Below are 57671 nucleotides of genomic sequence, written 5' to 3'. Positions count from 1 at the left end.
ATTGGCCGATTACTTGGGGATGAATGTCAGTACCGTAACGAGAGCGTTTCGGCTTTGCTCCGATAAGGGATTGTTGACAGCCCAGGTAGGCCGCGGAACCTATGTGGCCTATACGGTCAATACCGATCTGGCAACAGCAGAAAAGCCGCCGCAGCAGATTGAAATGGCGTCGATGATGCCGGAAACGTTGCAGCAGGACGAGGCTTCCGAAATACTGCAGCTCATGCTGCTTGAGAAAGGCAGGGGTCGTTTTTTCCAATACAGTCAGGAGCGGGGCGCTTATGATGCGGCGGCGACAGTCCTGCTGAAGCGGGTCGGGCTCTCGCTTGGCCGGAACGATGCGGTGCTTTTAGCCGGCGGCGGGCAGAATGCCATTGCCGCCGTTCTGGCTTCTTTCTTTCGGCGCGGCGATCGTATCGGCGTCGATCCGCTGGTTTATTCCGGCTTCAAGGACAGCGCCCGCCTTTTCGGCATCAGACTCATTCCTGTCGGGCAGGAGAACGGGGAAATGAGTGCCGCCGGAATTGCCTACGCCGTCAAAAACCATCATATCAAGGGCCTTTACATTACTCCCGATTTTCAGAATCCGACGACGCATATACTGAGCAAGGAAGGGAGAACCATGTTGGCTGAAGCGGCGAATACGTATGATCTGCTGATTATAGAAGACTCGATCACTTCTCTCTTGTTGGCGCAACCGCTGTTGCCGGTTAAAGCGTTGGCGCCGGATCGGGTCATTTACGTGCTCAGCCTTTCGAAAACGCTGCTGCCGTCTTTGCGCCTGGCGTACGTCGTCTGTCCTGCCGCGCAGGCAGCGGTTCTCAGCGAGGCGTTGCATGCCATTAATTTGTCCCAATCGGAACTTTTGCTGGAACTGGCTTCACGCCTGATTCTTTCCGGGAAGTACGAGGAACTGCTGCGTTTGCGCCGCGAACGTGTCGCCAGGAGGAATCGCCTGGTGAATGTTGTTCTCGGAGCGTATGACATCGCCGGCACGGCGGAATGTATCAGTCGCTGGCTGACGTTGCCGCCTGCCGTGACGGGACTGGAGTTTGAGAAAGACGCCGCTGCCGCCGGTGTTTCCATTTACGGTGCGGAACACTTTGCCGTCGGCGCCGCTGCGTCCGTCAACGGCGCTCGTCTGGCTATTGCGTCACCGCGGGATGAAGCGGAACTGACGGACGGCTTGCGGCGTCTCAAAATCCTTTTGGACGGATATGCCTATGAAGGAAAGAAATAAAGAACGGCGGTCACCTGTTCGTATTCATGCTAACAGGTGACCGCCGTTCTTTATTTTACGAGACATAATCGCTTTTGGACATAACCTTGTTCAGCGAATCTTGCAGATAAGCGATATATTTGGTCATTTCCGGACTCATGGCAGCATTTTTTCTCTTTACCCAGCCGATCTTCATCGTGCCGACGGGACCTTTTATCGGCACGGAAATGACGTCGGGGCCGACGATGCGGGGCAGGAGGCAACCGGTTCCCAGATTATAGGCATCCGTATTGGCGATGATGCTGAGCATTGTCGAGCGGTCCGTGACGTAGATTGTCTTTTGTGAATAAACCTTGGGAATCACCACTTCTTCCGACAGCTGGGCCGGATCGCTGCCTTGTTCATAGCGGATATAGGGATAGGGAAGGAGTTGTTCGATAGTGAGTTCTTTTTGCGAAGACAACGGATGCCGGCTGCTGATATAGGCGTGCGGCGGAAAGTCGAAAAAGGGGACGAATTCGAGCCCGTTTTTGGTGAATGTGCGATGCATGAACTGTTCCGTCATGTCGGAAACGTAAAGAATTCCGATCTGGCTGCGTTGAACCAGCACATCCTGAATTACTTGTGAAGTCCGTACTTCGTGGATGCGCAGCGTATAGCGGGCCGTGTCCGGCAGATTCAGGATGAAGCTGATCAGGCCGTCAACGGCAAAGAGGTAGTGTTGCGACGAAATGGACAAATGCAAAGCCTCCGGCATGGCCCTTTCTTTAGCGAAATAATCGCGCATCGTATTTGAAGCTTCCAGCACGTGATTGGCAAAATGGAGAAATTTCGTCCCCTCCGGTGTAAAGGCGATGCCGTGTCGGTTGCGGCGCAGAATCTTGATTTGAAATTCTTCCTCCAAATCCTTTACGACCTTGCTTAAGCTCGGTTGGGCAATGAACAATTTGTTTGCCGCTGCGGAAATGGAGCCGCATTTTGAAATCTCAATAATATATTTCAACTGCTGCAGTGTCATATAGAATCTCCTGTCATAACTTTTTTCTATGCATTTGTGAGGCTACACGGTATTATTCACAAAAAATTATATATGATATACTTTGCAGTGTCAAAAGGGTATGTCCGTATTACGAATCAGGCTTCACACAACGACAGTCAGGAGGAATGAAGGATGAAAAGAGAAGAGTTAATGAAAATGGGATTTGCCACGCGCGCCATTCACGGCGGTGCTTCGACAAATACGTTCGGCGCATTGACAGCGCCTATTTACCAAACTTCTACGTTTGTTTTCGATTCTGCTGAACAGGGCGGCAATCGGTTTGCGTTGGCGGAGGAAGGCTATATTTACAGTCGTCTCGGCAATCCGACGAATGCCGTTGTCGAAGAAAAAGTAGCTATTCTCGAAAATACGGAAGCTTGCGTTTCCACCGGCTCCGGCATGGGAGCTATTTCGGCGGCTCTTTGGACGGCTGTCCAGTCCGGTGACCACATCGTTGCCAGTGATACGCTTTACGGCTGCACCTTTGCCTTGATGAATCACGGGCTGCCTCGCGCCGGCATAGAAGTATCCTTTGTCGATATGACCGATCTCGATGCCGTGCAAAAAGCGATGAAGAGCAATACGAAGGTCGTCTACATGGAAACGCCGGCCAATCCGACGCTGAAAATTGTCGATATTGAAGCGATCAGCAAAATCGCGCACACTGTTGAAGGTTGTATTGCCATTGTCGATAATACGTTCTGCACGCCGTATATCCAGCGGCCGGCAGAATTGGGCGCCGACGTAGTCGTTCATTCGGCAACAAAATATCTGAACGGCCACGGTGACGTTATCGCCGGTTTTGTTTGCGGTAAGACGGATTTTATCACCCAAGTACGCCTCTTCGGCATTAAAGATATGACCGGAACGGTACTCAGTCCTTTCGATGCTTTTCTTATCGCTCGCGGCATGAAGACCTTGCAGATTCGCATGGAAAAACATTGCGCCAACGCGATGAAGGTGGCCGAATTCCTCGAAAGCCATCCTGCCGTAGCCACGGTCAGCTATCCTGGATTGAAGAGCTTCCCGCAATATGAGCTGGCAAAAAAACAGATGGCTCTTCCTGGCGGCATGATTTCCTTTGAATTGAACGGCGGTAAAGAAGAAGGCGCCGTGGTCATGAACAACGTTCACGTCTGCAAGCTTGCCGTATCTCTTGGCGACGCCGAAACATTGATCGAACATGCCGCATCGATGACGCACTCGACGTATACGAGTGAAGAACTCAAAATGGCCGGTATCAGCGAAGGCCTGGTGCGTTTGTCCGTAGGGCTTGAAGATGCCGAAGATATTATTGCCGATTTGAAGCAGGCGTTGGATCTGATCGTTAAATAACCTATACCCATATTCATCACCGAGAAGCAGCAAGAGCAGATCTGGCTGCTTCTTTTTTTTGCGCAGTTGTTTTTGAGGTGTTGCTTTAAAGAAAATAATTGCAGTAAGACAGGGTATAAAAAAATATAGAAAATTTCTATAGATGATTAAAATAAAAATATATTATACAAATAAATATGATTGTGATAAATTTAACATATATATTTCGTGGGGCAGATGTACAGCCGGATTAAATCTTTTTGACGTATTTTTTAGCTAAGACAGAACGAAACTCTTTTACCGATTCGGGGGGCAGTCAAGGGGAAGAGCGTATGGTTGTTTAACGGTGTATTGTTAAGGAGATGTGTTTTAATCGAAGGGAGAGATCGTTGTGAGTACAGAAGAGCAAGTTCGTACAGAGGAGGAAAAGGGGAAAAAGGTGGTGGAAGAAAATACCGTAAAACCGAGCGGCAAGGCGCTGATTCCTTTTCTCGTTTTTGTGGCCGTTTATCTGGGCAGCGGGATGATTCTTCATCTGAGCGGCGTGCCGATGGCTTTTTACCAGTTTCCGGCGCCGTTGGCGGCGATCATCGGCGTTATGGCAGCCTTTATTTTGATCAGCGGTTCTTTTGATGATAAGTTCGATACCTTTGTTAAAGGCTGCGGCGATTCCAATATTTTGATTATGTGCGTGATCTTTTTATTGGCCGGCGGCTTTGCTACCGTTTGCAAGGTGATGGGCGGCATTGATTCGACAGTCAATCTCGGCTTGACGTATATTCCGCCGGAATATTTGGCGGCCGGTATTTTTATCATTTCCGGATTCATTGCTACGGCAACGGGAACGTCGGTAGGCAGCGCCGCCGCCGTAGGTCCTATTGCCATCGGGATTGCCGACAAGACGGGCGCATCGCTGCCGCTGATCATGGGTTGTGTTCTGGGCGGCATCATGCTGGGCGATAATTTGTCGATCATTTCCGATACGACGATCGCTTCGACGCGGACGCAGGGCTGTGAAATGAAGGATAAATTTAAGCTGAACTTCTGGCTGACGCTGGTCCCGGCGATCCTTACCGTTATCCTGTTGATCTTTTTCGGGCAGTCGGAAACGATTGTGACGACGGGAGAGCATGAATTTAATCTCATCAAGGTGCTTCCGTATATCGTCGTTTTGGTGACGGCCGTTGCCGGGGTCAACGTTTTTCTGGTTCTGGTCATGGGGACGGTGTTGGCCGGCCTCATCGGTATCGCGTATGGAGATTTGACTTTCTTGACGTTTATGCAGGCCATTTATAAAGGCTTTGTCAGCATGAACGATATTTTCCTCTTGTCCATGTTTACCGGCGGCTTGGCGGCAATGGTCAGCAAAGCCGGGGGCATAGCGTATCTGTTGACGAATATACAGAAATTCATCAAAGGAAAAATTTCAGCTGAACTCGGCATTTCGGCGCTGGTTTCCATTACGGACATCGCCTTGGCCAATAATACGGTGGCTATCATTGTTAACGGTGAAGTTGCCAAGCGGATCTGCTATACCTTCCACGTCGATCCGCGGCGCAGCGCGGCCTTGCTCAGCACCTTTTCCAGTATTTTCCAAGGCTTGGTTCCGTATGGGGCGCAAATGTTGATCGTGACGGGCTTTGCCGGCGGCACCGTCTCACCGCTGGAAGTCTTGCCGTATACATGGTTTATTTATCTCTTGGGCATCTCGGCTGTCGTATCCGTATTCATTCCCTTTTCGGACGGGTTTATCAAGAGAGATCCCTGGAATTTCGAAGAAGGGAAAGCACAGAGCAAAGTTTCGGCATAACGTGCGGGAAAGGGTGTTCCCTTCGATGCAACACGTCCGTGTGCCATACATTGTACGCCATACAATCTTTTGATTGTATGGCGTATTTCTTTGTGATACGCTAAAAACAGGAACAGTTTTTAGCAATTTGTATGAGGAGGAGAGGAAAATGAAAGACTATCATGTGGACGCTTTTGCAAAAAACGTTTTTACCGGGAACCCGGCCGTCGTCTGTGTTCTGGATCATTGGCCCGATGACGGCCTGATGCAGCAGATCGCCATCGAAAATAATTTGTCCGAGACGGCGTATACCGTTCCGGAAGGGGATGATTATCGCCTGCGCTGGTTTACGCCGGGAGGAGAAATCGACCTTTGCGGTCATGCAACCTTGGCAACGGCGTTCGTTCTGGCTAATTTTATTGAGCCGGAACGGCAGGTCTTTCACTTTCATACGCTGGGCGGCGATTTGACGGTTCGGCGTGAAGGGGAACTGTTTTCCATGGATTTTCCGGCGTATGCGATGCAGCCTGTGGCCGTGACGGCGGCGATGACGGCGGCGATCGGCCGTCGGCCGTTGGCCGCGTATATGGCGCGGGATCTCGTTTGCATCATGGATGATGAAGATTTCGTTCGACAGGCGGAACCGAATCAGGAGAAGATCCGGGAACTTGACGGGTTGCTGCTGCATATTACGGCTAAAGGCCGGGATTATGATTGTGTCAGCCGCAGCTTTGCGCCGAAGCTCAAAGTGCCTGAAGATCCGGTCTGCGGTTCCGGCCACTGTCATATTTTGCCGATTTGGGCCGCGCGTGAGGGGAAGACGGCGTTGCATGCGTATCAGGCTTCCCAACGAGGCGGCGAGCTGTTTTGCCAAGTACACGGCGACCGTGTTACTTTGTCCGGATATGCCTGCCTGTATTCGACGGCAGAACTGCATGTATAGGTAAGGAAAAGGAGGGGCCCATCTGTTGCTCCTCCTTTTCCTGTGATGTGGCTGCTTTTTTTTGCGCGCAAAGATGGCGGCCAGATCGGACCGGACCGACAGACGGCGTCGACCTCTTGGGAGCAGCCTGCGTATAACGGTGATCCTTGCGCGATAGCAGCGGGCTTTAAGCCATAAAAAAACACGCTCTGCAGAGCGTGTTTTTTTTATTAGAACGCCGGCAAGATGGTGCCTTGGAAGTGTTCTTCAATAAACTTTTTAATCGCTTCCGACTGATAAATGGCGACGACCTTTTTGTACGTTTCATTGTTTGCATCTTCGTCACGAACGACGATGACGTTAGCGTAAGGCGAGTTTTTGTCTTCGACGATGAGCGAGTCTTTTTGCGGATTCAGGCCTGCCGGAATCGCGTAGTTCGTATTGACGCAAGCCAGATCGGTATCGTCAAGAGAGCGGGAAATCTGAGCGGCATCCAATTCGACGAACTGCAAATTCTTCGGATTTTCGACGATATCGGTTACGGAAGCGTCAACGGAATTGCCGTTTTTCAAGGTAATCAATTTTGCCTGCTGCAGCAGAAGAAGTGCGCGCGCACCGTTTGTCGGATCGTTCGGAATGGCGACTTTGGCTCCCGGGGTGACGTCGGCAAGGGATTTGTATTTATGGGAATACGCCGCCATCGGCAAGATGATGGATTTGCCGATAGACGTTAACTTCAGCCCCTGTTTCTTGATGACATTGTCAAGGTAAGGCTGGTGCTGCATGGAGTTCATATCGAGGTCTTTGTCGGCAAGGGCTTTGTTCGGCTGGACATAGTCGTTAAATTCGACGACTTTCAGCGTAATGCCCTGTTTGGCCGCTTCCTTAGCCACTTCTTCCATTACCTCTGCATGCGGTCCTGCCGTTACGCCGACTTTGATTTCTTTTTTTGTAGTATCGGCAGTGTCGGAGCTGCCGCAGCCTGCTGCAAAGATACATGTTGCCGCAATTAAGGCGAGACTGATAACTTTTTTTACGGATACGTTCATTTGATAATTCCCCCTGTATATTATAATGATGAGTATAAATTTCAACCGGCATAGCAGCGTCTTCAAGTGACAAAAGAAAAGCCGTCATGACGATGACGGCTTGTGTATATGCTCCTTCATCTGTCGGTAAAACCGCTGGAATTAGCACCTTTCCCCGAAAGGAGGTTGCCGCAGCTTCACAGGGCCAGTCCCTCTGCTGCTCTTGATGAAAACGGTATGCAGTTGTTGAAAGTAATGATAACGCGTCGCCGCGATCTTGTCAAGAGGAAATGACAGCTCGTCGCATATGACGGTTTTTCAAGACGGAAAGTCGTGGCTTTGCGGCTACGTGAAGGCCCAATTACGGATCAGCGGCACGACTAGGGGCTGATAAAGGAAATATAAGAAGGAAAAGACGCAAAAGCCTATGGATGCGCCCACAATGGCTCCGTTGATGCGGATCCACGACAGGTCTTCGCCCAGTTTGTTTTCAAGGAATTCGTTAAATTTCCGCTTGTCAAAAGTTGACAGGACGTCACGGACGGCAATGGCGATGAGACTGTGTTCGTGTTCGAGAAGAATATTACAGGTGCGGCAGATCTGTTCATCAAGCCAGTTTTTTACGGATTCATGGGAACGGCAATAGGCAATGTACCGAAAGAACTGCGTTTCCAACATATCCTTCAGTTCCTCCTGTCCTGTCTGACCGCTTGTAAAATAGATTTCAACAGACCCTTGGGTGGCATCGAGCCATTGTTCGAGCGGCAGGGAATCGATGAACTGGTCTTGCCAGTTCTGGACGGCGAAGGCCAATTGACCGCTCATGGAATAGAGAAACAATTCAAACTTGCGGCAGAGCCACTCTTTTTGCGCCGCATCGGCCTGTTCCCAATGATCAAGCCAGATGAGCAGGCCGCTTTTGATATCCTGAGCTATTTTTTGCGGGTCCACGATGCCGAGTACTTTGTTAATTGTCAGCGTGGAGACCGTCGAATGTTTGGATTCTTCCTGCCATTGCAGGATCAGATCTTTTATCACCGTGTCAAATTCGTCGCTGGCAATAAGTTCTCTGATGAGATTGAGCGTATCTGTGAACATGTTGCTGTTCGGGTCAGCCAACAGGGAAATGAGACGGTCCTGGAAAAAGTTGACGAGCGGTTGCTTTTTGAGATAGCTGCGTAAACGAATAAGGATCGCTTGTTGTGTGTCTCCTTTTTGAGCAAAACCGTAGGCTCGGATTGAAACGGCATAAAGCAGATTTCGAAATTTTTCCTTTCCCGCCGGTTCGCGCAGCCATACCGATAATTTATCGATGAACGAAATGTTGCGCAGCTTATCTTGCCAAATCTTGGGCTGCAGCAGCTGTTTGGAAATAATTTTAGTAATACTGTCGATAATCTGTTCCCGATTGCTGTACAGCAGTTCCGTATGGTAGGGAAATCCCAGCGGTTTCTCGAACAAGGCGGTGACGGCGAACCAGTCGGCGATACTGCCGATGAGGGCTGATTGAATGACGAACAGGAGCAGCTGTTCCGGCAAGGAAAGATCGTGCGTAGCCCACCACAGGAAGGCAAGGATGAAACAGATGAATGAGCCGAGGAGAATGAGATTTGCTTTTCGACGGTAGGTCATATTACGCACCTCCTTTGACGGCGTACATGATCAGGTAAATTACGGCTCCTAAAAGGGCGCCTACGAGGGATCCGTTGATGCGGATGACTTGCAGATCATACCACACGCTGTTTTCCAATTGCTCCGCCAAGTAGGTTCCGTCATATTTCAGGATTTCCTGTTCTGCCGTTTTACCGAACCATTCCTGCAGTTTTTTCAGTTCTTGCGACAGGAAGGTGAGCAGCGTATGATTCAGCTGCTCAATCCGATCGGGGCTTTCGCGCCATGATTCTAGCTTGCGAATGACGTAGGCAGCTACCCAATTGCAGATTCGGCGCTGTCTTTCCGGATCCCGGATGTATCGCTGCCAGGCTTCGCCCGTATCGGGACGCGTAACGAGGCTTTGGTACATGCGGTTTTTATAGCTGTCAATACGTTTGTGCCAATCATCGTTGAATTGGATTTGCTCTGTCTTTTTCCATAAATAACGCAGCGCCTGTTCACGCTGCACGGAGTTGTCCGCTTTTGCTTCTGTCAGCAGAGAAAGTCCTTTTTTTTGCAGTATTCCAGCTACGTAGGGGGGGCGAAGAACCTCGACTTTCAGCGCCGTTTTGATCGCCCAGCCTAGAAAGATATTGCGTTTCGCATATTGCAGCAAGGAAGCTTCATAAATTTCGCCAATCGCTTGGCCCATCATGTCGCTGCGAATAATTTTTTCCAAGTAGAGAATCATAAAATCGAGAAAATCTTTGCCAGATTCGCCGCGAAGACCGATCTTAATGGCTTTGCTCATAATGGGAGCCAAATCTATTTTTTCTACGGCCTGGCCGCCCTTTGAGGAAAATGCGTTCACCAGCGTTTGGATATCCACCGTATACAGAAAGATAGTGAGCATCTGTCCGAATACGCGCTCGGCGGCTTGAAACCCTTTGCCGGTATGCAGGTAGTCTAAGGTAGAGCCTAGAATGGGATGATGTTTGAGCACGGCGTACATGTTGGGAACGGTCAGAATTTCATGTTCGACCATGTGGCGGGCCATTTCGGCAATGCGGACCTTGCTGTTGGGGATAATTGCCGTTTTGAAGGCGATTCCCAAAGGACGGCGAAATAAAGCGGTAACGGCATACCAATCTGCCAGTCCGCCGATCAGCGCAGCTGATGAAACATGGGTAAAAAAGCCGCCGCAGAACGTGTCCCGGAACGGGAAGGCGGCGAGCAGCATGATGGCGGCTGCTATTAAGATGTATGTAGCTGCGTGCGTGCGGGCAGGCGGTGACATTTTATTCGGCACAGACATATATCCTCCTTACGTGGTGAGCCTGTTTTTTGATTTGCAGCAGAGCCGTACGGTCAAGTGATTATGTATACTATACCATATCCTCTTATCAGATCAACCGTACTGGACGGGAATGTGTTGCTGACGATAAAAATACACGTAAAAAACGAATTCAGATATATATCTGAATTCGTTTTTACATGCCGTATGGCGTTTAGCCCTGATGGTATTCGACACCCATGGAACCTTTCGGATGTTTCCAGCTCTTAACGCCCTTACCGCCGGAGATGACGCGGCACGTACCGCACTCCAAGCAGCCTTCATGATTGAAGACGAGAACGCCGTTGTCATAATGATATAAGTTTGCGGGACAGGCCATGACAAGACGATTGATTTCCTGCTCATCTTTGTAATCTTCGTGAATGAGAATGTGGGATTCCGCTTCGTCCGTCAGGAATTTAACAACACCTAATTTGTCATCTACACTCATTTTTGCCATTTTACATCGCCTCCCAAGCTTTTTTACCTAATGAGAACAGGCCGTTCAGACCGCCGTTGTTTGCCAGAACGCTCAAGGCGATCATCGGCAGGGCGACGGGGGTGCCGCCATCCACTTTATAAACCATGCTGGCGAAATCATCAGCCATCTTGGGGATATCGTTGAAAATCATATGATCTTCCAAGAGACCCGGCAAGTTCTGGTATTGCTTCATCAGTTTCATAATGAAGCTGTCATCAAGCATCTTGGTATAGACGGAGAGGCTTTCCTTGGAGAAGTCGCCGCGGTTTCTGGCGCTGATGACGGCTTCGCCGGCTAACCGGCCCGATTCGATGGCCAGGTCCATGCCGCGTACTGTATAGCCCAGGTTGACGACCATAGCGGCCGCATCGCCGGCGACGATGATACCGTCGCGAACGAGTTCAGGCATCATTTTCAGGCCGCCTTCCGTTACCAAATGGGCCGAGTATTCGACGAGCTTGCCGTCTTTGATGAAGGGGGCGATCGTCGGATGCGCTTTCATGCGTTCAACCATATCGGGAATGCTGACATCGACGCGGCCGATATCGTTGATTGTCGTTACGATACCGAGAGAGAGCGTCGATTTGTTCGTATAGATAAACCCGCCGCCTAAATTTCCCGATGTGGGATCGCCGGCGATCATCCAAGCGGCGCCGGCGGAACCGGACAAGCCGAAGCGATCGTTGATGACGTCTTCGCCGAGTTCAATGACTTCCTTTACGCCGACAGCCACGTCTTTGGCGTCCAGTTCCTGTTTCATGCCCAGCTGTTGGGCCAAAAGGGAGTTTACGCCGTCGGCGAGGATGACGACATCGGCATCCACTTCTTCACCGCCGCAGTTGATGCCGATCACTTTACCGTCTTCGACGATAATTTCATCGACAAGCTGTCCCGGAGCGACCATGGCGCCGGCTTCTTCCGCTTTGTCTGCCAGCCATTTATCAAACTTGGAACGAAGGACGGAATAGGACGGATATTTTAAGTTTTCCAGCTTGTCCGAGCTGTATTGGAAACTCAAAGCCCCCGATTCGGTCATGAGCGAAAGGCGTTCCTGCGTAATCTTGCGTTCAATCGGCGCTTCGTCGGCGAAGTTGGGGATCAGTTTTTCCAAGCTGTGGCCATAGAGACGGCCGCCGCTGGAGTTTTTCGAACCGCAGAACTTGCCGCGTTCTACCAGCATGACGTCTAATCCGGCTCTGGCCATAGTCAGGGCTGCAGCAGAACCGGCCAACCCGCCACCGACTACTATGGCATCAAATTTTTCTTCACTACTCATATTTATTACCCTCCTTAACCATGTGGTTCATGATATAGTAATTTTTTATATGCTGTTACGTGGTACGTTGATAGGGTATTACGTTTTGTTTTTTCCCGTATGCATTGCACAGGCGCCGAATAAGACGCGCTTTATTTGTATATCGGTCAGACCGGCCTGTGTAAACAATGCCGCTAATTCGTTGATACTGATAAAGTCTTGTGTTGACTGCCAGAGCCAGGTGTATTCTTGACGATGGCGAAGGCCGCCGCCGATGACCGGCATCAAGTATTTGAAATACAGGGAATAGAACGGCTTGACGAGTGTTATGTCCGGCACGAAAGAGTCCAGACAATAGACGGCGCCGTTTTTCTTGACGACACGCGCCATTTCCCGCAATACTTGCAGGTAATCCGTCGTGTTGCGAAGTCCGAAAGAAATACATGCTGCAGAGAAGGCATTATCCTTGAATGGAAGATGCATGGCATCCCCCTGCAGCCAGCGAAGGTTCGGGCTGTTTTCCCCTTTTGCCCGTGCCAGTCGCAGCATGGCCGGTGAGAAATCAAGGCCCGTAATCATACAATCGGGTCTTGACCGCGCCAGCGCGACTGCAATATCACCGGTTCCGGTACAGACATCCAATATCGGACCGCCTGCTTCCGTTTCGTCCGCGATGCGGGCAATGAATTGTTTTTTCCACTTTCCCGACATCCCTAAGCTGATATACGTGTTGCCTTGGTCATACGTGCGGGAAATGCGTTCAAACACGGCGTAGACTTTTTCTTTTTTTGTTGCGTCAGTCATATCAGGAGAAGCCTCCTGTGATTGCTGCGGCAAAGCTGATCAAATAAGCGCCGTTTCCGAGCAAGTTGGCCAACACGATTCCTTTCATCTCCGCGACCCGTTGCGGCGCCGTTAAAGTGAAGCGAAGGAGACGGCGAAACGCCGGTCGGGCGAAGACGATCAGAAGGAGAAGGCTGCCAATGCCCCAAGCATGGGTATACCAGAAAGGGAGCAGGCAGAGCGTGGCGAACCATAATACAACGCAGCCGCGATAGAGCGTTAACGCCTTTTTTCTTCCCAATAAAACGGGCAGTGTGCGGCGGCAGGCCTGTTCATCTTTTTCCAGGTCACAGGTATTGTTCGTCAACATAATCAAGCCTATGCCGAGTATCAGGGGCAGCGCCGCCGGCAAGACCGCAGCGTGAAATGATTGGCTGGCGACGGCGACGACGCCCAAAGGAATCAGGCCTCCCATCGTCAGGCCGGAAATAAGTTCGCCGAGAGGCAAGTAGGATATGGGCAATCTGCCGCCTGAATAGGTGCAGACTGCCAGCGCGCCTGTTGCGCCGATGATCAGAGGAATCGGCCCGGCAGTTATGAGGACGGGGAAAACGATCAGAGCCGCTGCAAAAAGGTACGCAATTCCTAAATACAGCGCCTGTTTGACGGGAAAAGAGCCGTGCACGAGGACGGCGTCGGACTTTTCCAGAAAATCGTCTGCCGTGTCCGTTCCGTTGATAAAGTCGAAATAATCGTTCAGTGTGTTGACGGAAGCTTGCATGCAGATGCAAGCTGTGACGAGACAGAGCGCTGTCGGCAGCGGTAAAGCATAACCCTGTTGCAGGCAATACAGTTCTCCGAACAGGGCGGGATAAACGGAGGCGATCCAGGTATGCGGCGCCGCCAGATGCAAGGCGTCTGCTGGAGTCAACGATCGGGCGACTGCCATCATGCGGTTCCGAGCTTGCGGATGAGGGATTTTAGTTGCGGCAATACGTCCGCCGGAGGTAAGGAATTCAATATGGAATCAGCTTGTTTTTGATAATTATGAATGTACTCCCAAGCTCCGAGGATGCCGTCGTATGCTGTCAGAATCGCATAAATTTGCTGCATGTCGTTGTCCGAAAGATCACCTTCCCTATTCCGTTTTAGATAAGGGGAAAGGGCCTGTCTGCCTGCCGGGTTTTCCAATGTCAAGAGGATCGGCAAGGTGTAGATACCTTCCCGTACATCTTGGTGGGTGTTTTTTCCGATCAAGGTTCTGCTCGGCGTGAAGTCCAACAGGTCGTCGCGAATTTGGAACATATAGCCCAGGCATTCGCCGAAGGCTTCCAACCGATCGGCCAGGTCTTCGCTGCAACCGCTTTCCACCGCTCCCATTCGACAACAGGCGCGGAACAAAGCTACCGTTTTTCCCCCGATGTTATGCAAATACTCATCAAGGGTGACTGTTTCTTTATAGCGGCAACGGGCCTGACCGATTTCGCCGGCGCACATTTCCGCTACGGCTTGAAAAAGGATGGAACCGGCATGGGTGAGTCCTTCTCGCATTACGTGCGAAGAAATGCGGCTCATGAGGAAATCGCCGGCATAAATGGCCGCGCTTTTTCCGTACTTGCTCTGAATAGACGGATTCCCCCGTCTGAATGACGCGTTATCAATGACGTCATCGTGGATCAGAGAGGCGGAATGGGCTATTTCGACGATGGCAGCCAGTTTATACAGCCGTTCTTGCGTATCGCCGTTATGCTTGCCGAAGGCGCCGGCCATCAGCAGAAGGCGGGGGCGCAGCATCTTCCCCGCCGAAGATGCCGCCTCCTCCAAGATAGCGCCGGTTTCCGTTCCGGCAAAGGGGTGTTGCGTATAAATCTTTATATATTCTTTTACCTTTTGAATCTGTTCATCGTGAATACAGGCAAATAGTTTCGGCATCAACTTTCTGTGACTGTTTTCTAGAATCGTTTGGTTGATCATTATGCTCTATTCACCTTTCTGAGGGTTGCAGCGATCATCCCTTGTTTCGTTTTTCGACGAGAATTTGTGCCGTATGTTTAACTTTGATGTGTCCTAAATTGCGAGCATCCAAACCGCCTTGAATCTGGAGCAGGCACCCGGGGCAGTCCACTGCGACTACGTCAGCATTTGAAGCGACGATGTTGTTGATTTTTTCTTCTAAGATCGGTGCGGACATTTCCGGGTATTTGATCGAATAAGAACCGCCGAAGCCGCAGCATTTATCACAGTTTTCCATTTCGCACAATTCGACGCCTTTGGTGTTTTTAAGCAATTCGCGTTGTTCTTCCGTTACGCCCATGAACCGTTTCATATGGCACGAGTCGTGATAGGTGATCTTCAGCGGTTCACCGTCTCCGTTGTCGGGAAGACCGCCGAGCATGTGCAGCAATTTGGAGAAGTCGAAGGTCTTTTTGCTTAATTCTTCGGCCCGTTTCAGCATTTCCGGTTCATCTTTAAAGTAGTCTTTGTAATCGCGGAGCGCATGTGTACATGTCGGACAGGCCGAGACGATATAATCATATTTTTCTGCTTCCATCGCTTCAATGTTCATTTCGGCAGCTTTCTTCGAGTTGCCGGAATCGCCCATGTAAGCGGCAGGAGCACCGCAGCAGGCTTGTCCTAAGGGCATTTCGACAACGTATCCGGCCATGTTGAGCGCTTTGACGACAGACGTGGCGATATCAACGTATACGAAATCAAGGAGACAGCCCGTAAAGATAGCGATCTTGCCCTTCGGATTTGGAACGTCCTGCTTGATTGTAGGCAGCACATCGCGGAACGGCTGCAGCGCAATGCCGGGGAGACTGCGTCCTGAAGTCAAGCCGGATAAGAACATCGGCAAGTGGCGGATCATCGGTTGATCTTTCGTAAGCGCTCCTTGCGCGACGGAGGCGATACGCAGCATGGAATGGAAGAGATGGCGGTCGGCTACCGTATCGAGACAGAACTTATGAATCGGATTCAGGCCGTCTTCATTTGCATATTTTGTGCGCAGCTTTAAGATCATGCCGGCAATGTCGAGCTTACCGCCGCAGAAGGTGTTGCAGGCGCCGCACTGGAGACAGATGTTCTGAATATCTTTGCCGCGTTCGCGGCTGTTCAGGAAGCTTGTCAGCAGCGTGCCGATACCGCCGGTATAGATGCTGCCGCCGTAAACGTGTCCGCCGACAAGACGGAAAGCGGGACAGACATTCAGACAGGCTGCGCAACGGATGCAGCAGAAAATATCTTTATAGTCTTCATCGGCAATGATTTGACGGCGTTCCGGCGTATCAAGGATGATGATGTTGAAATCTTTTGTTTCTCTCGTGTCGTTTTCGGGATCGGTAACAACTTGGGAAGCTCCCGTGTAGAACGATAAATACGTCGTAATATTCTGGGCGGTGCCGTTACGAGGCAAAACCTTGAAAATATAGCGGATATCGCTCATTTTTGCAACGAATTTTTCGATACCGAAAATATACAGGTGCATTTTCGGCATTGTGCCGACCATACGGCCGTTGCCTTCGTTAGTCATTGTAATGACGGTACCTGTTTCGGCGACGGCGACGTTGGCGCCGGACACGCCCATTTCCGCTTCAAAGAATTTAGGACGCATAACGCGGCGAGACGTCTTTACTTCTTCGGAAATAATAGGCTCTTCTTTTTCTTTGGTGTAAGATGTGAACAGATCGGCGACGTCTTCTTTAGAATAGTGGATAGCCGGCATAACCATGTGGGACGGCGTGTCTCCGGCAATGGAGTTGATAAATTCACCCAAGTCGGTTTCCTGTGCCGTAATACCGGCCGCTTCAAAACCCTGATTGAAATGCATTTCTTCAGAAGCCATGGATTTTGATTTTACAGCTAACTTGACATTGTTGTCCTTCGCCAGTTTTAAGGCATAATCAAAGGCTTCCTGGGGAGAGTGGGCGACAAATACCTTCGCGCCGTTTGCCGTGGCGTTTTTGGTGAATTCGGCAATCATTTCGTCCATGTGATCGCGGGCGTACGATTTTACTTCATATACCTTTTCACGCAACGCTTCGAAATCATATCCTTTGTAAACACGTTCTCGATTGTTCGGATATGCAGTTGTAAAGTTTTTTAACGCTTTTTGCAAAGGAGCGCTGTCCATGGCACGCTCGATTTCCTGTTTCAGTAATTCATTAGACATGTCCTGTTCCCTCCCTTACTCATCTTCCACAACGATAACGGAATATTGCCGCGGGCCGTGAACCCCTACGGTGCCGACGCATTCAATATCGGCTGTTCGGCTCGGCCCCGTAATGATGCCTGCGAAGCGCGGGAACGGTTTGGTGTCGGCCATGATATCGATCATGGTGTCAAAATTGTCGACGATTTTGGAAAGTTTAATAATACCGACATAAACGTCAGATACGATTTCCACGATGCGAGTGTCGATATTATCTTCCATTTTAACGATGGAGCCTAAATTTGCGATGCCGAAATCCGCTTCCGTGACGCCGCCTTTGTCGTTCGGCGCGTTTTTTCGTAAGTGGTCCGTGTCTACTTTGATACCTGCCGCTTTTAATGCCGCTGCTGCGCCGGCTTCTTTCAGGAGCTCAGACTCAACGAGTGCGACGCTTTGCGTATCTTTTTCTTGGAAAATTTTTGTCAGCGTTGCGGCTAATTCCGATTTTTTAGCCCGATAACATTCTCCGCTTACACTGGTCAAGCCTTTTTGGAATGCGTCATACAATACATCCTTGTCCATTTTCACACCTCTTTTTAAAAAATATGTAACAAAACAATAAAAACAAGCTGATATGTTATTAGCATAACAGTTTTATGTCTTTGAAGCAATTAATATACATAAACAAGTAATATTAATTACATATAGGAATGAGAAAAAGGATGCCTTTTTTGCATAGTTTAAAATACACCCCCATATGGGGGTGTATTTTTTTAATTGAATTCCAGAAAAATTACGTATGAAGCGTTAGGAAATCTAAAATTAACAGACAAACATAGGAATAAAACAAAAATGTTTTAAAAATATAATTAAAATTACATTTTGTAATAAACACTGAAAGCGTAGATAATAAATGATGAAGAGATACTCAAATAATGAATAATTTACCAGGATTTAGTATATAATTAGGGTCAAATGCATATTTAATCATCTTCATTAGCCGGAGCTCACCTTGCGGTGTGAATTGCTCCATGTACCGCAGTTTTTTGGCGCCGATACCGTGTTCTCCGGCGAGACGCCCTCCTGCCCGGTAGGCATAGGCGTAAACTTGCTGGTGAAATTCTTCAACGGCTTTTTCCCAGGTTGCGTCGTCCATATCCATTTTGCAGAGAACGATGTGAAGATTTCCATCACCGATATGGGCGTTAATTTTGACTTCAAACGGATACTTCTCGCCGATTTCCATAATGGCTTCGATCGTATCGGCTATTTTATGGACGGGAACAACGACGTCATCGGTCAGAAATATCTTGCTGATCCGTTCTACCGAAGTCTGACAGTTGCGGCGCATATTCCAGACTCTGTCGTCGGCTTCGAGAACTTCGACGGCGCCGGAGTTTTCGCAGACAGTACAAACTGTCTCCATCTTCGCATCAAGGTCGTCTTCGCGGAATGTTTCCACTGTAATGATGACGTAAACACCGTCTTCATAGTGGGGCATATCGCTGTATTGGCAGTAGTCGGCGCAGCCGCGTACATAGGAATTATCCATATATTCGACGCTTGTCGGATCAATGCCGGCTTTCAGGAGAGAAGGGACCATATGAAGAGCTTTTTTCGGGTCCGTGTAGACGGCGAGAACGTCAAAGCGATGTGGCGGCAACGGTGTCAGCTTGACTGTTACTTTTGTAATGATGCCCAATGTTCCTTCGCTGCCGATAATGAGCTGCTCCAGGCTATACCCGGTCGTGCATTTTTTTAACGTAGCGCCGACTTCGACGATTTCGCCTAAGGGCGTGACTACTTCCAAACTGTATACCTGATGCCGCGTGACGCCATAGCGGACGGCTTTGAGGCCGCCGGCGTTGGTGGCGAGATTGCCGCCGATGAGGCAGCTTTCCGCGCTGGACGGATCGCCGGCATAAAGAAGTCCTGATGCATGGGCGAGGCGCTGCAGGTCGACAGTGCGAACACCGGCTTCGACGGTCATATAGAGACCTTCTTCATTTAGCTCGATGATTTTATCAAGTCGTTCCATGAGGAGGACGAGTCCGCCGCAGACGGGAATCGCACCGTCTGCCAGACTTGTGCCGCCGCTGCGAACGGTAATGGGAAAATGACAGGTGTTGGCAAGCTTGACGATAGCGGCGATTTCTTCGGCCGAACCGGGAAAAACGGCGGCTTCAGGCAAATGGAAGAGACGCGGGTCCGTTTCGTAATCCGTCTCGTAGGCAACGAGCAGGTCTTTGTCGGTTTTTACATAATTGGCGCCGACGATGGTCTTTAACTGATGAATAATTTCTTCTGTAATAGGTTGGTATGTTTTCAATGGAAGTCCCCCTTCGGTCATCAAATATTGTCCCTATTTTACCATGATTTTTGGTGAATGCAATTCCCGTGCCGGCGATTTTTAATCGGCGCGTGGGCTTTTTTTGCCGCGGCATAGGGAAGCGAAGACAGCCAGTGCGCAGAGTCCGGTGAAGATCAGAAACGAAGAACGGACGGTTGCGGCGACGGCGACGCCGTATGCGGCTGTACCGGCGGTCGCATGGAAAATGAAGGTAACGATGGCCATGCTCATGGCTTGCCCGCAATTCCGGACCAGTGCGAGTACACCTGAGGCTGTTCCCCGATGATCTACCGGTACGGCGCCCATAATGGCGCTGTTGTTTGGAGCGCCGAATAAGGCGGCGCCGATGCCGATGAGAATGAGATTGGCCGCCGTCATCGCTACCGTTGGCGCAGCGGTGAAAGCGAAGGCGGACAGTCCCGCTGTAGTAACGGCAATCCCAATGGAGGCGATCAAACGAGGCCCGTAACGATCTGCCAAATCACCGGCTTTCGTTGATAAGGCGGCCATAAGCAACGGCTGAATCAGCAGGATGAGTCCCGATGACAGCGGTGTCAGTTGCAAGACGAGTTGCAAGTAGAGAGAAAGCAAAAAGGAGATACCGTAAGTGGCGCTGTACTGGATAAGGGCAGCCGCATTGGACATAGTGAAGGTCAGATTGCGGAACAGGAAGAGCGGCAGCAGCGGATAGGCGCACCGTTTTTCATGCAAGATAAAAAGGGCGAGCAGAAGTATGCCGGCGCCGCAGGGAACATAAGACTCGGAAATATGAGAGAGGCCGTAAAGAAAAAAGGTGATCGACGTAACGGCGAGGACGCTGCCGGGAAAATTGACGTACGGAACGGTGCGGGAATACCATTCCGCTCGGACTGGAAACAGAAGAAACAGACTGCTGAGCTGGAACGCAAAGGCGAGGATAAAAATACTGCGCCAGCCTGAAAATTGCGTCAAAAATCCGCCTGCAACGGGACCGCACGATAAGCCGAGATAGGTCAGGGAGACGGCGATTCCCAGCCGGCGACCGTAATGGGCTTCGTCGGTGACGGCAAGGAGAATCGGCATATAAGTAACATAGGTAGCGGCCAGCGCCGCGCCCTGGACGATGCGGCAAATGATGAGCCACTCTATGGAAAAGGAGGCTGCTGCTGTCAATGTGGAAAGGGCAAATACGGCCAAGGAGACCGTGTAGGTCTTCCGTCGGCCTTTTAAGTCGGCTAATTTGCCGAAAGGCAGCAGGAACGCCGCGGAAGCGATGAGGAAGGAAGTCACTACCCAGCCGAGCGTATCTGCAGGAGCGGAGAATTCGCTGCTGATGGCGGGTATGGCGATATTGATGGCTGTCGACAAATACGAACCGATAAAGGCGGTAATATAGATGGCGAGGGATACTCTTTTTTCATCGGACATGATGAAAGCACCGTCCTTTCTGCGTTGCTTTCATTATACCATCGGACAAAGGATTTTCTTATGGTATACTCAGTCAAAAAGGGAGGAGATCACATGGATTTAGGATTGGAAGAGAAGATAGTCGTCATTACCGGCGGCAGTGCGGGAATCGGTTATGCTGCAGCCAAATTTTTCGCCGCAGAAGGGGCGCGAGTTATCATCTGCGGCCGTCGCCTGGAGGTTCTGGAACAGGCTGCCGCTTCGCTGGGAAGCAAGGTGCTGCCTTTTCGGGCTGATGTTACCTGTGCAGCTGATGTTGCGTCTTTAGGCGACTATGTTTGGCAGCGATTCGGCGTTCTCGATGTATGGGTAAATAATGTCGGGGCGACCATCGCCCGCGCCGGTCAGTGGTATACGGAAGCTGAAATTGATGCGACTTATGCCGTTAATTTCAAATCCGTCGTCATGGGCAGTCAGATCGCGGCGTCTTATATGATCCGTCGAGGCGGCGGCGTCATTATCAACGTAGCCTCGTTAGCTGCGCGCTGTGCGTCTTCAGGCCGGGCCTCTCTTTACGGTCCGCTGAAATCGGCTGTCGTCAATTATACGAATACCTTTGCCGGTGAAGTGGCGGCGCAGGGGATACGTGTTGTTGCCGTTATGCCGGGGTTTACGACGACACCGCTGGCAAAAACGACGATTGCGCCGGCGGAATTTTCCGAACAGAGTCGCCTCTGTCTGCTGCATCGGGCTGCGGCGCCGGAAGAAATCGCGGCGCCGATTGTCTTCTTGGCGAGTGACAGAGCGGCTTATATCACATCGACGGCAGTGGAAATTTCCGGCGGTCGCAGCACCGTTCTTAATCCGAATTATTCATATGAGTAATAGAACACATGAACAAATGGACAAATGGAATTTGACTAGCTGAAAATAAAGTGTACCATTACCGTAAACATTGAATGCAATGACCGAAACAAGTACACCTACAAAGTCATCCAGAGAGCGCAGGTCAGCGGCTGAGAGCCTGCACAGAAAGCGGCGTAGGATGGAATGCCTTCGGGAGCAGGAAGATTGAACACCAGTAGATCTTTCCGGTTGGCCGCGTTAGAGGCTGTTGAGTACAGTCTTGGTGACTGTAAGCAGAGTGGAACCGCGGGCCACCGTCTCTGTATGAGGAGATGGTGGCTTTTTTGTGTTCATTTATCATGAGGGGGAGTTTACGATGATAACGAAAAAAGAATTGGTGTTGGCAGCGATGGACAATAAACCGACGGAGCGGGTACCGGTCGGATTTTGGTTTCATTTCCTGGCAGATGAGATCGGCACCAACGCCTTCAGGCAGCCTGCATACACGGAACAGTTGTTGGCAGGCGAGGTCGAGTATATCGAACGGGCTAAACCGGATTTTGTCAAAATCATGACGGACGGTTTTTTTCCATATGAAAATGAAACGGTCCGTCATCTTCACAGTGCCGCTGATTTCCGCAACATCAAACCGCTAGCCGATGATGATCCGTGGTTTACGCAGCAGATCGCATATGCCCGTCGGTTGACCGATCGTTTCGGTGCCGATCTCGCTATGTTTTATAATCTCTTTTGCGCGGCAACGACGATCCGTTTTATGCAGCCTGATTGGACGAAGGGGGAAGCCTTTCTGGCTGAGGCGATACGGGAAGATGCCGATAGCGTCCGGTACGGCTTTGATATTATTTCCGATGATCTGGCGAAATTAGCCAAACGGCTGGTTACGGAAGCCAAGGTGACAGGGATTTATTTCAGTGTTCAGAATATTCTGGGCAAAGGCATGACGAAGGAAACCTATGCTGCCGTCGCTGCGCCGGGGGAAAAGAAAATCCTTGCCGCCGCCAACAGCGTCAGCGCTTACCATATTTTGCATATATGCGGCTATGCCGGTCATCGTAATGACTTGACATGGTACACCGATTATGATGTGAAAACCGTCAATTGGGCAGCTGTCGTCGAAGGGATCCCGTTGGAAAAAGGTCGGAAACTGTTTGGAGATCGCGCCGTTCTCGGCGGTTTCGGCAATTTGGACACAGACGTCTTATATAAGGGTTCTAAAGAAGAAGTGGAAGCCGAAACGAAACGGATTTTAGCTCAGGCGGGAAGACAAGGCGTCATTCTCGGCGCCGATTGCACCGTTCCGCGCAATACGGATTGGCGACGCTTTGACTGGGTAAGAGATGCGGCGAAATAAGTCGCAGATGATTCAACGGGAATACGGTATGGTTACAAGGGGGATTTATAATGAAAATCAACAAATGGGGTAAGACAATCTTAATAGCCGCATTAGCCGGTATTGTCGCGGCGGGGCTCGCAGGCTGCGGCAAGAAAGCTGACGGCGATCGGGCGGCGACAGGTGGAAAACGTGTGATCAATGTGGCGTACACGAACTATTACGTGCCCTATGATTTCGTTAACGCAAACGGAGAAGCGGACGGTTTTGAAGTGGCCGTCATGAAAGAGGTAGCTAAAAAGTTGCCGCAGTATGAATTCAAATTTACGCCGACGTCGGATGACGATTTGCTTATCGGCGTCGAATCAGGTAAGTATCAGGTCGGGACGAAAGGGATCTGGAAGACGGATGCGCGGATGAAAAAATATGTTTTCCCCAAAAATTATATCGGAGCCAGCGTTATCGGCTTGGTTATCCGTAAAGACACGGCTCAGCAGATTAAGGATATGGATTCTTTTGCCGCTTTCAGCGGGAAGCTGGTGCCGATTGCACTGCAAGATGCTCGCTATATGGTGATTGAAAACTATAATAAAGCTCACAGCGATCGGCCGATTCAGCTGAAATCATCGGAAGCATTCCAGATCGCCGATGCCTATTCGTGGGTCATGGAAGGCCGTTACGACGGATATCTTGAAGTGGAATTGAGTTACAAAAATAACATTGAAAAAGCTGACGCGCCGTATCATCAGTTTGCCGACGCGCTGACATACCTGCGGTATAAAGGGATTCCGACATATCCCCTCTTTAACAAGAAGGAACAACAACTCGCCGATGACTATGACAAGGCCATTCAGGAACTTCGCGATGAAGGAAAAATCGCCGAGTTGGAACAGCAGTATTTCGGTGAAAGCATGTCGCAATATATCAGCGAATAAGGCAAAGGGGGACGGGAGATGGATACGAGACCTTTTGATCCGTCAGTTATCTTTTCAACAATGCCGGAACTGCTGCCGTATTTGACGGTTACTCTCGGCGTCGCCACCGTCAGTATCCTCTTGGGATCTTTGCTGGGCGGGGCGTTGGCTTGGGGGAAACTCGGCAAGCAGCGTCTTTGGCGGTACTTGGCAAACGGCTATACATATATTATGCGCTGCACGCCGTCTATCGTTTTGCTGTTTATCGTTTTTTACGGCTTGCCCCGCTTAGTGGAGGCTGTCGTTGATTATGATTTGAATGGCATGAACCGCGCCGTTTTTGCCGTTATTACCTTTACTTTACTTTTCGGCGCGTATATCTCCGAAGTATTTCGGGCTGCGTATACTGCCGTGCCGAAGGGGCAGTATGAAGCTGCCGTCAGCGTCGGTCTGCGGCCGCGGAGTGCGGTGCTGCAGGTTATGTTGCCGCAGGCGGCGGTAATCGCCTTGCCGAATTTCAGTAATGCCGTCATTAATTTACTGAAAGAAGGGGCTCTGGCGTATACGATCGGTCTGATTGACCTGTTGGGGAAGGGAAATTCAAAACTTCGGCGCCTACGGAATAGAGATTTACATGGCTTGTATGATTATTTACTGGGTCGTTACGACGCTTATCGGCAAGTGTCTGCTGGCCTTGGAACGACGCTTGGATAAAGGACAGACGCTGCAGGCGACGGCGTCCGGTCAAAATAAGGAGCGTCGGCAGAAGTCTTCAGCGCCGCTTTTTGATCGGATGACGGCCGTTAAGTAAGGAGGGTGGGCATGGAACTTGATTATACGTTTATGAGCGAAACTTTTTATAAAGTATGGGAAGGAGCGGCGGTGACATTGGAGCTGACGTTTCTGACGCTTCTTATTGCGGCTCCGATTGCGCTGTATATGGCCGTATTACGAATCAAAGGACATGTTGCAGGCAGCGCCTTCACGAAGGCTTACATTTCCGTCGTTCGCGGCACGCCGATTGTCTTGCAAATACTGTTGCTGTACAGTCTTTTGCCGAGCTTTTTGAACTGGCTCGTCAAAGCCGCCGGTTCCACGTTTAACGTTTTTGACGGAATCGATCCCTTTTGGTATGCCGTCGCTGTTTTTTCGCTGAATACGATCGCCTTGCTGGCCGAGGTTTTTCGTTCGGCGTTGTTGAGTATTTCCAAAGGGCAACTGGAAGCCGGCGTTGCTACCGGCTTATCCGAATTTCAAACGTATCGCTATGTTCTTCTGCCGCAGGCCTTTGTCGTGGCGCTGCCTGCAGTTTGCAACATTACGGTAAACCTGATCAAAGGCACGTCCCTAGCCTTTTTGATGACCGTCAAAGATGTCATGGCCGTCGGCAAAATAGCCGCGTCTTATGGCTACAACTACATTGAGGCATATTTAGATGTTTTTCTCGTTTATATTGTTATTTGTACGGTGATACAACTGGTCTACGCGTTTGTCGAACGGCGCATGGGGTTGTTCCGTACGGCCTAGGAGGCTGTCGCTATGATCATGTCCATAAAAGGTGTATATAAAAAATTTGCGGATTTGGAGGTGCTGAAAGGTGTCTCCATGGAAATCGGTAAAGGCGACGTCGTTGTTATTTTGGGGCCGAGCGGATCCGGAAAAACGACGTTTCTGCGCTGCCTGAATTTTCTCGAACAGGCCGATGCCGGCACGATGGATTTCGCCGGGCTGCACCTGGATCTGCGTCACGCCGGCGGCGACGAGATCCGCAAGGTGCGGCAAAGGACGGCGTTCGTGTTCCAGGGATATAATCTCTTTGCGAATAAAACGTTACGCTCGGCCTGACCGCCGGGCGAGGGATCAAGCAAGCCGAGGCGGAAGCCAGCGCTATGAAAGCTTTGGAAAAGGTAGGTCTTGCCGATCGGGCCGCTTATTATCCGTCTCAGCTGTCAGGCGGACAGCAACAGCGCGTCGGCATTGCGCGAGCGATTGCCGTGAAGCCGGACGTCATCCTCTTCGACGAACCGACATCTGCCCTTGATCCTGAATTGGTCGGTGAAGTATTGAAAGTCATGAAAGATTTAGCTGATGAAGGAACGACGATGATTGTGGTTACGCACGAAATGAAGTTCGCTCGAGACGTGGCCAGTCGCGTCATCTTCATGGCTGACGGCAACATTGTGGAAGAAGGATCGGCAGCAGATCTTTTTGAACATCCGCAGGAAGAACGAACGCGGCGGTTTTTACGTCGTATTCTCCAGCGTGATTATGGAGATGCTGTGTGAGCGTATCAGATTGCTTTGTATAATGATTGGTAAAAAGGATTCGGCTGAGGCTGAATCTTTTTTTATATTGCTTTTATGTAAAACAAGGCAACTCCTTTTTTTAGTAGTATAATATTTAAAGAAATAAGGTCATGATAAAAATAATATAATCATAATTGAAAGGATTGTATATGAAGAGAATTTTGCTTTTATCTCCATCACAACGGTTAGCGGAAGACGCGGAAAAGATAATTGATGAACAAAGTTTGGATGTAGAGGTATGTTTTAGTACTGTTCCGGATATACATAAAAATGTTATGAATGCTGTTGCTCAGGGCGTTAGAGTTATCATCAGCCGTCGAGGTATGGCGCGTATTATAAAGCAGATGTTTGATATACCGGTAATAACGATCGAGTTTACAAGTAATAGTTATGTTCGAATTTTTGAATGTATCAAAGGGATAAAAGGGAAAATCGCGTTCTTTTCATTGGGGGATGTACCCGGAACGGTGAAAATACTTGGTGCAATGTTGAATCTGGACATAAGATACTATTATTTTACTGATGAAGCAACTGCTGAGATGGCAGTGAAAAACGCGGCTGAAGATGGGTGCATAATTGGGGTTGGAGGCTCATTGACGGTATTGTATTCCGGTAAGTATAATTTGGAATACCATATTTTGGATAATTCGAGAGAAGATATCGAAATGGCGCTGGATTCAGCTCATCAAGTGTTAAAATCAACATTAGCTGAAGAAAAGAGACGAAAAAGTCTTCAAGTTCATATTCAAAGATATGAAACTATTTTTAATTATACGCACGACGGCATTATTGCAGTTGATCGGGACGGCATCATAGAAGTTGTCAATAAGCAGGCAAGCGATATGTTGGGATTGGGGGATGATTCATATAAAGGAAAGTATATTGAAGAAATGCTTCCCGAAACGAAACTAATGACGACCTTGAGAAATGGCGAAGTTGAGTTAGATGAACTGATGCGCGTCGGCAATGATATTATTATTACAAACCGAGTTCCCATTAAAATTGACAATCGTGTAGAAGGTGTCGTAGCAACATTCAGAGATATTGATTCCGTTCGTGTCAGCGAACAAAAAATACGCAGTAATTTGCGAAAAAAAGGAATTGCTGCGAAGTATCGTTTTTCAGATATTATAGGAGAGTCCGTAGTTCTAAAGAGAACACTTCGCATAGCGAAAAGTTATGCTAAAACTGATGCGCCCATTTTACTGGTGGGAGAAATAGGAACAGGGAAAGAAATATTTTCTCATGCGATACATCAAGCTAGTGCTAGAAGAAATGCGCCGTTTGTTACGGTGCATTGCATGCATTCTCAGTCTGATCGTCTTTTGGCTGAGCTCTACGGGGTTGAGGGAGATAATAAAGGGAATGAAATAAGAGAAGGTGCGTTCGAACTTGCTCATGGCGGGACTCTTTTTCTCGATATGATTGATGCTGCATCTGAAGAGATACAATCTCAGATTCTTCGCGTTATAGAAAGTAAAGAGGTGAGAAGACTGGGAGGGAAAAGCATCATTCCTATTGATGTACGAATTATTGCGTCAGTTCATGCGAATATACTGGAAGAAATCAGAGAAGGAAAATTTTTGGAAGAATTAACATATGCAATTAACACGTTAACTTTAAAGCTACCGCCGCTACGGCAAAGAGATCGCGACTATTATTTGCTTTGCGAATACGGATTCCGTAAAAAACTTAAAGAAGAATTTAATCGATATCGAGAGGATATTCGCGTTTTGGAAGACTTTTTTGCTGATTATCCATGGCGAGGTAATGTTAGGGAATTGTTTAACTTAGTAGAGAGAGCATCAATTTTGCTGGAGAACAGAATGTCTGCCGAAGAAATAATTACGACGTTTCCAGCCAATGGGGCTAAGGAAAGTAGCAGCGTGCTCAATGACGTGACCTTGGGTAAATGGAATAAAAGCAGTATCGTAGAAGCTTTGTCACTGAATAAATTAAATGTTTCGAGGACGGCACGACAGCTTGGCTGCAGCCGTAGTACGTTATACAAAAAAATGGAAGAACTGAATATTAAAGTAACAAACATTAAATGAAAGAGCTGAAAATATTGATTGAATACATAATAGTATAGAGGGCGTGCTAAAAAGAGTCTAATCCGGCAAATCATCCGGATTAGACTCTTTTTAGTTTCGTAAAAATTTTCAGATAAATGTTATTGCACAATAAAAGGTTTTGGCAGGACTGGGGCTTTCCATTGTTGTAATGACGGTATTTGATGATTCTATTTGTAATGAGTAAAAAAACTGCTTAGTAAATAAAGTTGCAAGTGATGATAGATGGACGTAATGCTTGAAAAATATGCTTTATAAAATAAAAGATGGAATGTGAGATAAATAAGGACATTGATATTGTTTTACGGCAAATGGATAGTACCGTCTATGAGAAGTTGATTGATACTAATGTGCATAATAGCAGCCTCGTACATTGGGTATGGCTAAGAAAAATATTTGATTCAAATGATATAAGTTGTGAATTCAGCTGTGTTGTTCGTAGACGTTGAACTTATTGTAAAGAAATAGCGATGTAAGCAAGTGAAAAATGTGTAAAAAGGCTTTGATATAAATTACAGCGAAAAGGTTTGTAATAAATATCAAGGGCAGGGGGAAAATAAAATTAAATAATAAATGATAGGATAAAGAATTATTCAAATAATTATCAGGCAAAAATTTTTATTATAAATTGAAAAAAACGATTAAATTTGAATTAGACATAAAGCCATAAAAATACAAAATAAAACAGGTAAAATGTTGTACTTTTAAGAAATGCAATAAAAATTCATTAAGATAAAATCCTCATCGATTAAATTTAATACAATAGAAAACAAAATAATACGTAAAAATACATAATAAAAAATCGATTAAATTTTACAAATGAAATCGTGAGGATTAAAATAAACGCAAATAATATTTGATTGCTCCGGCGCGCAGGAGTGGTTGAAGGAATTTAGTTTAAGAATCTTATGATAAGGGGAATTGTGATGAGTAATAGTAAAGCGTTAGAAAATATCATCGTTTTAGATTTGACCAGAGTTTTGGCAGGTCCTTATTGTACTATGCTTTTGGCGGATTATGGGGCCAAAGTTATTAAAATAGAAATTCCTAAAAAAGGGGATGATACACGTGGATTTGGTCCGTTGAAAAATGGTTCCAGCATGTATTATGCCAATGTTAACAGAGGTAAAAAAGGTATCACGCTGAACTTAAAAGATACTGAAGGTAAAAAAATATTCTTAGAAATGGTAAAAAAAGCAGACATTGTTGTCGAAAATTATCGTCCCGGCGTTATGGATAAGCTAGGGGTAGGCTATGATGTGCTCAAAGAAGTAAATGATCAGATCATTTATGCTGCTGTTTCCGGGTTTGGCTGTTATGGGCCTAATTCTCAACGTCCCGGATATGATATTATTGCACAGGCGTCCGGCGGCTTGATGAGCATTACCGGTGAAGCCGGCGGTCATGCTCTTCGAGTGGGGAATGCCATGGGAGATGTGTTGGGTGGAACAAATTTAACTATCGGCATCTTGATGGCACTTCATGCTCGCACCCTTACTGGTAAAGGTCAGAGAGTAGATGTTTCTCTCGTCGATTCGGTTGTTTCTAGCTTAGAAACGGGAACGCAGAGATATTTTGCATCTGGCAAACAGCCTGAACTCATGGGGAATAGATATGCTTCTGCATATCCTTATGACTCGTTTCAAGCGTCGGACGGACTTTTTGTAATTGGTTGTGGGAATGATAAATTATTTAAATTGCTGTGTGAAAAAGTTTTAAAACAACCGGAATTATTGATTGATCCTCGCTTTGAAACGAATATTAAACGGTGTGAAAATTATGCGGATCTAAAACCGATTATTGAGGAATGGAGTGTTCAGCGTACCATTGATGAAAACGTTGAATCCATTTTAGCGGCAGGCGTTCCGGCTGCCCCTATTAATGACTTAAAACGGGTTACGACAGATCCGCACATTGCTGAGGCGAGAGAAATGTTTGTATCCATTCATCATCCCGTTATTGGGGACATGAGAGTCAATGGAAATCCGATTAAGCTGATGACGACTAAAGCGGATATTTCAACTCCGGCTCCCGAATTGGGGCAAGACAATGCGGAAATATATGGCAAATGGCTTGGATTAAGCAGTGAGCAAATGGAAGAATTAACGAAAAAAAATGTTCTGTAATAGGCTGAAATAAATGTTAAAAAGGGAGAATTATGATGATACAAAAAGTGAATTTTATTGAAGTCGGCCCGCGCGACGGTTTTCAAAATGTAAAAGAATTTATTCCGACTGAAAAAAAGTTGAAAGTAATAGATATGCTCGTGGCTTCCGGTGTTAAAACCATGGAAATAGGCTCTTTCGTTCATCCTAAAGCGATTCCTCAAATGAAAGACATTAAAGATGTTGTGACTAAGACTTTGGAAAAACACGGCGATAAGGACCTTGATTTTTTTGCACTGGTTCCTAATCTTTATGGAGCTAAAGCTGCTGCAGAATGCGGTTTGAAAAAGATTGATACAGTCATTTCGGTCAGCGAATCCCATAATAAGGCGAATATTAATCAGACTGTTGAAGAGTCGCTGCAAGGCTTGGCGAAGATTCGGGAAGCACTTCCTGATATGGATATTATTCTTTCTATGGCGACGTCTTTTACATGTCCGTTTGAAGGAAAAACTCCTGTAGAAAATGTATTGCGGATCATTCGTGAGGGGACAAAGCTGGGGATTCATAAGTTCTGCCTTGCCGATACGATTGGGCAGGCTGATCCCAAGATGGTGCGTGATTTGGTCAATGTTGTTACCAAGGTATTTCCAAACGAATATTATGAACTTCATATCCATGATACTCGTGGCATGGGAGTGGTATGTACATTAGCAGGTATTGAAGCCGGCATTCCTAACGTTCAAGCCGCTTTAGGCGGATTGGGCGGGTGTCCTTTTGCACCAGGAGCTTCGGGAAATGTTGCTTCCGAAGATTTGATTTACATGTTTAATGAAATGGGGATGGAAACAGGCATTAGCTTCGAGAGAATGTTGGAAGCCGCTAAATACGAAACTACGATTATTGATGGAAATTTCAGCAGCCATCAGATTCATATCGGTGAACCTTGTAAATAATGTATTTTCTCCACCAGTCTGAATGTTCAATTCGGGCAAATCCGAAAGGGGATTACTATTATGGGAATGGATGCCTTATCATTTATATTGTTCGTTTTTGCCATTATCATAGCGTTTATTCGGCATGTTAATGTTGGGCTTGTAGCGATTGCTGTGGGTGCAGTTTGCGTTCGTTTGTTTGGCATGCCGGATAAAGTTTTAATTGGCGGTATCAGTAGCGGCATGTTTTGTACCTTAGTTGGAATTACTTTTTTGTTTTCAGTAATAAAATCTACAGGTGCTTTGGATTTATTGGCTAAGAAGATAGTAGCATCTACTCGCGGTCATATATGGATGTTGCCGATCGCAATGTATATTGCAGGTTTTATTGTGGCCGGCATTGGGCCTGGGGCAGTGCCTGCTTTAGCTATTATACCTGCCTTAGCCGTTTCTACGGCTATTCAAGTTGGATATAATCCGGTTATGATGGGATTAATAGGTGTTTTTGGCTTAATGGCCGGACGTATGACGCCCATTACACCTGAAGCTGCCATTATTACAGGTGCTGCTTCAAGTGCAGGTATTGAAAATGTTATGCCGACTATTTTAGTGTGTAAAACTTTAATTACAATTATATTTGGCGTTATCGTTTTTCTCGTATATAAAGGGTATACAGTTAAATCAACTACAGTAGCAGTTGAAGAAAATGAATTGCCCCCTTTTACAAAGCATCAGATTATCGCTTTAAGTGGTATCGTTCTTATGCTAATGCTGATTGTATTTGGCAACGTTAATATAGGGTTAGCCGCATTTTTCTCCGCAGTACTCTTGGTTTTGGGAGGAATTGCAAAAGATGGCGAATGTTTGAAAGAGCTACCATGGGGAACGATTATGATGGTCCTTTGTGTGGGAGCATTACTGAGCGTAGTAGATAAAGTAGGAGGAATTAAATTGATGAGTGACGGTATTGCGTCATTTATGAACAGTACGACTGCCGTTCCATTAATTGGCATTTCCGCAGGTCTTCTCAGCCTTGTAAGCTCTGCCTTAGGCGTTGTTTATCCTACGATGATGCCGATGTGCGCTGATATTGCTGTCAGAGTAGGAGGTGTTGATCCCGTTGCGTTAATGGCAGCTGTCGGGGCGGGGGGATCTTTGGCGGGCCTTTCTCCGATGTCTACCGGTGGAGCATTGATTTTGGCTGCACTTGGAACCAATGTTAAAGATTTTAATTCAACAAAACAATCAAAAGTCTTTATTGAACTTATTATTTGGGCAGGCGTAGGACTTTTGCTTATTGCTGGTGTATCGCTAATAGCGTTTAGTACCATTGCGGCAATTATGCGATAAAGTGTTACTAATTGGTACTATAGAGTAATTAGTATAATACAACAAAAGAAACAGCAGATTGGTTTTGTATCTGCTGTTTCTTTATGTAAATTTGATTGTGCAGGCGGAAATAAAAGCGCTTTTTCACAGGCCGGTAATTTCGTTGAAAATGCGGAACAAAATCGTGATGGCCGTTGTATCCAAGGGAAATGTCAACTGGCGCACGTGAAAGGAAGAAGTACATGAGGGACATACGGCGTGTTGCCGGTAGGCAAGACGCGGCTGTGGGATTTTATCGGCAAAGTAATGCCTCAGGTCATCATGAATGAGCTGAGGATCAAAATGAGATCGCGCAGTGCGGTGTTTCTTGCGGTGTATAATGACTAGAGGATTCTCGGTTTAAAAAGAAATTATTCGTGTACAATAAGTTCTAAAATGTCGGGCCGTGAATAATGACCGGAGCCGTCGAATTCCATGCGGCTCATCGGTACTTTGTCGAAGTCGAGATCGGCATAGATGATTGCTTCCCGATCCCAGACGGGTTCCGTTACATAATGGCCGTAAGGATCAATGATACAGCTGCCGCCACGGCAGACCGTGTCGTTGAGAGCGGCGATTTCTGCTGTTTCGAGAAGTGTGGCGGGGTACATGGCTTTGGTGAAATATTGGTCGGCGTTGAAGACATAGCAATGGCTTTCGATGGCAATGTGACGGATCGTGTCCTGCCATTCGGGATTGTCGTTCGTGTTCGGGGCGAGGTAGATGGATATGCCTTTGTCATAGAGGGCGATGCGGGCCAGGGGCATGTAGTTTTCCCAGCAAATAAGTGTGCCCATCGGACCCCACGGTGTGTCGGTTACGGGGAAATACGTAGCCTTATCGTGAGAATCGGCCCAAATATACCGTTCGGCACCGGTCGGTTTTATTTTTCTGTGTTTGGCGAGAAGGGTTCCGTCAGGTCCGAAAATCAGATTAGTGCAGTAAAGGGATGCGTTGGCGCGGTCCCGTTCCGTGATGCCGATACTGACATAGGCGTCGGCCTCTTTTGCGGCGTCGCCGATGCGCCGTGTGTCGTTTCCCGGAACGGCAAGGGCATTATCGTAGTACGTTTTCCAGTCGCGCCGTCCCGCTTCGGAGCGGCTGCCGACGGTAAAGCCGAAGGTTAGTCCGTATGGGTAGCAGGGGATCAGCGATTCTGGAAAAACAATCAGTCTGGCGCCATTTCGGCCGGCTTCACCGATTTGTCGGCATACGTTGTCGAGTGTGCCTTCTTTGTCGAAAAGCAGCGGTGCGGCTTGGACGATGGCGGCGCGCAGTGTTTTTTGCAACGGTTTCATCATTATCACTCCTTCATTTTTTTCTTATTTAATTATAGAAGAAAGGTACAGGGAAGGAAAGCGCAATTGCGCTTGTTCCTTGCCGACAAATATGGGCGGAATGTGATATAATGAATAAAAGATACAGGGGCGGAGGGATAGGATGACTTTGACTGCGCAACGGCGTCAAGGGAAGCGCTTTTTTTCCTTGACCGATACAGAGATGATCAGCAGTATAGACGGAAAATATAATGAACAGGTAAAATGTTATTTCCGGCGGCTGTTTCCTTATCGGACGCATTCCGTTTTGCGTGACGGCACCAGAAAACCGCTGCCTGTGGATATCGGGATCTTATATCCTACGGTGGAAGAACCTTTTTACCTGATACATACGATCGGCATGAGTGGTGCTCCGATGCAATATCCCGGCAGCGCCGAATTCGATGCGAAAAAATCGTCTTATGGCGAATTATATATGATGCTGCCCGGCAACTGGCCCTTTTCGGCTTGTAATGATGTTGTTGACGGAGATGATCCTGCTGCCTGGCCGCTTCATTTGCTGATGGAGCTTGGGCGGTTTCCCCATGTTCATAAATTGTGGCTGTCTTACGGCTTTGTGCTTCCGAATACGGAGTTTTGTGAGCCTTTCGCGCCGGATACGGCATTATCCGGACTCATTATCGTACAGTTTGACGGTGAACTGGGCGAGATGAAGTTGGCTGACGGTACGATGTTGCAGCTTTTTATGCCGATCTTGCTGTATAAAGAAGAATTAGATCTATATAATACGCTGGGACCGGATGAACTGATCGAACGGATCCTCGACAGTTGTGACGGGTCCTTTTTGGTAGATGTGAAGCGGACTAATATCGGACTGTTGCAGCGTGAATAGAAAGGGTTGTATATGACGATACAAGAGAACAGCTATATGCCGGCAACGCCTGAAGAAGCATACTTCATGTTTCAACAGACTGCCGGCGCTTCTTTCCGCGCCGGCGGACAGCGTCACCGGTATGAGAAGACGCAGCCGCCGTTGACTATTGATTTGGCGAATACCGGTTTGTCGTATATTCGCGACGGCGGAGATGAATTGGCCGTCGGGGCCATGACGACGTTGTCCGACCTTGAAGCCAACGGGGCGGTTGCCGGAATTGACGGCGGCGTCTTGCCGCGGGCATTGCGCGAAATACACGACCGAAGACTGAAAGAAAACGCCACGTTAGGAGCCTTGTTGGCAGTGAAGGCGCCTTTTTCCATGATTATTCCGATCTTGTTGACGATGCATGTCGACGTGGAGCTTTACGGCAAAGGGAGAATGAGTCTTGCCGATTATCTTGGCTGTCCGCCGTTGGGCGATATGATCACGCAGATAGATATCGCCAAGGGAAGCGGATATGGCGCTTTTTTCTTTTACCGGAGCCTGCCGACGGATGAGCCTTATCTTACCGGGGCGGCGTCAATCCGCGCAGGCAGGTGGCGTATTGCCGTCGGCGGCCGTCCCGGTATGGCCGTGCTTGCAGAGCGGGCGGCGGCGGAGCTGACGGATAAAGGCATGGCGGCGCGGGAAAATGTAGCTCACCTGGCCAGTGAAGAACTGGAATTTGCCAATTACGGAACCTGTTCGGGCGCAGAGCGAAAGGCGCTGACCGTAGAGATGGTGCGGTATTTGGCGGAAACGGCTTGGAAAGGATACAGCTGCCTGGAGACGGTGCGCTGATGATCCGGATGACGTAAGGAGGAATAAAGTATGGTAGAAGATAAACGCTGGCGGCGTCTGCTGCATCCGGGGATTACGGCGATCGTCGGTGCCGGCGGGAAGACGACGGTGCTGGAGCGCCTGGGAAAATACGGGCATACTGCAAATCTGCCGATTATGATCAGTACGACGGTGTCCGTAAACAGTGATCGCGTCGATAATGTCAGACCATTTGATGTTATTTGCACCGGTAATATCGAAGAAGGAGAGGCTTTTTGCGCCGAACGGATCGCTGCCGGACGTGTACCGGCCTGGTTTAGAAATCTGACGGCTGACGGTCTTTATGAAGGCCTGGAGGCACAGACGATCGATTACTTGAAAAGCCGTCATCCGGCCTGGTATATTCTGATTGAAGCCGATGCGTCCCGGCATAAATGGCTGAAAGCCCCGCAGGCTGATGACATACCGCTGCCGCAAACTTGCGATACGCTGATCGGCGTACTCAATCTGCAAATGCTCAGCTCACCCTTGTCGGAGGAGCGCGTCGACGGCGTTGATACGGCGGCGGCCATTATGGGCAGGCCGATCGGCGCCGTGTTGACGCCGGCCCTATTGGCCAAATTGGTCAAGCATCCCCGCGGCATGTTCCGCGGTATGCCTTGTGCGCGCGTCCTCTTCTGCACCGGTTACAATGCGGTGCAGCACCGCATGACAGAAGCGCTTCTCGATGAATTGGACGACCTTGGCTTATCGGCCAGCGTGTTGGCAGACGGCTATAGAGAAACCTGCACCATACGGCAGTACATTGCATATGACAACTTGGATAAGAAGTCCATATAATAGAGAGGGATACCGTGAAATTACGAGGATTTATCGGCGTTGTTGCCGTTTGCATTTTGGTGTTGGTCGGTTGGACCATAACAGGTCATAGGGCTTGGGCCGAAGAGTTGCGACTGGCGGTGGAAACGCCGCCTGCCGGTACGGCGGACGTTTTTAAGCTGGGTAAAGCGTTCGGGTTACCTGCTGCTGACACGGCGCAAGTCGTCAAACTGGATAAGGATTTCGTTTTGCCGCCGGCAGATAATGCCTTACCGGTTTATGATGCGTACACTTTGCAGCAACGTCGTGAGCGAGGACTGCCGTTGACCTATTATCGCGGGACGGAGCGGGAATATTATTACGGAGATCACGTCGTCTATCTGACTTTTGACGACGGGCCGAACAAGGAAAATACGCAAAAAATACTCGATATTTTAAAGTCGGAAGATGTCCGCGCCACGTTTTTTCTCGTCGGTAAAAACGTGGAAAACAATCCGCAAACGGTAAAGCGCATCTATCAGGAAGGGCATGCGATCGGACTTCATTCTTACAGTCATGATTATGCAAAGCTTTACGCGTCGGCCCAGGCCTACACGGATGAAATGGAAAAGACGGAACAACGGATCTATCAGATTCTTCATGTACGGCCTATCATTTCCCGAGCGCCCGGCGGTACGGCCGGACATTTTACGGCGGCTCATTGGCAGGCTGTTCGTGATTTGGGGTATATAGAAGTCGGGTGGAATGCGTTGAACGGAGATGCGGACGGCAGCGGCAAGACGTCGTCTCAGGAATTGGAAAATATCCGCAGTCAGTTGGAGAAACGGCCATACCTGAACACACACCTCGTTATTCTTATGCACGATTCAGCCGGTCATGGGGCGACGGTTAATTCCTTGCCCGACGTCATCCATCTGCTCAAGGAAAAGGGATATACATTTCGCGTCGTGACACCGGCCATACCGCCCAGCTGGTAGTCTGCGCGATTCCGCCTCTTGACAAACGGCAGGGGCTGGAATACAATAGGCACAACTTGTTGATAAAAGATCATCGGTAAAGGATGTTTGCACAATGAATACGTCGTTCGGCTCATTGCAAGCAATTGAATACGGGTATATCTATTTTAGCTGGAGCTATTTCGTCGTTAGCGCCGGCTATTTTTGGTGCCTCTTATTCAACCGCATAGGCAAGACCATGAGGCGAATTCAGGATGATACTTCTTTTGCCGTATAAGCGACAGCGTCGTCAGCGACCGTTGCAGTATCGGAGGGGCAGGCTCATGGAGCCTGTCCCTTTTTGGTTTGAGGAGGGCAGGAAGCATGATCGTTTTATTGAAAGCAGAGACAACAGAGGCGGAGATGAACGGACTGGCCGCTTATTTTACGGCTCAAGGACTGCAGGTGGAACGGGTTGACAGGGCTGAAGGGCCGGCCTTCGGACTCATCGGCGATACGGCGCCTGTCGAGTTGGCGGCGCTGCGGCAGTACGCCTTCATTGCCAATATTATTCCTGTAGCGGAACCGTTCAAGCGGGCAAGCAGAGCTTTTCACCGGAAAAACAGCGTTGTTAGCGTCGCCGGTATTCCCGTCGGCGGGCCGGCAGTGGCGGTTATTGCCGGTCCTTGTTCAATTGAAACGCCGCGGCAGATAGAGAGCGTTGCTCACGCCGTTCATAGCAGCGGCGCGGCGATGCTGCGCGGCGGTGCTTTTAAACCGCGAACGTCACCGTACGCTTTCCAGGGATTGGGGGATAAGGGGCTGGAAATGCTTTGCCGTGCGAGCAAGAAGGAACAGATTCCGGTGGTGACGGAGATCATGTCAGTCGACAAGGTGGCTGCTTTTTTGAAAAATGACGTAGATCTGATCCAAGTCGGCGCGCGCAATATGCAGAATTTTGATTTGCTGAAGGCCTTGGGGCGGACGAAGAAACCGGTTTTGTTGAAGCGCGGTCTCAGCGCTACCGTCGAAGAATGGCTGATGTCGGCAGAATATATTATGGCGGAAGGCAATCGAAATGTTATTCTTTGCGAGCGGGGAATCCGCACCTTTGAAAATTTTACGCGCAATACGTTGGATCTGAGCGCTGTCCTTGCCGTCAAACGGCTGAGTCACTTACCGGTTATCGTTGATCCCAGTCATGCAGCCGGCAAGAGCTGGATGGTTGCTGATCTGGCCAAGGCTGCTGTCGCCGTCGGCGCCGACGGCGTGATGATCGAGGTGCATAACGATCCGGAACACGCGTGGTGCGACGGTGCACAGTCCGTTACTCCGGCCATGTTCGCCGAAATGATGAAATCGCTGCGACAAGTGGCTTGTGCCGTGGGACGAAGGATATTATAACGGGGGGAGAAGATATGAACGAAAATCTTGTTGACCGGTGTGTTGCCATCGTCGGGCTGGGACTGATGGGCGGTTCTTATGCTAAGGCGCTGAAACGACGGGGCGTTAAACGGATATTGGCTTTTGATGCCGATCAACGTACGTTGGAAAACGGCTTGGCCGACGGCTGTGTAGATGAAATATACACGACAGGAGGCACCGTTTTAAGGGATGCGGCGCTGATCATATTCTGTACGCCTGCCGCCGCGATGTGCCGTTTCATCAAAGCCAATGCAGCGCATTTTTCACCGCATGTTGTTATTACGGATATTGCCGGGATCAAAGGCAATTTAGCCGTTGCGGTGAAGCCTTATCTCGGCGACGGCATGGATTTTGTTGCCGGTCATCCTATGGCCGGCTGCGAAGGACAGGGGTACGGCAGGTCACGGGCGGATATTTTCGACGGCGCCAATTATATTTTGATTCCGACGCCGGACAACAAAGGGGAGAATATTGACGCCATTGCGGCCATGGCAAAGGATTTGGGATGCGCTCGCGTCGCCTGTGTTACTGCGGCAGAACACGATCGGTTGATCGCGTATACAAGCAATTTGCCTCATGTTTTGGCGACGGCGCTGATCAACTGTGAAGCGATGGACGAGGCTACGAAATATTTTATTGCCGGCAGCTTTCGGGACGGCACGCGTGTTGCCAATATCAACGCGCCTTTATGGCGAGATCTGCTTCTTTCCAATCGGGAGAATGTGCTGCACGAAATAACGGCCTTTCAGCAGACTCTCGGCCATTTTGCAAAACTGCTGGAAGCAAAAGACGGGGCGCGCTTGAAAGCTTTTCTGGAAGAGGCGTCCAGACGGAGAAGGGATTTACTTCATGAATAATCTACATGTTTCACTGCCGAACAATGCTTATGATATCCATATTTCCCGCGGTTTGCTGAAACAGGCGGCGGGGCTGCTACCGGCAGCGGTGCTGAAAGGGAAAGTTGCCGTCCTTACGGATACGACGCTGGCTGCTTTGTACGGTGAAAAACTGTCGCAGTCCTTGCGCAGCGCCGGCGCCGCCGTACAGGTGATTCGTCTTGAGCCGGGAGAAGAGCACAAGAATCTGACGACGCTGGCTGCCGTTTATAATAGCTTGGCAGCCTTTGGCCTCAGCCGCAGCGATACGCTGATTGCGTTTGGCGGCGGCGTTGTCGGTGATCTCGGCGGGTTCGCGGCGGCAACGTATTTGCGGGGAATACGCTACATTCAAATGCCGACGACTTTGTTGGCGCAAGTTGACAGCAGCGTCGGCGGTAAGACGGCCGTGAATTTGGCTGGCGGTAAAAACCAGGTCGGCAGCTTTTGCCAACCTGCCGCCGTGTACATTGATCCCGATTTGTTGGACTCTCTTTCGCCGCGGTGTGTCGGTGACGGATTGGGCGAGGTCATCAAATACGGTGCCATTTGCAATGACCGGATTTTTTCTTTTCTTGAACGACAGAGTCCGGCAACGATCGGCAGGTATTGGGAAGAGATTATTACCGCTTGCTGTCGGGAAAAAGCCCGTATCGTGGCGGCCGATGTCCATGATCAGGGGAAACGGATGCTGCTCAATTTCGGCCATACCTTCGGTCATGCCGTGGAACGGGCTTGCGGTTACGGTACATATTTGCACGGTGAAGCCGTGTCTATCGGCATGGTCCGCATCACGGCGGGAACGGAACGGCAAGGATTGACGGAAAAAGGTACGACGGCGCGGCTGATAAAGCTGCTGGAGAGGTACCGGCTGCCGACGGAAATTTCGCTGCCAGATGAACGGCTCATGCCGTTTCTCCAGAAAGACAAGAAGCGGCGCGGGGACACGATGACGTTGGCGATTATTCCGGCGATCGGCCGGGGAAAACTGATTTCCGTTGCCTGTGAAGCGATGCCGGATTATCTCGGAAGGGAAGGATTGCGATGAAGGTAGTCATTACACCGAAGAAATTGCACGGCACCGTGACGATACCGTCATCAAAAAGCATGGGACACCGCCATTTAATCTGCGCCGCCTTGGCGAATGGCGAAACGGTAGTGGAAAACGTATCGCCTTCGCAGGATCTTGCAGCGACCTGCAGGGTACTTCGACTGCTGGGGGCGGAGATTGAGACGGCAGCGGCGCCGCGGCCAGCGCAACGGACGTTGCATATCCGCGGCGGCTTGCGGCGGCGGAACTCGGCCCTTTTTGCCGACTGCGGCGAATCGGGTTCGACCTTGCGGTTTTTGATTCCCCTCGCCCTTGCCAGCGGTAATACGGTGACGTTTTCCGGTAGCGGGCGCTTAGCCGAACGACCGTTGCAGCCTTATTACGATCTCTTTAACGCGCGCCGGATCTGTTGCCAAAAAAACGATGCTGGACTGCCGTTGACTGTGCGCGGCGAATTGACGCCGGGGTACTATGCGCTGCCGGGTAACGTCAGTTCGCAATTTTTTACAGGACTGCTGTTTGCGTTGCCGCTGTTGCCTGGCGATTCAGTGCTGCACAGTACGACGGCGCTGGAGTCGGCAAGCTACGTCGAGTTGACGTTGGCGTGTCTGCGGCAGTATGGCGTCGGCGTTGAAAAAAGCGGAAACGATACGTTTCACATTACCGGCAATCAAGTATATCAGCCGGGGCGGTATCAGGTGGAAGGCGATTTTTCACAAGCCGCCTTCTGGCTTGCCGCGGCAGCTATCGGGGAGGCTATTCTCTGCAGCGGCTTAACGGAACATTCACGGCAGGGCGATGCGGTCATCCTGGATATTCTCTCGAATATGGGAGGGGACGTGCGGCGAACGGCGCAGGGGATTCAGTCCCTGCCGACAAGAACGCGGGGCTGTATCGTCGATGTAGCCGATTGCCCCGATCTGGCGCCGGTATTGACGGCATTGGCAGCTTGCAGCACAGGAACGACACAGATCGTTAATGCCGGCCGGCTGCGGTTCAAGGAATGTGATCGGCTTCATGCTATGGCGACGGAGTTGAATTCTTTGGGGGCCGATATTGAAGAAGAAAAAAACGGTCTCGTTATCCACGGCGTGCCTTTCTTACATGGCGGTACCGTTTCGGCTTGGAACGACCACCGCGTGGCGATGGCGCTGGCCGTTGCGTCACAGCGGGCGGTAAACACTGTCGTGATTGATGGCGCCGAGTCCGTTGCCAAATCGTATCCGCAGTTTTGGCGTGACTTTCAACGGTTAGGCGGCACTATTCGACAGGAGGGAAGCAGATGAGCAACACATGGGGAGAAACGGCGTCACTGACCATTTTCGGTGAATCTCACGGTCCTTGTATCGGCGCTGTATTGGACGGGATTCCGGCAGGTGTTTCCCTCGACTGGCAGGCTGTGTCGCAAGAGATGCGGCGCCGTGCGCCGGGACGAAACGAGTTGTCAACAAAACGCCGGGAACACGACGTGTTTTCTGTGGAAAGCGGTTTTTTTAACGGCTTTACGACGGGAACGCCGCTTTGCGTACGCATTGCCAATGAAGATCAGCGCGCAGAAGACTATGCGCGGCTGCGGCATATTATGCGTCCCGGTCATGCCGATTATAGCGGCAACGTCCGTTACGGCGGCTATAATGATTACCGCGGCGGCGGTCATTTTTCGGGACGGTTGACGGCGCCGCTCGTTTTTGCCGGCGCCGTGGCCAAACAGATTCTGGCTTTGGACAGAATTGCGATAGGAGCGCATATCCTGCAATTGGGGAACATCTGTGATCGTCGCTTTTGCTCTCTAGGCAAAGATAAGGCGCTTTTCGGACGATTATCGCAGAATGCGTTGGCCGTACTCGATCCGACTAAAGAAGAGGAAATGGAAAAAGCAATTTTGCAGGCGAAGCGCGACGGCGATTCCGTCGGCGGTATTGTGGAATGCATGATTACGGGACTACCGGCAGGTATGGGCGATCCTTTCTTCGACTCCGTTGAAAGCAAGCTCAGTCACATGATCTTTGCCATTCCGGCAGTAAAAGGCGTCTCTTTCGGCGACGGCTTTGCTTTGGCGGCGATGACGGGATCGGAAGGAAATGATTCCTTTTATTATGATGACGACGGTCGTGTGCGGACGCGGACAAATCATAACGGCGGCATTAACGGCGGCATTACGAACGGGATGCCCGTCCTCTTTCAGGCCGTGATCAAGGGAACACCGTCAATTGCCAAAGAACAGGATACGATCGATAGGAGCAGCGGAACGAATTGCAAGCTTTCCGTTCCCGGACGGCATGATCCCGCTATTGTGCAGCGTGCGTTGCCTGCCGTAGAGGCTGCCGCTGCCTGGACCGTTCTCGATATCATGCTTACCGCCAAAAGCGGCAGGCCGTATGACGGCAAGTAAAAACCGGTGGAGAAGGGCTGTGCTTTTACCGTCAGCATAGTCTGCCGGAAAGGCGGGGGAACGGCTTTCCGGCGCCGTGCGATTAGTTGTCTGAAAGACCGTGCAAGTGGCCGTATGACGGGACGCCGGAGAAGACGAATTCGCGTCACATTGTATCATAAGGGAGGATTACTGATGAAATTGGGACTGATTGGAGGAAAACTGGGACATAGCTGCTCGCCGGAGATTCATAAGCGTCTTTTCAGCCTGTTGTCGTTGTCGAACCGGCATGAGTACAGTCTGTTGGAAATGGATCGGGAACACATTGCCGACGAGTTGTGCGAGTTGGCGAAAGAATATGGCGGAATGAATGTGACGATATCGTATAAGCTGGATGTTATACCGCATTTGACAGGCCTTTCTCCGGAGGCCGAACGCATCGGTGCCGTCAATACCATTCACGTCAGGGAAGACGGTTGTTTCGGTTATAATACGGATTACAGCGGTTTCGGCCGGTCTTTGCGTCACGCCGGTATTGCCGTCGATGGCCGGCAATGCACGGTTTTGGGAACTGGCGGCGCCGCACGGGCCGTCGTTCAGTACCTCGCCGATGAAGGCGCGGCTCAGATCACCGTCGTATCGCGGACTCCGCAGGAAAAACCGGCATTCAGCCGTTTTGCAATGGCTGCAGGAGCGGCGCTGATCTCTTATGACGATTTACGCCGGCAATGCGGCGGCGACGTTCTTATTAACTGTACCCCTGTCGGCATGGCGCCGGATATTCATGTATCACCGGTAGCAGAGGCGGTTGTGGCCGCGTATCGTGCCGTCGTCGATCTGATTTACAATCCGCGTCGGACCTTATTTCTCCAATATGGCGAACAGCATCAGGCCGTCGTACTGAACGGTATGTACATGCTTGTCGCACAGGCGATCGGCTCCGAAGAAATATGGCTGGGACGGAAAATCGGTAATGCAGTAATGGAAAAATTGACGCAGGAAATGGAGTCATGGATATGAACAACGAGCAAAATATTGTTATCATCGGTATGCCCGGCAGCGGCAAGACGACCTTCGGCAGACGGCTGGCACAGTGCCTGGACCGCGAGTTTGTCGATGTCGACGGTTATATTGAAGCAATGGAAGGGCGAACGATTGCGGAATTGTTTGCCGTCAGTGAAGACTGTTTTCGTCAGGCTGAGATACGGGCCTCGGAAAAATTGGCGGCGAGGAAAGGCATTGTTGTAGCTACCGGTGGCGGTGTTGTTAAACGAAGCGAGAATATAGACTTGCTGAAACAATCGGGTATTCTCATCTTTCTCGATCGTTCACCTGATGACATCGTTACGGACGTTGATGTGTCCAAACGACCGCTTTTGGCGGCGGGGCCGCAGAAAGTCTATGAGCTCTACCGGGAGCGGATCGCCTTGTATCGTCATGCCGGCGACTATAGGATCGTCAACAAAGGAGCGGTGGAAGACGTTTTGCAGGCGCTGACGTTGTTGGCGCAAAAAATTTTGCAACGATGACGCCTTTGTCATAAAATAGTTGGCGCACGAATACTGATAGATACAGACTATTGATATCTTACTGAAAAGCTAATAGATGTACGTTGTAAAAAGGATTACAATATATACAAAACGTTATGAGGCCAACCTATGTGATAAAAATCACATAGGTTGGCCTCTGAGGGGATATACGGTGGAGAATATGAAAAAAAGCGATGGGTATACGGAAAAGCCTACGAACAGACGCTGGTTTATGCTGTTGCTGCTCTTTTTTTTGACGGCGATCAATTATCTGGATCGTACGAACATGGCTGTTGCTGCGCCCAGTATGAGCAGCGAACTCGGTTTTGATGCGGCGACGATGGGACTTTTATTTTCCGCTTTTGCCTGGTCATACGGCTTGATGCAAATTCCGGGCGGTTGGTTTTTGGAGCATTTTGGGTCCCGCATTGCGTATACAATTTCGTTGTTTCTCTGGTCTGCGTTTACCGTGATTATGGGCTTGGGCCGCAGCTTTGTGTCGCTTTTCGGCATTCGCCTGGCCATCGGCGCGGCGGAGGCGCCTGCTTTTCCGACGAACAGTCGTGTCGTAGCCGCTTGGTTCCCTAATCATGAACGGGCGACGGCGACGTCAATTTATACGGCCGGAGAGTTTATCGGTTTGGCTTTTCTGACGCCGGTTCTTTTTTTGATCCTTGAACGGTACGGCTGGCAGTTTATTTTTTACAGCACTGGTATCATCGGGATTGTTGCCAGTGTTTTCTGGTATATCCATTATCGTGATCCGAAAGCATGCACTGGCGTCAATGCCGCCGAATTGGCGTATATACGCGATGGCGGCGGCTTGGCCGAACGGGCGGGAACAACGGCGGCCATTACGTGGTCACAAGTGGCCGAACTGTTTAAGCATCGTCAGTTTCTCGGCGTTTATTTAGGACAATTTGCCAATACCAGTACGATGTATTTTTTTCTGACCTGGTTTCCGACGTACTTGGTCGTGGCGAAGGAAATGCCTATGCTTAAGGCGGGAATTTACGCCGTCATTCCGTATATGGGCGCGCTTTGCGGCGTGCTCCTCGGCGGGTATTGGTCCGATCACATGCTGCGTCGCGGAGCTTCTCTGTCGAAGGCGAGAAAATTGCCCGTCGTCTGCGGGTTGCTCTGTTCAATGACGATTATGGCGGCCAATTATGCCGCTTCCTTTCAAGTCGTCATTATCATCATGACGGTCGCTTTTTTCGGTCAGGGGATGGCGGCGATCGTTTGGAGTACTGTTGGAGATATGGCGCCTGCCGATTCCGTCGGGCTGGCAGGCGGTGTGTTTAATTTTGTCGGCAACTTGGCAGGCATCATTACGCCGATCGTCATCGGCCTTATCGTACAGGAAACAGGTTCTTTTGTAGGCGCTATGATTTTTATCAGTGCTGTTGCGGCACTGGGTGTCTTTTCGTTTATTTTCATTGTCGGAGATATTCATCGCATTGATTCCGTTGCTGAACGGCAGAAGTCATAATACCGTAGAAAAGGGGAAGACTCCGTTTCGGGAGCCTTCCCCTTCTTTTGGCATATTGCCGGGTAGCTGTTGCCGGACTCAGTGGCGCAAGTCGCGGACAAGGTTCTGAATCATGCGGATGAACAGAATCGTGTCCATATTTACGGCGACGCTGTCAAAGCCTTGCTGAAAACGCCTTTTTGCAGCGGCCGTGTCATCGGCATAGATCATGGAGAATTTGCCGGCTTGCTGGCAAGCCTTTAAAATGCGGTCAATAGCGGAAATAACTTCGGGTGCCGTAAATTGTCCCGGTTTGCCGAGTGCCGTTGAGAGATCGTAAGGCCCGATGAAAATGCCGTCGATGCCTTCAATCGCCGCGATTTCTTCAATTCGGTCCAGACAGCCGGCAGTTTCGCATTGCGGCAAAAGCAGTGTTTCCCTGTTGGCTTCGGCGAAGTAATCCGTTATAGAAAGGGAATCGGCAAAGCCGTAGCCGCAGCCGCGGGCATACGCGACGCCTCGTTCACCGACGGGATAATACTTGCCGTAACGGACGATATCGTTTACTTCTGCAACGGATTCGATGCCGGGAATGACGATTCCCATGGCGCCGACGTCAAGCATTTTCAAAATAGAAGAACGGTATTTGTCTTTTACCCTGACGAGGGGGGTCATCTTGCGGCGCTGACAGGCGCAAATGAATTCCATGGCGCTTTCCGTTTCGAAAGGGCCGTGTTCCGTGTCGATGATGATATAGTCGAGACCTCCCAAGGCCAGGCATTCTGCCGTGATCGTACTGCCGCTTTCGAAGAATGTTCCGATCGCCTTTTCGCGGTTCTGCAGTTTTTCTTTTAATCGGTTATGCATGGGCGCACCTCTTTTCTATTACATTTCAATTCAGTATAAAGGAAAACCGGCAAAAAGGCAATGCCATGCGGTTTGGACAGTAAAACCGGCGCATCTGCCGTCCGGACTTGACAGAAATGCAGGAGCCGCTATAATCTCACTATACGGAGGAGATAAGAGGCACAGGCGGTGCCAGTTTTCCCTTCTTTTGTCAATAAGGCGCCATAAAAGGACGGAGATAAGGAGCAGAGATGAAACGTTTAAAAATTGCTTACAGTTTTGATGTTCAGTATTATTTTGTCGATAGCGACAGGGATATTGTTCCTGTAGAAAAGACGGATTTTACCGATGTGGCCGTAGCGGTCCTGTCCGATCAGGATTATCCGTACATCGAGAAAATCCATGCGACCGGATTCGGCATACCGATTATGGTCATTTTGCCGAGCGGCAGCTCGTTGCCTGAAAAATACATTGATCAGGTGAAAACCGTCATTTCGGAAGAGGTTGTCAACAAGAGCCGTTGTATTGCGGCGGCAGAACGACTGGCCGGAAACTATGAACAACAGGTCCTGCCGCCTTTTTTCGGCGAACTCGTCGAATATGTAAGTGAACGGAATAATCCGTTTGACTGTCCCGGTCATCAGGACGGTGCTTTTTTTAAAAAACATCCTGCAGGCTGGCTGCTTTGTGATTTTTTCGGCGATCATATTTTTCAGTCCGATATTTGTAATGCCGATGTCACGTTGGGAGATTTACTGATTCACGAGGGGCCGGCGCTGGAGGCGCAGGATTTTGCGGCAGAAGTTTTTCATGCCGATAAAACGTATTTTGTCCTTAACGGTTCGTCGGCATCCAATCGCGTCGTTACAAATGCCTTATTGACGCCGGGAGATCTTGTTCTTTATGACAGGAATAATCATAAATCCGTTGCGATCGGCGGGCTGATACAGGCCGGGGCAACGCCGGTGTACTTGGAAACGGCTCGTAACCCCTATGGCTTTATCGGCGGCATTGATGCCGCCTGTTTTGACGAAGCGTATTTGCGGCAGTTGGCGGCAGAGCGGGATCCGGAAAAGGCAAAACAGGCGCGTCCTTTCCGATTGGCGGTGATTCAATTGGGGACCTATGACGGCACCTTATACAATGCGCGTTATGTCGTCGGTCGCATCGGGCATCTTTGCGATTATATTCTCTTTGATTCGGCTTGGGTCGGCTATGAGCAATTTATTCCCATGTTGAAAGACAGCAGTCCTCTTTTGCTTGACTTGCAGCCTGATGACCCGGGGATTTTTGTAGTGCAGTCCGTTCATAAGCAGCAGGCGGGATTCTCACAGACGTCGCAGATACACAAGAAGGACGGGCATATTCACGGACAAAAGCGTTATTGTAATCATAAAACGGTTAATAACGCCTTTATGTCTCATGCGACGACGAGTCCTTTTTATCCTCTTTTCGCGACGATTGACGTCAATACGAAGATTCATGCCGGTGCGGCTGGTGAAAAGCTTTGGCGCGATTGTGTCAAGCTGGGTATTGATGCTCGCAAAGACATTCTGCGCCGCTGTCATTATATCCGGCCTTTCGTGCCGCCGGTGGTACATGGGGCGAGTTGGCAGTCAGGCGATACGGAAATGATGGCCGATGACTTGGCTTATTTTTCCTTTGAACCAGGCGCGTCTTGGCATGCGTTTAACGGTTATGGCCGGGACCAGTACCGGGTAGATCCTTGCAAGCTGTTGTTGACGACACCGGGGATCGACGTAGTCAGCGGCGATTACGAAGAATTCGGAATTCATGCCAATATTCTGGCTACCTATCTGCGCGGCAACGGCGTGATTCCGGAAAAATGCGATCTCAACTCTATTCTTTTCCTGTTGACTCCTGCGGAAAATAAAAATAAGCTTCGCTTTCTGACCAGTCAGCTTGTCCGTTTTGAACGGTTTGTCGATCGCGATGTCCCGATGGAGGAAGTGCTGCTCGGCGTATACAATGCGCATCCGGGACGGTATGCGGGCTACACATTGCGGCAATTGTGCCAGGAAATGCATGATTTCTATAAAGACCGGAACGTAAAGGAATTGCAGCGCCGCCTTTTCCGGCGTGAATATTTCCCCGACTATGCGATGTTGCCGCAAGATGCGCACCATGCTTTTATTCGCGGTGAAGGGGAATTGGTCCCGCTGGAGGAAATCGAAGGGCGCGTTGCCCTGGAAGGCGCATTGCCTTATCCGCCCGGCGTCCTCTGCGTCGTTCCCGGCGAACGCTGGTCGACGACGGCAGTGGCATATTTCCGTGCGTTGGAAGAGGGGATGAACGCCTTGCCCGGTTTCGCTTCGGAAATACAGGGTGTTTACTTTGAGCAGGAAAACGGCAAGGCCAGAGCATACGGGTATGTGTTAAAACAATAGGAGTGATCAAGGTCGGCAAAAAAAGCAGGCTGCTTATGTAAGCAGCCTTGCTTTTTTTTGAAGACCGTATAAGGAGAAATCATCCGTGTGGCTAAGTATCGTTTTCAGTCAGTGAAGAGCCTGCAGAATTTGCTGAAGCATGGTCACTTCAAGCTGGCCCGGCGCCGATGCCTTTTTGGCCGAGCCAAAGGTCAGGGCGGAACCGAACACTTCGCCGCTGATCCGACTGATAGCGCCGAGTTTGCCCATGGACATCGTGATGAGCGGTTCATCGGGATATTGCGACTTGACGTTTTCCGTGGCGCGCAGGAGTGTCAGTACGTCTTTGGCGGAATTCGGCATGCACGCCAATTTCGCTACGTGAGCTCCCGCTTTTTTCATACCGATCAGACGATCGGTGATTTCTTCGAACGACGGCGTCTTGTTAAAATCATGATTGCTCATGACGACAGTTACGCCTTTTTCCCTGGCGAGAGCGACGGTTTTTTGAATCGCGTCTGCGTTGCGGAAATATTCTAAATCGACGGCATCGACGTTGCCGCTTTCAATGGCGTAGCGGATAAGGTCGAAATAGTACGCTTCCGGAACGACGGTTTCACCGCCTTCTTCTTTGGTACGGAAGGTAAACAGAATGGCACTCGCCGGCAATTCGCTGCGAACTGTTGCCAAAGCCTCGCCGACGGCGCGCAGTTCGGTTACCTTCTGGAGAAAGTCGATGCGCAGTTCAACGACATCATAAATCTTTCCCTGTAAATACCGGCATTCCTGGACCAGTTCCTCTTGTGTCCGGCCGACGATGGGAACGCAAATCTTCGGCATTCCGTTATCCAAATTGACATTTCCGATTTTAATCATGAGTGACAGACCTTTCAATAGTGAAGTTAGAGGGTTAGCAATATTCGTGTATATCAGAACAAAATATCTTTTATGTGTTCGACGGGCATTTCTTTTCCCGTCCACAGTTTGAAGGCGGCAGCGCCTTGATAAAGCATCATGCCGAGACCGTTGAAGGTATGGCAACCGACTTCCTGTGCCCATTTCATCAGCTTCGTTTCACGCGGTGCATAGACGGTGTCCATGACGACGAGATCAGGACGCAAGTAGGATTTGTCGGGGATAGCGACGACATCTTCCAACGGTTTCATGCCGCATGATGTGGCGTCAATATAAATGTCGCTGCTGTCGAGTTCGCGTTTTAACGCGGCATGGTCTGCCAAATCAAAGAGCGTTACGCGACAATCTGTTCGTTCATTCAAATCGTTGACGATTTTTTCGGCGTGAGCGAAGAATTTATCTTTTAAATTGAAAATGGAGATTTCCCGAGCACCGTCAAGGGCTGCTTGAACTTGAATGGCAGTAGCCGCGCCGCCGGCGCCGATAATGGTCATTTTTTTGCCGACATATGCAACGCCTTCTTCTTTCAGTGATTGCATTGCGCCGACGCCGTCTGTAATCGTGCCTGTCAGCACGCCGTTATCATTAACGACGGTGTTGCAGGCGCCGACGATTTGCGAAACAGGCGATAAGTTGTCGAGGTATTCTGTGATCGGCCCTTTATTCGGCATGGAAACGTTCCAGCCGCGTACTTTCATGGCGCGGAGTCCGGCGACGGTATCCTTTAAGGTGGAGTTATCTACTTCAAAGCAGACGTAAACATAATCCAATCCCAGTTTTTTGAATGCTTCGTTATGCATTGTCGGCGACATGCTGTGGCGGATCGGATAGGCGATCAAGCCAATTAATTCCGTATGACCTGTTACTCTTTCCGTAATAGCGATTTTACCCATGATAAGTTAGTCCTCCTGACATGTATTAAATAGAGATAGAAACAGATTATATATACTCTTACAGTAGTACAGATGAATTACAGCCATCATGATACGGCCTGACACCCTGTTGCCTCGAATATTCGGCAGCAGGTGATTTGGCGCGGTCAGGCGTCGAAACCGCCGATCATATCAATGGTCTGTAAGATGCTGCGTCCCGATTCCACGCCGTGGATGATCTGGCCGGTTTTTCGGCTGTTGCCAATATTGTCGAAAGGAATTCCGTGTTCGGTTGCGTATGTTCGGAAGGGATCGTCTGACGGGATATCAGGAACGAGTCCCATGCAGATGAATCCGTAATCGAACGGATAAGCCGCTTCTTGCCCGTCCTTTGAAGCAATGAAGGTATGGGGCAGCACCTTTTGCAGGGATGTGCCGAGGTGCATGTCGACAGGATGAGTGGCTAACAGTTCTTTGAATGTCTGTTTGGAAACGACATCGGCGTCTTTACCGAAGGATGGCATCATTTCAATCATCGTGACGCGTGCTTTACGGAGTGCGAAGAATTCCATTACATCGAGGCCGACAGCACCGCAACCGATGATAACCACATTTTTCCCGGCAGCATTCTTTTCGAAATAAGGAATGTTTTTCATAAAGCCTTCAATGGACTGGATAGCGGATCCTTCAGCATCCGTCAATTCACGTAAGCCTTCAATCGGCGGCAGCATCGGCTTGGACCCGGTAGCGGCGTAGAGAATATCCGGCTGCAATTCTGTCAACAGTTCTTTCGTCGCTGTCGTATTCAGCTTGAGTGTCAGATTCGGCAGCGCAGCAGCCCGTTTTTCGAGGTAAGCGGGGAAATCTTCGATACGGGACTTTTCAGGGAAGCGGGCAATTCTGCGGGCCATGCCGCCTACTTCCTTGTCCCGTTCGATAAGCGTTACGCGGCAGCCCACTTCAGCGGCGGTGCAAGCTGTTTCAAGTCCGCCTGTGCCGGCGCCGATGACGACAACGTGCAGCGGGCGCGTTACTTTCTTCTGACGGTACTGTTCGCCTTCAATTACGGCAGGGTTGATTGTGCAACGGATCGGCTTTGATTTCGCGATGCGGTGATCGGCGCAGCCGATATTGCAGCTGATACACTTGCGCAGGCAGTCTGCATGACCGCTTTGCACCTTGCGAACCCAATCGGGATCGGCGATTAAACCGCGACCCATGGCGATAAGATCGCTTTTGCTCTGGGCGATGATGTCATCTGCAATTTTCGGATCGCGGATGTTGCCGGAAATAATGACGGGCTTACCGAATTTTTTTCGGACAGCTTCTGATAAATAGGCGCGCCAGCCGTCGGGCATGTCGCATTTATCGATCTGGTATTGGAGCGAATCGTTTACTGCTGCCGAAACGTTGATGATATCGACTTCCGGTTCGATAAATTCCAGCAGCATTAAGGTATCTTCCAATGTATTGCCGCCTTTTATAAACTCATCAGCAGAGATGCGGAAAGAAATGGGTATCCATTTGCCGACAGCAGCACGGACAGCTTCGACGACGAGTCGGGCAAAGCGGGCACGATTTTCATAACAACCGCCGAATTCATCAGTTCTCTTATTATATAGCGGCGAGAGGAACTGGTCGAGCAGGTACGAATGGCCGCCGTGAATTTCTACCATATCAAAGCCGGCGGCAACGGCGTTTTCAGCCGCTTTGGCATATTTATCGACGATTGCCAGAATTTCCTGTTTCGTTAAGGGCCGCGGCGCCGGATTTCCTTCTTTTGACGGGACAGATGAAGAAGAAACGGCTTGGAGTCCGTTCAATCGCTCCGGATAGGCAGACGCGCCGGCATGGTTTAATTGGATTGACGCCAGCGCTCCGTACAGGTGAATCCGTTCCGTTAATTCATAGAGACCGGGGATAAATTGTTTTTTATCAATGCGCAGCTGCTTTGTTCCGTTTGTTGCCAAGGGATAGTCAATGCAGGCATTTTCGACGGTAATCAATGCAGTACCGCCCTTTGCGCGAAGTCCGTAGTAATCTTTCATTTCTTCCGATACTTCGCCGGTAAAAGTGGCATAGTTTGAACCCATTGGCGGCATGATGATACGATTGCGAAGCGTAGTGCGTTTCACCGTCAACGGCTGGAAAATATGGGCGTACGGTGTATTCATTAATGATGACCTCCTCATAATTCGATATACGAATAATTAGTGAAAAAAAGAACTAAGTTCGTTTTACAAACTTATTATACGAAGATGATTTTAATAGGACAATTTCTAAATTAATGGATAAATAATTCATAAGAGCTATTAAAAAGAATATAATTAAAGTGAATGGATAAATAAAAATCAGAAATATGAATAGTTATACTGAAAAAAATCTGGCTGACTTTTCTTGGATGCGTTATTGCGTTAGAAAATATGCGAATACTTAAAAACGCGTTCAACGACACAATTAATACTTTATTCATTATATATTAATAGGTAAAATAACAATAAAATTAGAAGACTTTGTGAAAAATCAGGATAAGTAAGGGGTGCGATATATGAATTTAAAGCAGTTGCAGTATTTCATCAAATTATCCGAAACGGAACATTATCGGAAGGCTGCCGAGTCATTGTATATTACGGAACCCAGCTTGAACCGATCGATACGAGACTTGGAAAAAGAACTGGGCGTGCATCTTTTTGAAAAAAGAGGTCGCAATATTTATTTGACAAGATACGGCCGCATTTTTCTGCCTTATGTTACCAAATCTCTGTCTGAACTGGAGCATGGCATTGATGTGATGAGGGCGTATACCAGTCCGGATAAAGGCCGTATCAATTTAGGCTTTATTTATACCATGGGATATACGGTTGTGCCGGAAATGATTATGCAGTTTAAGAACAGTCCGGGCAACAGCCAGATCAGTTTTGATTTCCGTCAAGGAACGACGAGTGATTTGCTTGCCGAATTGAAAGAAGAAACGATTGATTTGGCTTTTTGCTCCTCCGTCGAAGATGCATCTGAACTGACGTTTTATCCTGTTGCTGAAGAGAAGTTGGTCGTCATTGCGCCCAAGGGGCATCCTCTCAGTAACAGAGGGTCCGTATCAATACGAGAGTTGGAGCAGTACCCGTTTATATCTTTTAATAAGGAAAGCGGCCTCTATACACAGATCAAGGCCTTGTTTACCGCTGCCGGCACCTATCCGGAAGTCGTGACGCATATTGAAGAAGACAATGCCATGGCCGGCTTTGTCGCCGCCGGCTATGGGGTGGCCGTTATTCCCGATTTTTATACGTTGCAGTATTATGACCTGGACAGAATTCCGATTGCTGATCCGATGGAAAAACGATATATATATTTAGCCGTTTATAAACAAGCCAATATGCTTCCTGTTGTAGAACGATTCAGGAATTTTGTTCTGTCTCGCTGGAAAAGAGGACTTATATAATTGCGATTTGGCATACAAAAAAGAATAATGATATACTAAATACATATGTCCATTGCCGTGCGGAGAACTTCGTTTGCTTAGCTGATGATAAAAGGAGGCGTTTATTATGAAAAAAATTCTAAATGATACGGAGTTGGTAGAGGCGCAAATGATACAAGGATTGGCCAAGGCGTTTCCAAGAAAACTTTCCCAGTTGGAAGATCGTAATATTATCGTGCGGAAAGTGAAAAAATCCGGTCGTGTCGCTTTGGTCAGCGGCGGCGGCAGCGGTCATGAACCGGCGCACGGCGGCTATGTGGGAGAAGGAATGCTGGATGCGGCCGTGGCCGGCGCCGTTTTTACCTCGCCGACGCCAGATCAGATTTTAGAAGGGATCAAGGCTGTTGCCACGGAAGAAGGTGTGCTTTGCATCGTCAAAAACTATACAGGCGATATGATGAATTTTGAAATGGCTATTGATCTGGCGCAAGAGGATGGGATTACTGCAGATTATGTCGTTGTCAACGATGATGTAGCCGTTAAGGACAGCCTTTATACGACAGGGCGTCGCGGTGTGGCCGGGACGGTATTTGTGCATAAGATAGCCGGCGCTAAAGCGGAAAGCGGCGGCAGCCTGGCCGAGGTTAAGGAGGTTGCTGAAAAAACCGTTGCCAATGTGCGGTCGATGGGAATGGCTGTTTATCCTTGTACTGTTCCGGCCAACGGAAAGCCGGGATTCGAATTGGCCGAAGATGAAATGGAAATCGGCATCGGTATTCACGGTGAGCCGGGAACGCATCGGGAAACGTTGCAGTCTGCCGACAAAATTGCCGAAATATTACTGGATAAAATTCTCGCTGATCTTGATTATGTCGGACGCGAAGTCGTTGTACTCGTCAATGGCATGGGCGGAACGCCGCTGATGGAACTGTACGTCGTCAATAATTTTGTTCAAGACTATCTGAAGGAGCGGCAGATCATCGTCTATGATACGCTTGTAGGCAATTATATGACGTCAATTGAAATGGCGGGCTTCTCGCTGACTCTGTTGCGTCTTGACGAGGAACTTAAAGGGCTGTATGACGCCAAAGCCGATACGCCGGCTTTGAAAAAATAAGGCGGAAAGGAGATGCTCAGGTATGGATCGGGAAGCAGTATTGGCGGTAATTAAAGCGATGGCGGAGAAGATCCGCGCGGAAAAAGAATATCTCACAGATCTGGATACCGCTATCGGCGATGGCGATCATGGCATCAATATGGCGCGGGGCTTTAAGGCTGTGGAAGAAAAACTGCCGGAGCTGGCAGATAAGGATATCGGGACAATCCTTAAAGGTGTCGGCATGCAATTAGTTTCTACCGTCGGGGGCGCTTCAGGGCCGTTGTACGGTACGGCTTTCATGAAAGCCGGAGCGACCTGCAAAGATAAGCTGGAACTTACGGCAATTGATTTTCAGACGGCCTTTGCAGCTGCGATTGAAGGCGTAAAGATGCGCGGCAGAGCGGAAAAGGGGGATAAAACGATGTTGGATGCCCTTTGTCCGGCGTATGAAGCGCTGGCCCGTTCGCTTGCCGACGGGGAAGAACTTGCCCTGGCCGTAAAAAAAGCGGTCGCGGCGGCCGAGGCGGGCGTTGCCTATACGAAAACGATTGCGGCGGCGAAAGGACGAGCCAGCTACCTCGGTGAGCGGAGCATCGGTCACCAGGATCCGGGCGCGACATCTTCTCTTTTCATGCTTCAAGTCATTGCCGGACGTATTGCTTAAGGAGAGAAAACCATGGTAGGAATTGTCGTTATCTCACATAGCCGAAAACTGGCTGAAGGCGTTGTTGAACTGGCTGCGGCCATGGCCGACACGGTCCGTATAGTCGCTGCCGGCGGATTGGAAGACGGCAGCATCGGCACCAGCTTTGCGCGAATCAGTCAGGCCGTCGAGGAAGCGTACTCGGATGATGGTGTCGTTTTGATTATGGATATGGGCAGCGCTGTCATGACGGCGGAAATGGTTATGGAAACCATGACGGACCGGCGTCTGCTTCTGTTGGACTGCCCCGTCGTTGAAGGCGCCGTTTTTGCGGCCGTTGAGGCGGCTGCCGGGGCCACGCTGGAAGAGATTGCCGATAGGATTGCAGAAGTGCGGGAGGCCAAAAAGCTGCCAGATTGACTGTATGATGAATAGGGGCGTTATCCTCGAGGATTTGTCAAGGGCGCCGTTTCTTTGGAGAGGCGGCTCCCTGGTGTTTTGCCGTGTGTCCCGGTCGGGAAGGCAAACGACGGCCTTTTTTCAGGGGAAGCCGCCAGTATCTTGGTTATTCATTCGCCTCCTCGCGTGCGGGGATGTCCTCTGGCGGGGAAACACCGGCTTAGTTATCAACAGAGAGAGAAACGTCTTTTGCTTGCCTTTTTTACGTGCATATAGTATACTTTACTACGTAACAGATGATATAGCGCTACCTTCTGAAAAAATTGTAGGTTTATTATGCAATGTTATGCAATGCTATTGACAGACGGTTTCTTATTAGGTATAATTAACTACGTTCTGTTAGGTAAGCCGACGTAGCTCAGTTGGTAGAGCAACTGACTTGTAATCAGTAGGTCGTAGGTTCGAGTCCTATTGTCGGCTCCAAAATGGTGGGATTCCCGAGTGGCTAAAGGGAGCAGACTGTAAATCTGCCGGCGTCCGCCTTCGAAGGTTCGAATCCTTCTCCCACCACCAATATTGTCGCGGGGTGGAGCAGTTGGTAGCTCGTCGGGCTCATAACCCGAAGGTCGTAGGTTCAAGTCCTGCCCCCGCTACCAAATTTTTTAAAACAGCATATGGCTTTGAACGGTATTAAGCTGTTGTAGCTCAGTCGGTAGAGCGTATCCTTGGTAAGGATAAGGTCACCGGTTCAATCCCGGTCAATAGCTCCACATGGCGGCTTAGCTCAGTTGGCTAGAGCATGCGGTTCATACCCGCAGTGTCCAGAGTTCGAATCTCCGAGCCGCCACCACACTAAATAACCTCGTTTTGCGGGGTTATTTCTATATCCGAAATTATTCGTCTGCTTAATGCTGCTTCGGCAGCTTTTACAGAATAGTCGCAAGAGTTTGTTTTTCCTGAAGGAGGAAATCAGCAAAATGGCTAAAGAAAAATACGAAAGAACCAAACCGCATGTTAACATTGGAACGATCGGCCACGTAGACCATGGCAAAACGACATTAACGGCAGCAATTACCAAGGTATTGTCGAAGAAAGGCTTTG

General features: G+C 49.4%; 49 protein-coding genes, 5 tRNA genes, 1 pseudogene and 1 riboswitch (1 of these 56 running past the window's edge). Of the genes and pseudogenes, 37 read left to right on the top strand and 18 right to left on the bottom strand.

Translation table 11 applies throughout. From position 1 onward, the window contains the following. Positions 1–1240: the 3' portion of a PLP-dependent aminotransferase family protein gene (locus tag C0977_RS07390; protein WP_101912945.1), read on the top strand. The gene continues 155 nt to the left of window position 1, outside the view; only the last 1240 of its 1395 coding nucleotides appear in the window; the start codon falls outside the window, past its left edge; the stop codon is at positions 1238–1240. A gap of 55 nt (positions 1241–1295) precedes the next feature. Here the strand turns inward: C0977_RS07390 and C0977_RS07385 are convergent, their stop codons facing one another. Then, positions 1296–2237, bottom strand: a complete 942-nt coding sequence (locus tag C0977_RS07385) for a LysR family transcriptional regulator (protein ID WP_101912944.1) — start codon at positions 2235–2237, stop codon at positions 1296–1298. A gap of 153 nt (positions 2238–2390) precedes the next feature. Between C0977_RS07385 and megL the strand changes: the two genes are divergently transcribed. The 3 genes from megL to C0977_RS07370 all read left to right on the top strand — a co-directional run bounded on the left by megL (position 2391) and on the right by C0977_RS07370 (position 6304). Next, on the top strand, positions 2391–3593 hold the full coding sequence (gene megL, locus C0977_RS07380) for a methionine gamma-lyase (RefSeq protein ID WP_101912943.1): 1203 nt from the start codon (positions 2391–2393) through the stop codon (positions 3591–3593). Between the two features lie 370 nt (positions 3594–3963). Further along, positions 3964–5382 carry a Na+/H+ antiporter NhaC family protein gene (locus tag C0977_RS07375; RefSeq protein WP_234987607.1) on the top strand — a complete coding sequence of 473 codons (1419 nt, stop codon included), beginning with the start codon at positions 3964–3966 and terminating at the stop codon, positions 5380–5382. A gap of 148 nt (positions 5383–5530) precedes the next feature. After that, on the top strand, positions 5531–6304 hold the full coding sequence (locus tag C0977_RS07370; protein WP_101912942.1) for a PhzF family phenazine biosynthesis protein: 774 nt from the start codon (positions 5531–5533) through the stop codon (positions 6302–6304). Positions 6305–6513: 209 nt separating this feature from the next. Here the strand turns inward: C0977_RS07370 and C0977_RS07365 are convergent, their stop codons facing one another. The 12 genes from C0977_RS07365 to C0977_RS07310 form a co-directional block, all read right to left on the bottom strand. After that, a complete protein-coding gene (locus C0977_RS07365; RefSeq protein WP_101912941.1) occupies positions 6514–7332 on the bottom strand; it encodes a MetQ/NlpA family ABC transporter substrate-binding protein in 819 nt (272 codons plus the stop codon). 113 nt (positions 7333–7445) lie between these two features. Continuing rightward, a riboswitch (SAM riboswitch) is annotated at positions 7446–7544 on the bottom strand. A gap of 112 nt (positions 7545–7656) precedes the next feature. After that, positions 7657–8943, bottom strand: coding sequence for a DUF445 domain-containing protein (locus tag C0977_RS07360; protein ID WP_101912940.1), 1287 nt, complete (start codon positions 8941–8943; stop codon positions 7657–7659). 1 nt (position 8944) lies between these two features. Then, a complete protein-coding gene (locus tag C0977_RS07355) occupies positions 8945–10213 on the bottom strand; it encodes a DUF445 family protein (protein ID WP_234987606.1) in 1269 nt (422 codons plus the stop codon). Positions 10214–10412: 199 nt separating this feature from the next. After that, positions 10413–10697 carry a 4Fe-4S dicluster domain-containing protein gene (locus C0977_RS07350; protein ID WP_023054254.1) on the bottom strand — a complete coding sequence of 95 codons (285 nt, stop codon included), beginning with the start codon at positions 10695–10697 and terminating at the stop codon, positions 10413–10415. A 1-nt stretch (position 10698) separates the two neighbouring features. Beyond that, positions 10699–11994 (bottom strand): FAD-dependent oxidoreductase, encoded by a 1296-nt coding sequence (locus C0977_RS07345; protein WP_023054240.1) that lies wholly within the window; start codon positions 11992–11994, stop codon positions 10699–10701. Positions 11995–12072: 78 nt separating this feature from the next. After that, positions 12073–12777 carry a ubiquinone/menaquinone biosynthesis methyltransferase gene (locus C0977_RS07340; RefSeq protein ID WP_023054249.1) on the bottom strand — a complete coding sequence of 235 codons (705 nt, stop codon included), beginning with the start codon at positions 12775–12777 and terminating at the stop codon, positions 12073–12075. A gap of 1 nt (position 12778) precedes the next feature. Beyond that, entirely contained in the window at positions 12779–13708 is a 930-nt protein-coding gene (locus tag C0977_RS07335; protein WP_234987605.1) for a prenyltransferase, read from the bottom strand. Beyond that, positions 13705–14730, bottom strand: coding sequence for a polyprenyl synthetase family protein (locus tag C0977_RS07330; protein WP_234987604.1), 1026 nt, complete (start codon positions 14728–14730; stop codon positions 13705–13707). The genes C0977_RS07335 and C0977_RS07330 overlap by 4 nt, the downstream gene beginning before the upstream one ends. 34 nt (positions 14731–14764) lie before the next feature. Continuing rightward, positions 14765–16927, bottom strand: a complete 2163-nt coding sequence (gene ldhH, locus C0977_RS07325) for an L-lactate dehydrogenase (quinone) large subunit LdhH (protein WP_101912937.1) — start codon at positions 16925–16927, stop codon at positions 14765–14767. Between the two features lie 15 nt (positions 16928–16942). Further along, complete coding sequence (locus tag C0977_RS07320) at positions 16943–17488, bottom strand: LutC/YkgG family protein (protein WP_101912936.1); 546 nt, start codon at positions 17486–17488, stop codon at positions 16943–16945. A 346-nt stretch (positions 17489–17834) separates the two neighbouring features. Continuing rightward, positions 17835–19235: an FAD-binding oxidoreductase gene (locus C0977_RS07315; protein WP_101912935.1), complete on the bottom strand. Its 1401-nt coding sequence runs from the start codon at positions 19233–19235 to the stop codon at positions 17835–17837. 81 nt (positions 19236–19316) lie between these two features. Further along, positions 19317–20663 carry an MFS transporter gene (locus C0977_RS07310; RefSeq protein ID WP_101912934.1) on the bottom strand — a complete coding sequence of 449 codons (1347 nt, stop codon included), beginning with the start codon at positions 20661–20663 and terminating at the stop codon, positions 19317–19319. 93 nt (positions 20664–20756) lie between these two features. On the opposite strand from C0977_RS07310, the gene C0977_RS07305 reads away from it, so the two are divergent. The 10 genes and pseudogenes from C0977_RS07305 (at position 20757) to C0977_RS07260 (ending at position 32521) form a co-directional block, all read left to right on the top strand. After that, positions 20757–21527 (top strand): SDR family NAD(P)-dependent oxidoreductase, encoded by a 771-nt coding sequence (locus tag C0977_RS07305; protein WP_101912933.1) that lies wholly within the window; start codon positions 20757–20759, stop codon positions 21525–21527. A 337-nt stretch (positions 21528–21864) separates the two neighbouring features. After that, on the top strand, positions 21865–22860 hold the full coding sequence (locus tag C0977_RS07300; protein ID WP_101912932.1) for a uroporphyrinogen decarboxylase family protein: 996 nt from the start codon (positions 21865–21867) through the stop codon (positions 22858–22860). Positions 22861–22910: 50 nt separating this feature from the next. Beyond that, entirely contained in the window at positions 22911–23774 is an 864-nt protein-coding gene (locus tag C0977_RS07295; protein WP_101912931.1) for a transporter substrate-binding domain-containing protein, read from the top strand. 18 nt (positions 23775–23792) lie between these two features. Beyond that, positions 23793–24467, top strand: coding sequence for an amino acid ABC transporter permease (locus C0977_RS07290; RefSeq protein ID WP_200814241.1), 675 nt, complete (start codon positions 23793–23795; stop codon positions 24465–24467). Positions 24468–24575: 108 nt separating this feature from the next. Beyond that, positions 24576–25280 (top strand): amino acid ABC transporter permease, encoded by a 705-nt coding sequence (locus C0977_RS07285; protein ID WP_101912930.1) that lies wholly within the window; start codon positions 24576–24578, stop codon positions 25278–25280. Positions 25281–25295: 15 nt separating this feature from the next. After that, positions 25296–26038: pseudogene (locus tag C0977_RS11300) on the top strand (amino acid ABC transporter ATP-binding protein). Between the two features lie 170 nt (positions 26039–26208). Continuing rightward, positions 26209–28113 carry a sigma 54-interacting transcriptional regulator gene (locus C0977_RS07275; RefSeq protein WP_101912929.1) on the top strand — a complete coding sequence of 635 codons (1905 nt, stop codon included), beginning with the start codon at positions 26209–26211 and terminating at the stop codon, positions 28111–28113. A 944-nt stretch (positions 28114–29057) separates the two neighbouring features. Then, complete coding sequence (locus C0977_RS07270) at positions 29058–30257, top strand: CaiB/BaiF CoA transferase family protein (protein ID WP_101912928.1); 1200 nt, start codon at positions 29058–29060, stop codon at positions 30255–30257. A gap of 32 nt (positions 30258–30289) precedes the next feature. Next, positions 30290–31192, top strand: a complete 903-nt coding sequence (locus C0977_RS07265; RefSeq protein WP_101912927.1) for a hydroxymethylglutaryl-CoA lyase — start codon at positions 30290–30292, stop codon at positions 31190–31192. 60 nt (positions 31193–31252) lie between these two features. Continuing rightward, positions 31253–32521 carry an SLC13 family permease gene (locus C0977_RS07260; protein WP_101912926.1) on the top strand — a complete coding sequence of 423 codons (1269 nt, stop codon included), beginning with the start codon at positions 31253–31255 and terminating at the stop codon, positions 32519–32521. A 389-nt stretch (positions 32522–32910) separates the two neighbouring features. Here C0977_RS07260 and C0977_RS07255 read toward each other — a convergent pair whose 3' ends face one another. Further along, positions 32911–33840: a carbon-nitrogen hydrolase family protein gene (locus C0977_RS07255; RefSeq protein ID WP_234987603.1), complete on the bottom strand. Its 930-nt coding sequence runs from the start codon at positions 33838–33840 to the stop codon at positions 32911–32913. A 139-nt stretch (positions 33841–33979) separates the two neighbouring features. Here C0977_RS07255 and C0977_RS07250 point away from each other — a divergent pair, with 139 nt between their 5' ends. From C0977_RS07250 to C0977_RS07195, 12 genes are all read left to right on the top strand, one after another. Beyond that, a complete protein-coding gene (locus C0977_RS07250; RefSeq protein WP_023054225.1) occupies positions 33980–34708 on the top strand; it encodes a suppressor of fused domain protein in 729 nt (242 codons plus the stop codon). Positions 34709–34720: 12 nt separating this feature from the next. Beyond that, positions 34721–35533 carry an FAD binding domain-containing protein gene (locus C0977_RS07245; protein ID WP_101912924.1) on the top strand — a complete coding sequence of 271 codons (813 nt, stop codon included), beginning with the start codon at positions 34721–34723 and terminating at the stop codon, positions 35531–35533. Between the two features lie 30 nt (positions 35534–35563). Continuing rightward, the gene (gene yqeC, locus C0977_RS07240; protein WP_101912923.1) at positions 35564–36352 is read left to right on the top strand and encodes a selenium cofactor biosynthesis protein YqeC; all 789 of its coding nucleotides are present in this window, start codon (positions 35564–35566) and stop codon (positions 36350–36352) included. A gap of 14 nt (positions 36353–36366) precedes the next feature. Continuing rightward, positions 36367–37308, top strand: a complete 942-nt coding sequence (locus C0977_RS07235) for a polysaccharide deacetylase family protein (RefSeq protein WP_234987602.1) — start codon at positions 36367–36369, stop codon at positions 37306–37308. A 342-nt stretch (positions 37309–37650) separates the two neighbouring features. Next, positions 37651–38670, top strand: a complete 1020-nt coding sequence (gene aroF / locus C0977_RS07230) for a 3-deoxy-7-phosphoheptulonate synthase (RefSeq protein WP_101912922.1) — start codon at positions 37651–37653, stop codon at positions 38668–38670. 14 nt (positions 38671–38684) lie between these two features. Then, positions 38685–39548, top strand: coding sequence for a prephenate dehydrogenase (locus C0977_RS07225; RefSeq protein ID WP_101912921.1), 864 nt, complete (start codon positions 38685–38687; stop codon positions 39546–39548). Next, complete coding sequence (aroB, locus tag C0977_RS07220) at positions 39541–40614, top strand: 3-dehydroquinate synthase (protein WP_101912920.1); 1074 nt, start codon at positions 39541–39543, stop codon at positions 40612–40614. Before C0977_RS07225 ends, aroB begins: the two co-directional genes overlap by 8 nt. Further along, on the top strand, positions 40611–41903 hold the full coding sequence (gene aroA / locus C0977_RS07215; protein WP_101912919.1) for a 3-phosphoshikimate 1-carboxyvinyltransferase: 1293 nt from the start codon (positions 40611–40613) through the stop codon (positions 41901–41903). Before aroB ends, aroA begins: the two co-directional genes overlap by 4 nt. Continuing rightward, positions 41900–43009, top strand: a complete 1110-nt coding sequence (aroC, locus tag C0977_RS07210) for a chorismate synthase (RefSeq protein ID WP_101912918.1) — start codon at positions 41900–41902, stop codon at positions 43007–43009. Before aroA ends, aroC begins: the two co-directional genes overlap by 4 nt. Before the next feature lie 174 nt (positions 43010–43183). Beyond that, the gene (locus tag C0977_RS07205) at positions 43184–44008 is read left to right on the top strand and encodes a shikimate dehydrogenase family protein (RefSeq protein ID WP_101912917.1); all 825 of its coding nucleotides are present in this window, start codon (positions 43184–43186) and stop codon (positions 44006–44008) included. Then, the gene (locus C0977_RS07200) at positions 43999–44517 is read left to right on the top strand and encodes a shikimate kinase (protein WP_234987601.1); all 519 of its coding nucleotides are present in this window, start codon (positions 43999–44001) and stop codon (positions 44515–44517) included. Before C0977_RS07205 ends, C0977_RS07200 begins: the two co-directional genes overlap by 10 nt. A gap of 181 nt (positions 44518–44698) precedes the next feature. Then, positions 44699–46009, top strand: coding sequence for an MFS transporter (locus C0977_RS07195; protein WP_101913052.1), 1311 nt, complete (start codon positions 44699–44701; stop codon positions 46007–46009). Between the two features lie 78 nt (positions 46010–46087). On the opposite strand, the gene C0977_RS07190 is transcribed toward C0977_RS07195, so the two are convergent. Further along, positions 46088–46855: an HpcH/HpaI aldolase family protein gene (locus C0977_RS07190; RefSeq protein ID WP_101912916.1), complete on the bottom strand. Its 768-nt coding sequence runs from the start codon at positions 46853–46855 to the stop codon at positions 46088–46090. A 230-nt stretch (positions 46856–47085) separates the two neighbouring features. On the opposite strand from C0977_RS07190, the gene speC reads away from it, so the two are divergent. Next, positions 47086–49242: an ornithine decarboxylase gene (gene speC, locus C0977_RS07185; RefSeq protein ID WP_101912915.1), complete on the top strand. Its 2157-nt coding sequence runs from the start codon at positions 47086–47088 to the stop codon at positions 49240–49242. 108 nt (positions 49243–49350) lie between these two features. Here the strand turns inward: speC and aroD are convergent, their stop codons facing one another. The 3 genes from aroD to C0977_RS07170 all read right to left on the bottom strand — a co-directional run bounded on the left by aroD (position 49351) and on the right by C0977_RS07170 (position 53182). Further along, positions 49351–50097, bottom strand: a complete 747-nt coding sequence (gene aroD, locus C0977_RS07180; RefSeq protein WP_023054241.1) for a type I 3-dehydroquinate dehydratase — start codon at positions 50095–50097, stop codon at positions 49351–49353. Between the two features lie 53 nt (positions 50098–50150). After that, positions 50151–51029 carry a shikimate dehydrogenase gene (locus tag C0977_RS07175; RefSeq protein WP_101912914.1) on the bottom strand — a complete coding sequence of 293 codons (879 nt, stop codon included), beginning with the start codon at positions 51027–51029 and terminating at the stop codon, positions 50151–50153. A gap of 146 nt (positions 51030–51175) precedes the next feature. Next, the gene (locus C0977_RS07170; protein ID WP_101912913.1) at positions 51176–53182 is read right to left on the bottom strand and encodes an FAD-dependent oxidoreductase; all 2007 of its coding nucleotides are present in this window, start codon (positions 53180–53182) and stop codon (positions 51176–51178) included. 374 nt (positions 53183–53556) lie between these two features. Between C0977_RS07170 and C0977_RS07165 the strand changes: the two genes are divergently transcribed. The 10 genes from C0977_RS07165 to C0977_RS07120 form a co-directional block, all read left to right on the top strand. Continuing rightward, the gene (locus C0977_RS07165; RefSeq protein WP_023054231.1) at positions 53557–54450 is read left to right on the top strand and encodes a LysR family transcriptional regulator; all 894 of its coding nucleotides are present in this window, start codon (positions 53557–53559) and stop codon (positions 54448–54450) included. Between the two features lie 106 nt (positions 54451–54556). Then, entirely contained in the window at positions 54557–55546 is a 990-nt protein-coding gene (gene dhaK, locus C0977_RS07160) for a dihydroxyacetone kinase subunit DhaK (RefSeq protein WP_023054247.1), read from the top strand. A 22-nt stretch (positions 55547–55568) separates the two neighbouring features. After that, a complete protein-coding gene (gene dhaL, locus C0977_RS07155; protein ID WP_101912912.1) occupies positions 55569–56192 on the top strand; it encodes a dihydroxyacetone kinase subunit DhaL in 624 nt (207 codons plus the stop codon). Positions 56193–56204: 12 nt separating this feature from the next. Next, positions 56205–56591, top strand: coding sequence for a dihydroxyacetone kinase phosphoryl donor subunit DhaM (gene dhaM / locus C0977_RS07150; protein WP_023054262.1), 387 nt, complete (start codon positions 56205–56207; stop codon positions 56589–56591). Positions 56592–56977: 386 nt separating this feature from the next. After that, positions 56978–57053 (top strand) — tRNA-Thr (locus tag C0977_RS07145). A 4-nt stretch (positions 57054–57057) separates the two neighbouring features. Continuing rightward, positions 57058–57143, top strand: a tRNA-Tyr gene (locus tag C0977_RS07140). 7 nt (positions 57144–57150) lie between these two features. Further along, positions 57151–57226, top strand: a tRNA-Met gene (locus C0977_RS07135). Between the two features lie 38 nt (positions 57227–57264). Next, positions 57265–57340: transfer RNA gene (locus C0977_RS07130), tRNA-Thr, on the top strand. 3 nt (positions 57341–57343) lie between these two features. After that, positions 57344–57420: transfer RNA gene (locus C0977_RS07125), tRNA-Met, on the top strand. A 127-nt stretch (positions 57421–57547) separates the two neighbouring features. Next, a partial coding sequence (locus C0977_RS07120; protein WP_234987620.1) for a GTP-binding protein occupies positions 57548–57671 on the top strand: 124 nt, incomplete at its 3' end.

Origin of the sequence: Megasphaera vaginalis (ex Bordigoni et al. 2020) (genome assembly GCF_900240295.1) — a bacterium.
Taxonomy (GTDB): Bacteria; Bacillota; Negativicutes; order Veillonellales; family Megasphaeraceae; genus Megasphaera; species Megasphaera vaginalis.
Note: the sequence above shows the minus strand (reverse complement) of the source record. Positions and strands in the feature narration are given on the sequence as shown.

Coding starts and splice junctions, on each gene's coding strand:
- C0977_RS07385 (WP_101912944.1), bottom strand. CDS start 2,237: ATGACACTGCAGCAGTTGAAATATATTATTGAGATTTCAAAATGCGGC.
- megL (WP_101912943.1), top strand. CDS start 2,391: ATGAAAAGAGAAGAGTTAATGAAAATGGGATTTGCCACGCGCGCCATT.
- C0977_RS07370 (WP_101912942.1), top strand. CDS start 5,531: ATGAAAGACTATCATGTGGACGCTTTTGCAAAAAACGTTTTTACCGGG.
- C0977_RS07365 (WP_101912941.1), bottom strand. CDS start 7,332: ATGAACGTATCCGTAAAAAAAGTTATCAGTCTCGCCTTAATTGCGGCA.
- C0977_RS07360 (WP_101912940.1), bottom strand. CDS start 8,943: ATGACCTACCGTCGAAAAGCAAATCTCATTCTCCTCGGCTCATTCATC.
- C0977_RS07350 (WP_023054254.1), bottom strand. CDS start 10,697: ATGGCAAAAATGAGTGTAGATGACAAATTAGGTGTTGTTAAATTCCTG.
- C0977_RS07345 (WP_023054240.1), bottom strand. CDS start 11,994: ATGAGTAGTGAAGAAAAATTTGATGCCATAGTAGTCGGTGGCGGGTTG.
- C0977_RS07340 (WP_023054249.1), bottom strand. CDS start 12,777: ATGACTGACGCAACAAAAAAAGAAAAAGTCTACGCCGTGTTTGAACGC.
- C0977_RS07335 (WP_234987605.1), bottom strand. CDS start 13,708: ATGATGGCAGTCGCCCGATCGTTGACTCCAGCAGACGCCTTGCATCTG.
- C0977_RS07330 (WP_234987604.1), bottom strand. CDS start 14,730: ATGATCAACCAAACGATTCTAGAAAACAGTCACAGAAAGTTGATGCCG.
- ldhH (WP_101912937.1), bottom strand. CDS start 16,927: ATGTCTAATGAATTACTGAAACAGGAAATCGAGCGTGCCATGGACAGC.
- C0977_RS07320 (WP_101912936.1), bottom strand. CDS start 17,488: ATGGACAAGGATGTATTGTATGACGCATTCCAAAAAGGCTTGACCAGT.
- C0977_RS07310 (WP_101912934.1), bottom strand. CDS start 20,663: ATGTCCGATGAAAAAAGAGTATCCCTCGCCATCTATATTACCGCCTTT.
- C0977_RS07305 (WP_101912933.1), top strand. CDS start 20,757: ATGGATTTAGGATTGGAAGAGAAGATAGTCGTCATTACCGGCGGCAGT.
- C0977_RS07300 (WP_101912932.1), top strand. CDS start 21,865: ATGATAACGAAAAAAGAATTGGTGTTGGCAGCGATGGACAATAAACCG.
- C0977_RS07295 (WP_101912931.1), top strand. CDS start 22,911: ATGAAAATCAACAAATGGGGTAAGACAATCTTAATAGCCGCATTAGCC.
- C0977_RS07290 (WP_200814241.1), top strand. CDS start 23,793: ATGGATACGAGACCTTTTGATCCGTCAGTTATCTTTTCAACAATGCCG.
- C0977_RS07285 (WP_101912930.1), top strand. CDS start 24,576: ATGGAACTTGATTATACGTTTATGAGCGAAACTTTTTATAAAGTATGG.
- C0977_RS07275 (WP_101912929.1), top strand. CDS start 26,209: ATGAAGAGAATTTTGCTTTTATCTCCATCACAACGGTTAGCGGAAGAC.
- C0977_RS07270 (WP_101912928.1), top strand. CDS start 29,058: ATGAGTAATAGTAAAGCGTTAGAAAATATCATCGTTTTAGATTTGACC.
- C0977_RS07265 (WP_101912927.1), top strand. CDS start 30,290: ATGATGATACAAAAAGTGAATTTTATTGAAGTCGGCCCGCGCGACGGT.
- C0977_RS07260 (WP_101912926.1), top strand. CDS start 31,253: ATGGGAATGGATGCCTTATCATTTATATTGTTCGTTTTTGCCATTATC.
- C0977_RS07255 (WP_234987603.1), bottom strand. CDS start 33,840: ATGATGAAACCGTTGCAAAAAACACTGCGCGCCGCCATCGTCCAAGCC.
- C0977_RS07250 (WP_023054225.1), top strand. CDS start 33,980: ATGACTTTGACTGCGCAACGGCGTCAAGGGAAGCGCTTTTTTTCCTTG.
- C0977_RS07245 (WP_101912924.1), top strand. CDS start 34,721: ATGACGATACAAGAGAACAGCTATATGCCGGCAACGCCTGAAGAAGCA.
- yqeC (WP_101912923.1), top strand. CDS start 35,564: ATGGTAGAAGATAAACGCTGGCGGCGTCTGCTGCATCCGGGGATTACG.
- aroF (WP_101912922.1), top strand. CDS start 37,651: ATGATCGTTTTATTGAAAGCAGAGACAACAGAGGCGGAGATGAACGGA.
- C0977_RS07225 (WP_101912921.1), top strand. CDS start 38,685: ATGAACGAAAATCTTGTTGACCGGTGTGTTGCCATCGTCGGGCTGGGA.
- aroB (WP_101912920.1), top strand. CDS start 39,541: ATGAATAATCTACATGTTTCACTGCCGAACAATGCTTATGATATCCAT.
- aroA (WP_101912919.1), top strand. CDS start 40,611: ATGAAGGTAGTCATTACACCGAAGAAATTGCACGGCACCGTGACGATA.
- aroC (WP_101912918.1), top strand. CDS start 41,900: ATGAGCAACACATGGGGAGAAACGGCGTCACTGACCATTTTCGGTGAA.
- C0977_RS07205 (WP_101912917.1), top strand. CDS start 43,184: ATGAAATTGGGACTGATTGGAGGAAAACTGGGACATAGCTGCTCGCCG.
- C0977_RS07200 (WP_234987601.1), top strand. CDS start 43,999: ATGGATATGAACAACGAGCAAAATATTGTTATCATCGGTATGCCCGGC.
- C0977_RS07195 (WP_101913052.1), top strand. CDS start 44,699: ATGAAAAAAAGCGATGGGTATACGGAAAAGCCTACGAACAGACGCTGG.
- C0977_RS07190 (WP_101912916.1), bottom strand. CDS start 46,855: ATGCATAACCGATTAAAAGAAAAACTGCAGAACCGCGAAAAGGCGATC.
- speC (WP_101912915.1), top strand. CDS start 47,086: ATGAAACGTTTAAAAATTGCTTACAGTTTTGATGTTCAGTATTATTTT.
- aroD (WP_023054241.1), bottom strand. CDS start 50,097: ATGATTAAAATCGGAAATGTCAATTTGGATAACGGAATGCCGAAGATT.
- C0977_RS07175 (WP_101912914.1), bottom strand. CDS start 51,029: ATGGGTAAAATCGCTATTACGGAAAGAGTAACAGGTCATACGGAATTA.
- C0977_RS07170 (WP_101912913.1), bottom strand. CDS start 53,182: ATGAATACACCGTACGCCCATATTTTCCAGCCGTTGACGGTGAAACGC.
- C0977_RS07165 (WP_023054231.1), top strand. CDS start 53,557: ATGAATTTAAAGCAGTTGCAGTATTTCATCAAATTATCCGAAACGGAA.
- dhaK (WP_023054247.1), top strand. CDS start 54,557: ATGAAAAAAATTCTAAATGATACGGAGTTGGTAGAGGCGCAAATGATA.
- dhaL (WP_101912912.1), top strand. CDS start 55,569: ATGGATCGGGAAGCAGTATTGGCGGTAATTAAAGCGATGGCGGAGAAG.
- dhaM (WP_023054262.1), top strand. CDS start 56,205: ATGGTAGGAATTGTCGTTATCTCACATAGCCGAAAACTGGCTGAAGGC.